Below are 46,061 nucleotides of genomic sequence, written 5' to 3'. Positions count from 1 at the left end.
TATTATCCGCAATATCGCTATTAATCTTGCTCGTCAGGGTGGTTATAATTCTTTGACCAAGGCGGAACGCTTTCTTGCCCATGACATTGACAAACTATTTTTACTTATAGAATGAATTATCCCTGATACCTAAGCCTTGTGTCTCCAGTCCTTGGATGTAGTCATAATAATCTTGGGTAAGCCGAGGATCTCCATGAATCCACCAAACCCAAATATGAGTGTCAAGCACAATCATTGTGCAACTTCCCAATCATCATGAGCTACAGGTTCGGTTGGATCGATATATTGAACAGCCGTACCACGCAGAGGATATCTGTTTTGCTCAGATGTTTTATTTGTTTGAGATAGAACAATTACTTCTACTTGTTCGCCAGAATGAAAAGGCAAGTTTTTGAGGATGAGTGTGCCGTCAAGTTCAACAGTAGTTTCGACGCGGTGAGCGATCATAATTAGCTTCCTCAAGATAGGAGAGTAGCAATATTCTATCTTCGTCTATAGATTTGGTAGACACGTTTCGCAACTTCTTCACGACTTGAAAGGATCGCTCGCATAGACTAACTTTATCCGCTACGCCATCTCTCTTGTAATTCCTCATAAGATCTTACAAAATTAAGCAGGATGAGCGCTGCCCACTCTACAGCTATATTTCTACAACATCAGTCTTGCCTCTTTTGCAAGCGATCGCCGAATTTATCCTCGCCCAGCAATTCAACACGAGATAGAGCAAGGAACAGGTGTTTTATTTTTAAGCACATAAAACTATAAAAAGCCTGTTAAAGCGCGATTACAATTTAACGAGAGTTTTTCCCTACTTACCGTATTTTCACTGGAGCCATTTTAATAACTCATTTGCCTTAATTGGATAGTTATTTGCAATTAGGCTGCGTTGCTGTTCTATTTCTGCCTAAAAAGTAGGTGATGTAGCAGTGCTGGCATAAGGCAGTTATATAAATTTACAACAAAATTATGGGTAAAGCGATCGGCATAGATTTGGGGACAACTAACTCCGTTGCAGCTTTTAAGTTAGAGCGTGTTGAGGTAGTCACAGCAGACGATAATACGCCACCAGATCGAAAATTAACTAGATCGGTAGTAGCGCATGACCAAAGCAATATAGTGGTTGGAGAGAAAGCTTATAACAACTTACTGCACGATCCAGAAAACACAATTATTTCTATCAAACGCTTAATGGGTCGTGGCTTCAGCGATCCAGCAGTACAGAAGCAACAGTCTCACTACGCTTATAAAATTATCAAGCCAGAATCAGGTACAGATAACAGCCTTGCAGTTTTATTAGGAGGCAAAGAATATCAACCGGAAGATATTTCTGCTGAGATCCTCAAAAAAGTCGTGCAGAATGCTAAATGCCATTTGCAAAAACAAGGTAAAGCAGGAGAGGCAATCGATCAAGCTGTAATAACTATTCCAGCATACTTTAATGACAAACAACGCCATGCCACCCGTACCGCTGCCCTGAAAGCTGGGCTGACACCCTTAGAACTACTTGCTGAACCTACTGCTGCTGCCATCTCCTATAGTTATTCGCCAGATGATGAAGATGCAAAAACAATTCTAGTTTATGACTTTGGTGGTGGTACTTTTGATGCTTGCCTAGTTACAGCCGTTGGCTCTTCATTTATTGAGTCAGGAAAAGCTGGAGATTTGTGGTTAGGTGGGGACGATATTGATTCACAACTTATTAAATTTGTCAAAGAACAAGTTGCCAAGCAAGAGGGAATATCAGACATCGACAGCTTAATTGATAAAATGCCGCACTATCAAAAGGTACGTTTTAATGGAGAGTTAAAGATTGCTGTAGAACGTGCCAAAATCGACTTGAGTAGTGCTAGCGTAGCCACGATCGCTCCTTCCACCCCTTTACTAGATGAGCTAGGAATTGCTGTACCTGTAGAAGTAGAAATATCTCGCCAGCATTTTGAACCAATGATTGCACCCTTGGTAGAACGTTCTATCAAGATTTGCCATGAGGCACTACACTTGTCAGAACATACCCCAAACGATGTAGATGTAGTGCTGTTGTTAGGCGGTTCTTCGCAAATTCCCTACGTGCAGAAAAAAGTTCGAGAAGCATTTGGAAAAGATAAGGTTGTTGTGCATCCTCGACCTATGTACGCAGTGGCAGAGGGCGCAGCTATTGTAGCCGCAGGACTAACTGATAAGGCGACAACTGTTGCTCGTGACTATTACATCAAACTTGAGTCCGACGAGCAGCGCTATAAAATCATTGATAAACGTGATATGAGTAATTCTAATCCTAATTCTCTCAATCCCTACGATATTTTAGGTGTTTCGCAAGCTGCCTCAAAAGCTGAAATCACTAAAGCTATGGCAACGGCAATGAAGAAGAAGCAATATCCAGTGGAAGTTATTGCCAAAGCCCAAAAATGCCTCCTGAAGGCTGAAGAACGCATTATTGCTGACTATTTGCGTCCAGTATTACCAATAATCAAACGATTTAAACACAGCGATTTATCTGCTTTAGAACAGCCAGAGCCTACATTGGTTTTGCTGGCAGAATTTGATGGACTAGAGGAAGCAGTTAATCAAGCTGCTGATGAAGAACGCATAGCATGGCTAGCCTTAGATTCAACTGAAGTAACAAATGAACCTAGTAATCAATCTGTGTTTACAAGTGTCTGCTAAACATTGGTGATTTTCCTACCCAAGTGCAAACTTAAACAAAAAAGTAATGTTACTACCATATAGAGAGAACTAGCGTGTCTGATACAACTCAAAACTTTACTATTTCTCAAGAATTGCGAGATTTGCTGATTAAAGAAATTGGCAGTTTAAATAAGCAAAATGTCTCAATGCAACAATCTTTACGAGAACAGCAAACCCAAGCATCAGCAGAAAGCGAAGACCTTTTCTTAGAACTATTAGAAGTTGGGGATGCTTTAGAAGCATTGCTCGATTACCTAGCGAATAATCCCGATCCTAGTCCTGAGTTTCTACGACGGTTTCCCAAGTCTTCAGGAGCAGTTCAGCGCAAATTTCTAAGCGTTCTCAAGAAGCGCCAAGTAATCCCGATAGAACTAGAAGGAACGCAGCCAAATTTTGACTTATGTCGCGTAGTTGACCGAGAAGTAAGAGCCGATTTAGCGGATCGAACAATTACTAAAGTTGTGCGCCAAGGATTTCACGTAGGTGATAAAGTTCTACGCCCAACAGAGATAATTACGTCTAAACCAAGTTGAATAATTCTCCTTGACTTATAAAAATTTGTCTGAAGTCAAGAATAGATAATTTTACATAGTGACTGATTTAAAAATTAGAGATATTGGCGAAAAAGGTCTTTTACAAAGATTGCAGCGCTATTGCCCTGCTGACATTATTGGCGATGATGCGGCGGTAATGCCAACACAGCCAGGACAAGCTTTAGTTGTAACTACAGATGTACTTGTTGATGGAGTACATTTTAGCGATCGCACTACTTCCCCGCAAGATGTTGGCTGGCGTTCTGCTGCTGCCAATTTATCAGATTTAGCAGCTATGGGCGCTACTCCTTTGGCTATTACTGTCGGTTTAGCATTGCCTAGTGATGTTGCTGTTGACTGGGTAGAAAAACTGTATCAAGGCATGAATCAATGCTTGCAGCAATATAATACTGCTATTGTCGGCGGAGATATTTGCCGTTCTTCAGTTACTTCTATTGCAATTACCGCTTTTGGGCAAGTTCCGCCGCAGCGCGTTATTCGTCGTAATGCTGCGCGTGTTGGCGATGCAATTGTCATTACTGGCGTTCACGGGGCATCGCGGGCAGGATTAGAATTATTGTTGCACCCAGAATTAGGGCAAAATTTAAGCAATAGCGATCGCTCTTATCTCATCAATGCCCATCAACGTCCCCAACCCCGCCTTGATGTCTTACCTTTGCTGTGGAAAATTGCAGGCGCATCCCCTCGCATTGCTGGAATGGATAGCAGCGACGGTTTAGCTGATGCTGTTTTACAGATATGTCAAATGAGCGGTGTGGGCGCACATATCGAGCAGCAAAATATTCCTATTCCTAACTCCCTTGCCGATTTATCCCCAAAAAAAGCCTTAGATTACGTTTTATATGGCGGCGAAGACTTTGAATTAGTGCTGTGTATGCAACCAATACAAGCTCAAGAATTTGTGCAAAAACTGGGCAATGGTGCGGCAATTATCGGCAACATTACAGCTACTTCTAGCGTAATAATGAGCGATCGCACTAATCAAAACCCCGACGAGGTACTTAACCTCAATCGGGGCTTTCAACATTTTTAGCAGCGCTTGAAACCGTAGTTACACAGTTAAAACCAACATATACAAGTTTCACAGGATCTAGCTTCCCATATAAAAACCAATCACTGCATAACTGGTCACTGGTCACTGGTCACTGGTCACTGTATTTTACTGGTCACTGTTTTTACTGCCACTTTGTAGCGACTAATTCAGCCAAATCCACAACACGCTGACTGTAACCCCATTCGTTGTCATACCAAGCCATAACCTTAACCATGTCATTGCCCATAACCATTGTTAAGCTAGCATCCACAATTGAGGATGCATCATGACCTTTATAGTCGGATGAAACTAACGGTAAGTCACTGTATTCTAAAATGCCCTTAAGCGAATTTTCTGCCGCTTCCTGGAGAACTTGGTTTACTTCTTCAGCAAACGTATGCTTCTCAACTTGAATTACCAAATCTACCATCGATACGTTTGGAGTTGGTACGCGCAAAGCAACACCATTTAGCTTACCTTTCAATTCTGGTAATACCAAAGCTACTGCTTTAGCTGCACCAGTTGAAGTTGGGACAATATTCATTGCCGCTGCTCTTGCCCGTCTTACATCTCTGTGGCTAGCATCTAATAGACGCTGATCTCCTGTGTAACTGTGGGTAGTGGTCATTGTGCCTTTGATAATGCCAAACTTCTCGTGCAAAACTTTGGCAATTGGCGCTAAACAGTTAGTAGTACAGCTAGCATTGCTAATGACAACGTGCTTGCTGTGGTCGTAGTCTTTGTCATTCACGCCAACTACAAACGTCCCATCATCATTTTTGCCTGGTGCAGTAATTAGCACCTTTTTAGCACCTGCATTTAAATGCTTAGATGCGCCTTCTTTGCTGACAAAAACGCCTGTTGACTCAATAATTAGGTCAATTTCCCAATCTTTCCAAGGCAAATTTTCTGGGTTGCGATCCGACGTACATTTTACGGTCTTACCGTTGACGATAATTGAGTTGTCGTCAGCGCTGATATCAACACCGCGCAACGTCCCCAACATAGTGTCATATCTCAGCAGGTGAGCGTTGGTTCTGGGATCGGAAGTATCATTGATCGCGACTAGATCGATATTACTATTTTCTCGACCCAGCCAGCATCGCATAAAATTGCGCCCGATGCGTCCAAATCCGTTGATCGCGACTCTAATCACAGCGTCTTGCCCTCTGGTGTGTATTGAATAAATTCTTTGGTATTGAACCACATCATATCGCAAAGGGTGGTGTATTATAACCCGCCTACAAACAGTTTTCTAAAAATGCAAGCAATTGATTAGGCTCTAAGCAGAGTATAAGTTGTGTCGCTCGATGTAATCGCCTACAGATTGAGGTACTAAGTGCCGGATAGAACAGCGATCGCGACAATATTGGCGAATCAAGCTAGAAGAAATTTGCACTATTGGCATCGGTAATATCTGCCAGCGTAAATCGTTAAGTTGCTGTACTACTTGCTGAGGAATTTGGGAATTAGTCGTTCGCGGAACAACTACCCATTCATATACAGAAACAAGTTCGTGCCTTTTGCGCCAGCGAGGTAAAGTCATAAAAGCATCTATGCCTAAAATCCAATACCAATGTGTATTAGTGTAAAGATTTGGTAAGGCGATCGCTGCATCAATAGCATCAGTAGTTGATAGATTGTCGATTGGTAGGGTAGAAAAACCTGGACGCTCGGCGATCGCAAGCCGTACCATTTCCAACCGCTCTTTAAATTGCCCAGCAGCTTGTTTGTACGGCGGATCGCAAGTAGGCAGCCAAATTACTTTATCTAAAGATAACTGACTAAAAGCAGTTTCAGCAGCTAATAAGTGTCCCCAGTGAACCGGATCGAACGTACCGCCAAACACGCCAATTCTACGCATACTTACTTTTAACTTTTTTGTCGGCTGCTAACAGTCTGGTTGGAACTGGGTAAATTAGGCAGTATCTATCTAGAAAAATAAAAATGCAAATGCATCTACCCTAAAGCTGATTTTTTGCAAAAATATTGCTAGTATTCGCCTTAAAAATTAGTCGCCAACGCCCTACGTAGACTAGCAAATAGCAGTGATGACGCAGCGATCCTAGCAAAATCTATCTATAGGTACGCGGAAAAATAGCAAAATTAACTACCCGTCAAAATGTAATTCTTGATATGATATCGCGTGACATTCGTACAGTATCTTGTGTTCTGGTGGTGTGTAAGGAGCAAAATGCCAAATTCTGTTGATTTTAGCGGTAAGCCATTTCATTTCATCGGCATTGGTGGAATTGGTATGTCGGCTCTTGCCTATATCCTAGCGGAGCGGAAACTACCCGTATCAGGCTCAGATGTTCGTTCTAGCCATATTACCCAAAGGCTAGAGGCAGTAGGAGCGCATATATTTAACAGCCAAGAAGCAAGCAATCTAGAATTTTTCCGCTCGAAAAAAGACACATCAGAGCGAACGAGCGCAGAGATCGGCAGAAAAACAAATACACCACTGCTATCGACAGTAGATATCCACACACTACCGCAAGTAATTTGTTCGACAGCAATTAATCAAGCTAACTTAGAGTACAAAGCAGCAATAGATTTAGGCTGTGCGGTATTTCATAGGTCGGAATTATTAGCGGCTTTAATTGCAGATTACTCTAGTATTGCCGTTGCTGGGACTCATGGCAAAACTACCACCAGTAGCGCGATCGCTTATATGCTACTGCAAGCAGGCTTAGATCCGACAATTGTAGTCGGCGGCGAAGTAAATGCTTGGGAAGGCAACGCTAGACTGGGAAAAAGCAAGTACCTAGTTGCCGAAGCAGATGAATCAGACGGCTCTTTAGTTAAACTCTCGGCAGAAATTGGCATTATTACCAACATTGAATTAGATCATCCCGATCACTATCACAGTTTAGAGCAGGTAATAGAAACCTTTCAAACCTTTGCAGGGCGCTGTCAGACATTAATTGGCTGCATTGATTGCGCTACAGTACGCGATCGCCTGCAACCAAAAATTAGCTACAGCCTGCACCCAGAAACAAACGCAGATTATACAGTAAGCGATATAGAGTACCGCGCTGATGGGACAACTGCAACAGTATGGGAAAGAGGAAAAGCATTAGGCAAGTTGAATTTGCGCTTGCTCGGCGAACATAATCTTAGTAATGCGATCGCCTCTGTTGCTGTAGGTAGACTACTAAACCTAGATTTTGCCACCATTGCATCTAGTATCGCCAACTTTGAAGGAGCGCGGCGGCGCTTTGAATTACGCGGCGAAGCAAATGGAATTATTTTTATTGATGACTACGCCCATCACCCTAGTGAAATTCGCGCTACGCTAGCATCAGCACGCCTACAAGCCCAGCCAGGAGCTAGAGTCGTAGCAATCTTTCAACCGCATCGTTATAGCCGCACGCTGACGTTTTTAAGCGAGTTTGCTGCAGCTTTTAGAGATGCAGACTTAGTTGTGATTACTGATATATATAGTGCTGGCGAACCTAATTTGGGACAAGTAAGCAGTCAGCAATTAGTTCTACTAATTGGCAAGCGTCACAGCCAAGTCACTTATCAGCCTACTTTAAATGCAGTTTCCCAGTTTCTCTGTCAAAACCTCAACCCTCAAGATATTGCCTTATTTTTAGGAGCGGGAAACCTTAACCAAATCATTCCCGAAACGATCGCTGCAATTCGGCAAAACCCCGATTAAGAATATTTTGCTTGTTCTTCTGTTTACTTACATAAAAATCTGCTTAGTGCCATGACATACATCCCAGCCACTCAGTGCCAAATCAAAGCCCAAGTACCATTAGCAAGTTTAACTTCCTTTCGCGTGGGCGGACCTGCAGAATGGTACGTTGCACCCCGCAATTTGGACGAATTGATTGCTAGCTTTGACTATGCGCGATCGCAAATGCCGATAACTATGTTGGGGGCGGGTTCTAATTTATTAATTAGCGATCGCGGGATTCCTGGGTTGGTAATTGGTACTCGTCACCTGCGCCACACTCAATTTGATGACGAAACAGGTAGAGTTACGGTAGCTGCAGGCGAACCTTTACCGCGTTTGGCGTGGCAAATAGCCGAACGGGGATGGAGTGGATTTGAGTGGGCTGTAGGTATTCCTGGAAGCGTCGGCGGTGCTGTTGTCATGAATGCAGGCGCTCATACAAGCTGTATTGCTGATAGTTTAGTTAGTGCTGAGGTACTGTTGCCTTCTGGAACCTTGCAAACTATGACATTGGAAGATTTAAATTACACTTATCGGACTTCTAGCTTGCAAGGCAAAGATTTATTAGTTACTCAAGCTACTTTTCAGTTTCAACCAGGTGGCGATCGCCAGCAAGTTTTGGCGACAACTAGCCAACACTTAGAACAGCGAAAATTAAGCCAGCCCTATCATTTACCTAGCTGTGGCAGTGTTTTTCGCAACCCCTTACCTTACACTGCGGGTTGGTTGATCGAGCAAACTGGGCTGAAAGGTTATCAAATTGGTGCAGCACAAGTAGCACAACGTCATGCCAATTTTATTCTTAACTGCGGTGGCGCTACAGCTAACGATATCTTTAACCTAATTAGTCACGTTCAGCAAAAAGTTCAGCAAAATTGGACTGTATGTTTACACCCAGAGGTGAGAATGTTGGGCGAGTTTCAGCCTGTTTAGGACAAAGGGGAATTTCAATAATTCGTAATTCGTAATTATAAGAGTATAGGGGAGACAAGGAAGACACAATATAAAAATAATCATCTCCCCCTGCTCCCCCTGCTTCCCCTGCTCTCTTTTCCCCGATCGCCTCGCTACGCATCTATAATTTAGTGGAACTTTAAATCAATTACTACACGGTCAAATAATCATGTCAAAAGGACAGGGCTTTGGATTTGGGTTAGGCAAAATGAAGGAATTAGCTGATGCTTTCAAAAAAGCCCAGCAAGTTCAAGAAAATGCTAAGAAGCTTCAAGAAGAATTGGAGCAAATGGAAATATTAGGCGAATCTGGTGGTGGGCTAGTTAAAGTAGTTCTCAGCGGCAATCAAGAACCCCGACGAGTAGAAATTTCGCCAGATGCAGCCAGTGAAGGTGCTGAAGTGCTTTCGGACTTGGTAACAGCAGCTATGAAAGATGCTTATAACAAATCTACAGCAACAATGCGCGAACGAATGGAAGAATTGACAAGCGGACTGGAATTACCTGGGATGTAAATGTTTTAGAGTGCAGCGCTAGCAACAAACACGGTGCTAGCACTCTTAAAAGCAATTATACTTATATTTCAATAACTGAGACAAATTCTTAATGCGCGAGGATACAAGTCTCGCCTTTTTATCTAAATAGAAAGAAAAATCTTTCCAGCTTCCGTAGATAAAATTGGATGTTGAATTATAGATTATGAATTACTATGACCAAACTTCTATTTGTCTGTCTTGGTAATATATGCCGATCGCCGACAGCAGAAAATATTATGAATTATTTAGTCGCACAGGCACATTTGGCAAGTAGCATTACTTGCGATTCGGTGGGTACGGCTAGCTATCATATCGGTAGCCCTCCAGATCGACGGATGAGTACAGCCGCAGCTAGTAAACTAGGGCTAAAATTGTTAGGTCAAGCCAGGCAACTGCAAAAGTCAGATTTAGCCAATTTCGATCTTATCTTAGCGATGGACGCTGAGAACTATCGAGATATTCTTGCTCTCGATCCAAGCGGACAATACAAGCACAAAGTTCATCTGATGTGCGAATTTTGCTCCAAACATACAGATAAAGAAGTCCCAGATCCTTATTATGGAGGACCTGAAGGATTTAATTACGTTATCGATTTATTGCTTGATGCTTGCTCTGGACTATTAACGCAAATTGAGCGAGCAAGCAGTTAGTTAATCTACCAAACGATGCTTGAGGGCAAAACCTACTAATTCAGCGCGGTTGCTAGTTTCAGTTTTCCGCAATAGGCTACTGACGTACTTTTCTACAGTACGGGAACTTAAGTGTAATTGACTGCCAATTTCGGCGTTAGAAAGTCCTTTAACGAGTAGTTCTACTACTTGTCGTTCTCTATTTGTCAGATGCAAAGACAGAGCGCAGCTATTGGTAGGTGCGATCGCATTACTTTGCATAAAAGCACGTAAAGTCTCTGTCAGAGACACGCGATAATCTGAATGGAGGGCTTGCGATCTCTCTAACAAGTTTTGAATCGCTGCACCTAATTCTTTAAGTTCAAAAGGTTTAGGCAAGTAAAGATCGCATCCTGAATGATAACCTTTAATCCTCTCTTCAGTTTCATTGTGAGCGCTGAGAAATATCACTGGTAGTAAGCGAAATACTGGGTGCTGGCGAACTTGTCTTACTAATTCGTAACCGTTCATGCGCGGCATGACAATATCTGTCACCATCAAATGCGGGTGATATTCTTCTACCATCGCCAGCGCCGCTTGACCATCATCTGCCATGATCACGGAATAGCCATACATTTCCAGGTAGTCGCCGATCGCTAAACGAGTCCCTAGATCGTCATCAGCAACAAGGATCGTCAAGGTCATGATCTAGAACTAAGGTTTATAACTAATAACTGTAACTAAAACAATAAATAAGCCTGATTTATATATCCTATCGATAAATTTCCCTAATAGATCGCTATCATTGCATTCTCCAAAAATAAAAAAGTTATCCACAAGCAATTCAAAAAAGCATCAAACAAAAGGAGGAAATTGCTTTACCTATGATATGCCCAATCTAGATAAATTTACTCTATAACAATGCTGCCTTGCTAACTTGTAGCAATAAATAGCCCAATAGTTAGAGTTTTTGATTAATATGGATAAATTGCTTCATATCTAAAGATAAAAAATGAAGCTGGATTAAGCGTACATGAGCGACAAGAGCGAAAGTTATAAAGTAGTTAGCGATAATCGTCAAGCCCGCTATCAATATGAAATCCTGGAAACCTACGAAGCAGGAGTTCAACTGATGGGAACCGAAGTGAAGTCAATTCGAGAGGGCAAAGCTAACCTCCAAGATGGATATGCCCTAATCCGTAATGGTGAAGTTTGGCTAATTAACGTGCATATTTCTCCTTATACAGGTAGTGGTAAGTATTTTAATCACGAACCGCGCCGCAACCGCAAATTATTACTCCATCGTCAAGAAATTCGCAAACTGATTGGCAAAGTAGAACAGCAAGGCTTAACATTGGTAGCTTTAAAAATGTATCTCAAGAAAGGTTTAGTTAAAGTTACTATCGGGCTGTGTCGAGGCAAAAAGCTACATGACAAGCGAGAAGATTTGAAGCGCCGTCAAGACCAACGCGATATTCAGCGAGCAATGAAAAATTATTAAATAATATAACTAATTTATCTATGTCCAAAAGTTAGCATTTGACACTGTTATCAGCGTTTTGGTATCTCTTTGGTATGAATCTTGTAGGCTATAACTTTCTAGCTGAAGATTGATTTTACTTAAAAGTAGAACAGATAAGTTGGTTATAGCCCATTAGTAAAAAGGAATTCCAAAATATGAAACGTTATAACTTACCAAGCTTAATTGGCGCTAGCGTTATAGGTCTAGGCGTAGCTGTTCTACCTTTATCTCTGCCTGTATCGGCACAAACTGATACTGCTCCTGGCACAACTACCACAGCACCAACTCAAGGCACAGCAGACACAAATACAGGCGATCGCGATTTTGATTGGGGTTGGCTAGGATTAATCGGCTTGGCAGGATTGGCAGGTTTGTCTCGTAAGCACGAGGAACCCACACGTTACCGCGATCCAGATCCAGTAAGTACAACACCTGGATACAGAGAATAGAAAGCAAATGACGTTGTAATTTTGTTCAAAGTGAAAAAATCGAGATTTCACAATTAGCATTCAAAATATGTAGAATAAAAAAGCCTCAGAATTTGAATGAGGCTTTATTAATGCCGAGAATTTAATTTTTTTGAGTCTTAAACGGCGATCGCAATTTAACGGTTCCAAGGTTTTGTTGTTCGCCATAATTGCCGCTACGCGATAAGCGATCGTAGCTTCATTATAAAATAATTTATTACTTAGCATGAAGTAGGGTGCGTTGTTCGCAACGCACCCTACAAGCTCGGTGGATTGCCCTAAACGTGGCATATTTTATATTTCCTCGACAATTTCCTGAGCTACGATTAGGGCGATCGTAGCTAAAGGAACCGTACAAAAATATTGACGCTGAAATTGCTCTTCTTTTACCGCAGCTATAAATTGATCGATTGTTTGCAAGCACTGGGTATCGGTAATAGTAGCTTTTACTGCAATATTGCTAATTTTAAAAGCTCGATTTTGGAAGCTGACTTTGAAACCCAAATGATGCAATGCTTGAAATCCTAGTTGCAATAAGCGATCGCTAATTCCCAACTTTTCCATTAATTGAGTGCGCGTAACGCTTTGCTGAGTGCGACTGAGATATTTGGCAATACCTACAAGCTTCAGCCAAACTTCACTAGCTGGAATTAAATCGCGAGCATTATATGCGATCGCAAGTTGCTTATGCTCATACAGCGATCGTTCGTACCAAGCTCGTAAATCGTCCCAACTGCTAGGACATTGGCTAACTACTAATAAGTTGTTAGATGCTTGATGCTCTTTATCGCCCTTACGCCAGTCAAGAATCTGCGGCGTAGCTAGCGAATGCGTAGTTTGAATAGTGCTTCTAACCGCAATTAACCGAATTTCGTAGCGATTTTTGTAGGTGTTGTAGTCTAGCTCTACAATACAATCGCAGCGCCCTGGTGGTAGTTCGTGTTTGTAGTGTCCCCACCATATCCCAGGAAAGCTACTATTTGTTGCATCATCTCTAAGATCGAAGTCAGTTTTGATATATTGCAGCTTTTTCCCGCGCAAATCTTGTTCGTTGCGATGCCAAGTATTTTCAAACCAACAATTTTGAATGAGTAATTTGGGTACTAGGTTGCCCATTCCGCAAGGTTCGAGCAATTTTAGTTCCCAAAATAGCGACTTACCCAAATCTGCAACTGTAACTGTCAAATCAGCTTGAATAGTTGGTTTAGCGATCGCTTGACCTAAAGTTTGTCGCAATCTTTGGTTTATTGCTTCTGTAAATAATGGAATATTCTCTACTGGTAAACTCAACCCCGCTGCAAACGGATGTCCCCCAAAGCGGTGCAATAAATGCGCTTGATCTTTAACTAATTGATATAAATCGACTTGGTTCGCAGAACGCGCCGAACCACGCGCTAACAGCGTTGGAGACGTTGCACGCAACGTCTCTACATCTGTACTCAACAAAATCGTCGGGCGACCTGTTTCTTGGGCTATTTGTCCGGCTACTAATCCCAATACACCTACAGCCCATTGCGGATCTTCTAGCACTATAACGTTTGTAGTTGATAAATCTAATTGATTGAGCTTGGCTGCTACTTGCTGTTGTACGTCTTTTTGTAATGATTTGCGGCGAGTGTTAGCAAGTTCGGTATCTTCGGCGAGTTGATAGCAACGCTTAAGATCGCGGCTAGTTAGCAACTCTACGCAAAAAGAAGCATCGCCTTGAATGCGGCTGACAGCATTAATTCTCGGACCTAAACCAAAAGAAATATCAGTGGGGCGATCGCCACTTCTTTTACATAAGTCTAACAGCCTTCCTACTCCTGGTCGTCTTCTTTGGCTTTCTGGTTGCTGCCAATCTTTTTGCATCCTCTCGATCCCGCGTTGCGCTAGATATCGACAATCGCCACTTAATTGCACCAAGTCAGCAATTAAGCCAATAGCTACTAAATCTAGTAAATCGTCTATTGGCTGCTGCGGAACGCCTGGTAATGCTTGATAAAGTGCTTCTACTAACTTGTAAGCAACAGCTACCCCAGAAAGGTGAAATAGTTGATGTTCGCTAGGTAAATAACGCGGATTAATAATTGCTGTAACCGCTGGGCGATCGCTTGGTAAGGTGTGATGATCGGTAACTATGACATCAATACCTAATGACTTGGCATAATTAATCTCATCAATATTAGTGCTGCCAGTATCGCAAGTAACAATCAACTTGCTGCCATTTTGAGCAACTTTGTCAATTCCTTTACTGTTTAACCCGTGAGACTCTGTTAAACGATTGGGGATGTAATAAAATAGCTGCTGATTTCGCTCAAAAAACTGACCTAATCCATCCCATAACACAGCAGTTGAGGTAATCCCGTCTGCGTCGAAATCTCCCCAAATAGTTACCTTTTCATGGCGATCGCGTGCTTGCTGCAATCTATCTACAGCTAGCTGCATTTCTTGCCCAAATACAAATGGACTAGCAGCTTGATACAACTGAGGATTAATAAATCCCGCCAGTTGTTTTACATCTCTAATCCCCCGCTGCCAAAGCAATTGAGCCGCATAACGCCCGTCTACACTGGGAGCGCAGCTTCTTACCGCTTGTAAAAACTCCTCTTTTGGCTCATCTAGTGGTGCAACAAGCCAGTTTTGCAGATGTTCTACCATTGATTAATGCGCGGCTTACCGCCAATTATGCTAAAAGTTTGCAGTTTATAAGGACAATTCTTGAATATCAGCTAAATTTGATAGCCAGTTTTGGTTAATGCTTTCTTCTTTATCGTAACGATCGCGATCGCAGCGCGTCACAAATTGGCAATATTCGCATTCTCTACTACCATTTGCTACTTGCGGAAATGGTTCGCCTTGTTCGTAATGTTCTAGCCATTTAGTAAGTTGAGTCAGTAGTCGATTGAGTTTTTGTCCTGTTTGCTGGTGTTGGGTGTTGTTATAAGTAAATGTCGAACTTTGCGGTTTATCTTCAGATTGCACAAACCAGTAAGTCATAGACATCTGTTCGGGCAAATATTCGCTGGTTTGGGCTAATACGTAGAGATAGAGTAGTGTTTGCCAGTTTTGCCCTAATTTGCTGCGATTTTGGGGTTTAGGGTAGGTTTTCCAGTCGAGAATTTGACAAGTGCGGTCGCTTGCTATCAATAAGTCATATATTACTGTCAGCAGATGTTCTTCAATTTGCAAGGTGCGACAGTGTTCGCTTTCACGGAAATTGCTGTTGGAGTTGGGCGATAGTATTTCTGAAGCTGCACCAGCAAAAGCATTCATCCAGCGTTGCAGTTGTGCGTCTTCCTTAACTAAAGCATCTATAGGTAAACCTAACTCTCTTTGTTGCATCAACAAATGAAAGCGACTACCAGAACTAAGGCGTTCTTGTTGCTCTAAGTTAGTAGGAGAGCCAAGCTGTTCTAAGTATGTATGTTGAAATTGACGCGGACAACGTTCTAGTATATTTAGCTGTCCTTGAGATAAGCGCATAAAGCTACAGGTTACTAGCTTTATCTATTTTACGCCTAATATATAAAGCTAAAGTTAGAGTAGGCAATTATCAAGCGCGATCGCATTTTATGAATACCAAAGAACAAATCATCCAAGAAATCGAACAATTACCAGAACCACTTTTAGTAGAAGCGTTAGAATTTGTGCGTGCTTTGCAAGTAAAGCCACAAGCCAAAGCACCGAGTAAAGCAGTTCAAGCTTTTTTAGCTTCTTTAGAAGAACGTAAGGAGGTTTACCAGCGCCTTGCAGACTCCTAATTTTTAGAAATATCTGATATCCTCGAAATCCACCAAATTCTAATCGATAGGCTTGGTGGTATGTCTGGAATTAGAGACGAAGGGTTGCTAAAATCTGCGCTTTCCCAACCCCAGGCGACATTTTTTGGTGAACTGTTGCATCCTACAATTCACGAACAAGCTGCTGCTTACCTCTACCACATTGCTAAAAATCATCCGTTTTTGGATGGCAATAAACGTACAGCTTACGGTGCAATGGAAGCATTTTTACGCTTGAATGGCTACAACATAAACTTGTCTGACGAGCAAGCTTATAACATGGTGATGCAAGTAGCTCAAGGAGAGATGTCTAAGGAAGTGCTTGCTAGTTTGCTAGAGCAGCATATAGTGCGATCGCTATTTTAGTAAACTTGTTGCACGCAATTAATTGGCGAACGTAGATGGACGCAGATGAACGCAGATAGAAATTTATGTATTGCTACTTTGAGAATGAGGAAAGTACCTCGATTTAGTAAAAAGGACACATTTTTAGATGCGCCCTTAATTTATGATTTTTACCTATTCTTGCGGTACTTCTGTTAACACGCGCTCTTTATCAAGTCTGCGTTTTCTAGCGTATAGCTGAATAGTTGCTGCCATTGCAATAATCATTGCAAATATTACCCAGGCTGTTAGATCGGTAGGTAAGTTGTCTTTGAAAATTGCTAACATTACAATCGCAACGAGCATTACAGTAGGTGCTTCGTTTAAACCTCTTAGCTGCTGACTGCTCCACTTACACTCGCCTTTCTCTAATTGTCTCATCAACCGCTTGCAATAATGGTGATAGCCAATCAAAGCGACAACAAATGCTAGTTTGATGTGCAACCATCCTTGTTTTAGCACGTCAGGCTCAGTAGATATTAACCCAATTGCCATTGCGATCGTTACATACATCCCTGGATTGGTGATAATACCGTACAGGCGTTTTTCCATCAACTGGTATTGTTCTTTGAGAATTGATTTTGCAGGTTCCGGCTTTTCGTCAGCCTCGACGTGGTAGATAAATAGACGTACTAGGTAAAATAATCCAGCAAACCAAACGACAAAACCAACGATGTGAAATGCTTTAAACCAGTAATAAGCCATAAATTTTGTTGTTCATCTTAGAGATATTATTTTGCGCCAAGACGCATAGATATTTTTACTGACAAGTGCATCTTGACGCAGCTTAATTTAGCAAATCCTCATCAAAATTTACGCAGGATGCCATGTACCATGAAAACCTGGGGGAATTACACTAGGTAAAGCTAATCTGCAAACAGGTTCCCTATCTAAGCCGTCGCTATCAAATACCCAAACTTCGCTTGTATCGGTATTACCATCGTACACAACTGTTACTATCCAGCCTAAATCGGGGTTTTCACTTTTGGGTGCATATATGGGTTCTGTGGGATAGTGGTTTTCTCCCATATCGGCTACTGTGAGGATTTTAGTTTGGTTGTCAAAACGAGCGATCGCTCCTAACAACTCTTTGCTAGTATCTACACCAGGGCGATGCAGCGATAAATAAGTCTGACTGGCTGCTTTTCCTACGTGCTGCGGTGGTACAACTGGAAATTCACAATGATTGTCTAATATCTGCTGCGATCTTACTTTGCCATTAGTGGGGTGAACAACTGTTTCCCACAAGCTACTTTTAGCAGTGCGATGAGTTTCACCTGTGGCTACTTCTTTAAGATATTGATTGGTTTGGAAATCCTCATAGCGGATAATATGGGCAACAATTGCACTACTATCATCTACATAGCCATTGGCGAAATGCCACTGATACCAAGGTTCCGCTTCAATCCGACTTACTAGCGATAGGCTATGGCGATCGAAAACTAATACTTGAGTTCCTAGTTGTGGCTGCCACTCTAGAGCATCGCTGTAGTTGCTTAATCCTAATAGTAGCGGTAATGGATTGACTCGTACAGGTGGGACAAAAAATACTAAATATTGCCCTGCTAAAACAAAATCATGGATGAGGGGAATGCCATCTAAGGGAAATTCTGTCTTTTTGGTAATTTTACCTGTGCGATCGCTTTTATAAATATTCAGTTTGGCATTTATACCAGGACTAATCCCAAAATTAAATATTTCTCCTGTCTGTGCGTCGCATTTAGGATGAGCAGAATAAGGTAAGTTGTTTTCCAGCGCTCCTAATTCATCTGTACCCCAGGTTGCCAAAGTTTCTAAATCTAAAGCATGAGGATTTCCACCTTCCCACAGTGCGAGTAACCTATCTGGTAAGGCTAAAACTGAGGTATTGGCAGCGTTTTTGATTGGTTTAAACCATTGATTCCAGATTGCGCCTGGTGCTGTCATCCCATAGTTACCATACAACAAGCGATCGGCGTTTGCTTCTTCTTGATATCCTGCTGTCTGTACGTAGCGATAAGTAGCTTCTGCACCATCAGCACTAAAATGGACTGCTAAAATTGCGCCATCGCCATCAAACCAATGCCCTACTTTTATCCCACCACGTTCTAAGCGTGCCGGACCGTTGCGATACAATGAACCGCGTAAGCCTTGCGGTATGCTGCCGGAGATGATAGATAACTTTGTAGGAGCAAATTCTTTGGCTGGTTGGGCGATCGCTTTTGACCAAGCTTTATTAGTTGACAGTTTCTCAATTGTATGCATTAGTAATTACAAAGATCGACACCTCTGTACTACTTTAGTTCGCTAGGACTAGAGACGACAAAACTTAGCTTGTTTTGCACAAACTGCTGATTAGAAGTAGTACATTAAGGAAACTTGTGTATCGCCTAATACATTAAGGCAAACAATGAAATTTTTAAAAGACAAGTCTAAATTAACTATAGGATCTGCGCTAGGTATTGCGATCGCGTTAGTTGGTGTTGGTGCATTTAGTAGTTGGCAATCGAGTCAAGCGTGTCCAAATAAAGGTGAAAAGAAAATTTGGAATAATTGTTACAAGGATTTGCGATCGCAACCATTAGTTATCGGTGTAGCAATTCCACCACAAGATGCAGATTATCTCACTTTAGCACTTTACTTACAAAAGCAACTTAAAGGTAGAATCAAAGTCGATAGAGACGCTCCCTATTCAGAAATTTCCCAACGCATAGTTAATAAAACATGGGATGTAGCGTTTACTAGATTTCCTTTATTTTCAATTGCAGCAGAAGATAATGGCTACGTTGGCGTTGCTACTATGTTTCCTGAATCAACACCTTATTATCGTTCGGCGTTATACGTGCGTTCGGATAGTTCTATTGAATCTATTGCTGACATTAATGCATACACCACTATTGCTTTAGGTAGTCCAGAATCAGCACCAACATTTCACTTACCTATTTATACTTTGTATGGTAAAACTATGCGCGTAGGTACTGGTTACTCGCCTAGAGAAGCTATGAAATTAGTTAAAGCAGGTAAAGTAGATATAGCAGCTAGCAGGTATGACAATATTAAAGGCGATCGCAGTTTGCGAATCATTCATGTCAGTAAAGCTATACCTGGTGCGGGTGTATATTTATCGCCAAAACTAGCTAGTGAAGATCGAGAAAAAATTAAAAAATTACTTTTAAATGCGCCAGAAAAAGTTCGCAGTAAAGCTAATTATAATATTGGACAGATTCCTAATTACGGTGAGTTAAGAAAAATTGTCAATAGGACAAACACAATTGTCAGTTGTCCTGGTTTTGACGTAAAATCTTTGAATTTAGAAAAAACAACTAGACTATTTTGCCAGCAGCAAAAACAAAAAGCGCTCGTTATAGAAGGTAAAGTAACAGAGTATAAAGTAGTTACTGCTGAAAATGTCGAACTTAAAGTATTAACGCCAGATAACCAAACTTATATAGTAACGGTGTCTAAACAAACTTTAAATCAAATTCCCATCGATCCTATAGATGCAGTAGATGAATTAATTCAATTAAGAGATATTACACCTCAAAGAATAGGGGAAGAAAGTTGGCGAGTAGTAATTACAGAACCAGAGCAATTAGCTTTACTCAGCGATTTTAGCCTAGATTAAAAGTAGATATAGTAACGAATGAAAGCTTTAATTCAAGAAATACAATCAAGTCTATTGCGTCTAACGGGTAGTGTAATAGAATCGCTACCAGGAATTATTTTTGCAATTATAATTTTATTGATAACTCGATATATAGCCAATGTTACTAGGCGAATGTCAATAATTGCGGGGAAACGCATACTCAAAAGTGACTCTTTGCGTTCGCTACTTATTCAAATTACATACGTATCTACTTGGGTTGCAGGGGTTTTGTTAGCTTGTATATTTGCTTTTCCCGACTTAGGATTAGGAGATATTGTTGGCTTACTGGGATTAAGTTCTGTAGCAATTGGTTTTGCTTTCCAAGATATTTTCAAGAACTTTTTAGCAGGAATAATACTATTATTAAATGAGCCTTTTCGCTTAGGCGATCAAATCATTGTTAATGAGTTTGAAGGAACAATTGAAGATATCACTATTCGTTCTACGCAAATCAAAACTTATCAAGGAGAACGAGTAGTAATTCCCAATGCGATCGTGTTTACAAGTCCCGTTCAAGTATTAACAGCAATGCCTCACCGCCGCACAGATTTGGCATTGGGTATAGACTACAATACATCTTTATCGACGGCAATGGAAACACTACTTGAAGCGATAGACAATGTACCGGGAGTATTGTCAAGTCCAGAACCCGAAGTAGATGCAGTAGGATTTGGTGATAGTTCCATAGACTTAATGATTCGCTACTGGACATTGCCGCAGAAAGTCCAAGTGCGTCAAACTAAAACCCGCGTGATTGTGGCTCTAAAAAAAGCTTGCGAACAAGCAGATATTTCTATTCCCTATCCTATCCGCACGTTGTATTACTACAATAATGGCGAAGATGGTGGACAACGCTTTCCCACTTCTGCTAGTAGCGATTTAGGCTAAATACTTAGTAAAGAAATGTATCCTAAAGCAGATGAAACTAACAAACACGAATTTTCCAGACTTCAATCTATCAAAATAGGGAACTTAGTTGCCAGGATAGGCTAGAAAAACCTCTATCTAGAGAGCGTTTTGAGCGTTCTATTAAATCGAGTAAAAAGAGAATGCTAAATCTTAAGGAAGATTGTATTCTATGAAGCTAAATAATTTTACCAAACAACTTTCTACGCTAGGACGCTGGGTAGCTACAACAGTATTTTGTTTTAGCGCGATCGCATTTGTGTGGCAAGGTGGATTTTTCGTAGATAATTCAGCAATGGCATCGCCGACATTAGTTGCCTCTAGAGACGCAGGTGATAAAGTTAAAGACGCAGCAGATGATGTTGCTAAGGGTTCCAAGAACTTTATTCGCGATACAAAAGACAAAGTTGAAGATGCAGCTAGTAGCAATGCTAGAAAAGTTGATAAATCAACTGGTGACGATGCTGTAGCTGAACGCAAAGCAAAGAGCGACAGAGATACAATTTACGACAGAGCAGAAGAAGATGCATCTCGGACAGAAAAAGCAGTAGATAAGTCCATGAATGCTGTAAAACGCACTGTTGATAATATCAAAGACGCTTTTAACTAGCTTGTAAGATTTGGTCAGTAGGGTGCGTTGCCTGGGCAACGCACCCTACTGTTGAATATAGAATAGAGATCGCTCGGTACTAAGCAGACTTGGCTGAATATTGAGCGATCGATTCACAATGACTTGACTGTGAATACCAGTAGGTAAGCTTTCGATTTTTTCCCTACCAACGAAACCACAGTATAAAGTTTGCGATCGGTAGCAGACAACGCACTCTTGACAATTAGTGTTTCTTATCCATCTGCTCCAGCGTGTTTTTATTCTGCCGTTTGCACCAGCCAATTTTCTAAGACTGTCGCCAATTCTCGGTCTGTAGACCAAGAACTCGCTCAAATTCTCGTTGATTTGCTGTAATCATGAGTAGGTTGTGTTCAAGCGCAGTAGCCGCAATCAAGACATCGTAAGCACCAATCGGCTGTCCTTGAGATTTTAGCGCAGCACGGATTTGAGCAGCTTTTTCAGCCTCTACACTACTGAAAGGGAGAATTATTACAGAAGCTAGAAAACTGGCAATTGTTGATTCAACCTTCTTAGCACGTTGCGGATTGAGTAACAATCCGTAGCTTAACTCCATAACCGTAATTACAAAAACGGCAATTTCACTAGGCGGAGTTTGCTTAAGCCTAACTTTTGTACCAATTTCACCCTTAATGAAGTCGCTAATAACGCAGGTATCGAGTAAAAATCGCATCACAATAGCTCTGGTTCACAAGGCGGAAGGAGTTCATCACGGTAGGATTCAAATGCAGGGAAGTCGGGAATTCCTTCATAGGACAATATAACCTCCGACCATTGAGAACTGAAAACAGATGGCGTTTGAATTACTCGGCGTAAGGCTTGCAGAATCAATGTCTGGAGCGGAATATTAAACTGAGCCGATTGACGGATCAAGTCTTGTTCAATATCTGGCGGTAGGTCGATCGTGATTTGCATCAGTTTTCTCCATTAATTATTAAACTCAGTTTCGTACTCTCCCTTAATTCCGGCTTCAATCGCTTTCACAAATGAGCTAACCCCCACCGATTTGAAGCTTTTTGGAGTGCTGCAAAGATAAATGCCTATTCTCCAACCGTCACTCGCTCGAAGTTGAGTTTTGCTCTACCTGCTTCACAGTTTCCGCCATAATAATTTGTTGCTCAGATGCAGTTGAAGTCGGGTAAGTCTGAGTAAGACGATTGAAAATTTGCTGGCTCTCATCAAAAGCTTCTACCAAGTTTTGCTCTAAAGCATAATTGTGTTAAGTACCAATTTAATCTCTATAAATAGTGCTGTTAACATGAACAGCATCTACAGATATTATCAGCTAGGTTTATCCTCCCTGATTTAGAACACCAGAAACGTTTCCAGCCATATACCTGCTTCCATATGTTGAATAACTATTAGTACACAACTCTTTTTCAAAGATAACTTCATCTAAAAGTGTTTGAACCCTGACCTCTGGCTCAAAAGATAGCTCGACAGAATCAATGCTAATGGGTTTTGCAAATCAACTGATAGCTTGAGCAGACTAACAGTTGCGATCGCAACTGTCAGTATCTTTGCTTACTACCCAAGCGACTTTGACCAGTCTGTTGCACCAGAATTATTAGCCGCCTGTCTACTATACACGCTAGGAAATAACTGGAGGCGCTAATTTCCATACTCTAGAATACTCTTTAATAACCTGCCGCCCTGTTTGAGAGAGAAATTTGGTCAAACCTTGAGTAGCAATCTTGGCGGAATCTCAACGGCGCTGAAACTCTCCTTCTTGGCTATGATATCTTTTGGCGAGATAAATCATTGAGTTTGTAACATAATGTTTGTTCATTAAGTGAAAATTGCAGCCTAGTAACATAGATAAGATAGCTAAATTGGCAGATATTTCATTCTCTATCTCCTCAAATTGCATTGTTATCTAATATGAATAAATAGTTGCGTGAGATGCTTTGCAGAGGATCTCCCAAAGGGCTGTTAGTTCAGTAATATCTGGCACAATAATTTTCTTCAAAATTGCATTAGAAAAATAGATTGTCTCTCCAGCTACCCATTTAGATATAAGGTTGTCACGTTGTCGTAAAGACGAAAATTTTGCAATCATTAACGCCTCATATACTGAACGTAGTAGCACTAAGGCAGAGCCATATAAACCATCTATTGTTAGGATAAGACTTGAATAAATCGCAATTTCATTTTTAATTAATGCTGATATAATCGGTGCTTCCGCATCGCTATGTCCAGTAAGGTTGTGTTTCCCTAGAAAACCATGAAATAACTCAGCATACTTATACTGTGCATTCATGCATTCTTGTATCGCTGAGATACGCTCAGAGAATTTTTCTTGCGAGAGAGAGCGATTGATCTGACGTTGTTTCTCCAATTCTTGAAATTGCATAAATATTAAAATCTAAGTTACCGATTACACTAATTTATTAATTATTTGTAATTAAATCATAGCTACTTTTACCGCTAAGAAATCAAAGCAAACCAATTGTTTTTTATACTGAAACTTTTGTACAAGCATCATGGCTATTTTTACGTGTAACATACAGAAACTTTCTTCCTAGCATCTATATTTGAGATTATACAAAAGTTTTCTTATGTCCACCCAATAGGGGATATTGTACTAAAAGATTATATATATCCTATTGATTTACTCTAAAACTTTACTTAGATAAGTTGCACCAAATTTTGCAAATAATAGTTAGCATAATCTTGACTAATATGTTCTTGTTCTAGACGTTTTCCATAAAGCGATAGATAAGCATATAGAGACTGTTCTTCACCAGTCAAGTGAGGTAAAGTTACAGTACCCCCACTAGAATCAGGAACAGCAAATTCTTGGAAAGTTTCAAAGGTTTTAATGTCCATCATTATAGATATTGTTTGAGGAAAGTGCGATCGCAGTTGAGAAAGAATCTTAAATCCGTCAACATCCAAATCACCCCAATAAAAGATAGGACACTGTGATAACCAAGTAACAGATTTTAAAGCTTGAATCGCATACCCACCACCAAAAATTGCCAGACCATTGTTTTGACCAGGGAAAGTCAGAAAATTCATTAAATTTTCTGTAATAAAGAATCGGTGAGATTCTAAGCAAAGTTGTCTAAATTCAGAAATGGGCGTACTGATATCAAAGAAGGGCAAGCTATATCTAGCTTTTATTGTTCGATCTAAGACTCTAAAACGAATAGTTGGTTCGCGGTAACGCAGAGAAAAACGCTTTTCAAAAACACATTCTCTTTCACCTTCTACGGAGATAAGCTGTTCAATTGGTAAGATAGCTTCTAAAAGCCTACGCAGAATATCTTTATTTTGTTCAATGAATTTGGTGTGAACTTGAATAGGTAATTCTCGAATATACAAGTTAATTTTAGGGTTGCTTTGAAAATACTGGCAAACTTTGAGTAAATCATGCCAGTCGCTATGCTTAATCACTTCTAAGGGATTTTGACAAAGCCACCAATTGAGTTCGGGGACTGCTACACGGATAAGGTCTACATCTGCTTTAAATTTTATAAATTCTTGCTCTTTTTGTATCAGCTTTAAGTAATCTTCCTCAGTTTCAATACTGATGCGTTTAGGGAGGGATTGTTGCCCGTGTTTATGAGTTTTACGAGACTTTAGTTCAAGATTATAGCCATAACATAAATTTTGTTTTGAATTATCAATCAACTGAGTTAATTCTGTCCGCAAAACAAGGTAATCCTTGGGCAAAGAGCCTATAGAAAGTTCAAGGGGGAAAAAGTTTTCTTGTGTGAGAAATGAACGAAGAAATAAAGAATAACAACTATTGGCTTTTTGTAGAATCTGAGCAGGATTAATCACGAGTTTGGATAAAAGTAAGCTGGCAATTTTGTCTATATTCTTCAATGAGAATAGAGGAAATTTTTGAATAGTTTCCTTCTAATGCGTTATAAACGAAGTGAAGGCTAGAAATGTAAGACTCAATTACATTGATTTTATCTTTTGGAGTTACAACTAAAAGTTGTAAGTTTAAGTTTTTAAATAGTTGCATTGCATAACGAGCATTACTATCATCGGATTTACTAAATGCTTCGTCAATTACCACAAAACGGAAAGACTTATTTTTTCCTGTATCTTGACTTAAGCCAAATTGATAGGCGATCGCTGATGCTAAGATAGTGTAGGCTAATTTGACTTTTTGCCCGCCAGATTTTCCTGATGAATCGGTATGGTGTTCTTTTTCAGCGTTATCTGAGCGGTAGCGTTCGCTGACCGAAAAATCTAGCCAATTACGAACATCGGTAACTAAACCCGTCCATTGGTCTTGAGACTTAAATCGTTCAATTAAGCGACTTTGAATATTTTTAAATCGTTCTTCGTTGTCTTCAGCACTATAACGAGCAATATCGCCTAGACAAACAATCAAATCTTGCTTAAAGTCTCGAATTTCACGGTAACGGGTTGATTCGCAGCATAATTTAATATAAGTAGAATCTGTGTAATTAATATTCTGCAAGGATTCATTTAGTTCTTCTATACTTTGCTGGATTTCCTCTTCTTGCTTTTCTAGAGAACTCTTGAACATTGATATAGCAATGATTACTTTCTCATTCATCAATTGTTTAAAACGTTTTTCGTGAGGATGTAAGTCGTCTTTCTCTATTTGAATTTTAAGTTTAAGATATTCATCTAAATATTCCAAGGATGTTAGCAGTTCTGAGGTTATTTCAGGAAAAACACTTTTAAATTTGTACATTTGCATAGTTAACAAACTACCAGATGTATTTTGCTGTTGCTCTCGTTGACGGAGTTGTTCTTGAAGAACATCGCGTAAGGTTTCCTCCTCTTGAGCAATCGTCTCTAAACTCATCTGTTTCGTGATTTTGGTACTCCAGCGCGTTGCAAATGCCTGAATATCTTGCTCAGTAATTGAGCGCATTTTAGCATCACATTCTTTCTGTTGGCTCTGATTATTGCGTTGTTTAGTTCTAAGAGTTTCAATATCTCGAATTAAATTGTCGCGGTGTTGTCCTGCTTGAGCAATTTTTTGTTGAGCGCTCTGAAGGTCTGTTTCTAGCTGCTTGAGACAATCGGAACTAGCTTCTAATTGCTGTTTTTGCTCTTGAAGTTTGAGACGATCGCTTTCTATTGTTCGCCAATCGATTTCCGAGAAATCAACAAACTTCATAAAGTCTTGCAGCCACGATGTTTGTTGCATCCGTTGGAGCGCGATCGCGCTCCAGTTGTTGTACTTTTTTATCAATTTGCGTAAGTTCTTGATTGATTTGCTTTAACTCAGTTTCTAACGCTCTAATCTTGCTAGCGTTATTCCAACCCAAAATATATTGACTGCGATCGCTAATTTGGAAGCGATCGTCTTTTTCATGCCGTTCTGCTCCATGTTTAAGCAGTCCTGAGCGGGTGATAGCAAGAGTTTCATGTTGGAACTGCTCTACTGTATCGCAACAAACATAGCTAAATTTACGCACCAATCGATCCCGCAACCATTGCGAGAATGTATCGTTGTCTTGCTTAATTTCTAGCTTGTGAGGAATTTGCTGCGGATTGAGGGCGCGTTGTGTTGGACTGGTAACTGCTGGAGTCACGCGATAGTAGACTAACCTTTCCTTCAAATCAGTCCGATATACATAAGCATTGACTGCTTGATAATGAGCCTCAGAAACCAAAACGCACAAGCCAAACCCTCGAAGCAGGCGCTCGATCGCACCTTCCCATTCCTGTGCCTCAAGGCGGACTTGTAAAAGCTCTCCAACAAAGGGCAGATCGCTTTGGGATAGATTTAAGTCACGGACAAGGCGATCGCGGATATCAAGATTAGTTTTAGGAATCTGGCTTTTGCGGCTGCGGAGAGATTTTAACTCATCTTCCAGTTTTGCTTGTTGTTTTTGCAGATCGCTACGCAGTGCAATTTCATCATCCCTTCGTGCTACTAAAGTTTGCAACGCTTCATCAATGTCTTGCTTTAGTTTTTCTCCTTTTGTTCTTGCTGCATAAAACGTTGTGCTGTCAGTGTATGGAAGTAAATCTAACTGTTGAGCAAGGCGATCGTATTCTTTTGTCTGATTTTTCTTGCTAGTTAGCTCTTTTTGCCGTTGTTCTAGTTCTCGCTTGAGTTCTTGCAATCTTTGCCCAACGCTATCGTTACTGATAGAAATCTCTAACTGCTTCTCTTCCTGACGTAGATATTCAAGAGTGCGATCGCACTGTGTTTGTTCATCTTGCAATTGAGTTAGCTGCTGACTGGTAGATTCCAGTTCTTGAGTTAACAAGCGGAATTTTTTGCTGGCAAAGAAAGCAGGAACAATGGGTAAAAAGCTCTGTAGCTTTGCAACTTCGTTTTTTAGTTTTGCATATTTTTCTGCTTCTTCCAGTAAGCGGTACAAGGGACCCTAATTGTCGGCGGGCTTTTTGAATTGCCTCGTGAGAAATTGTGAGATTCTCATAGCTTTCTTGCAACTCACGAATCTTTGTCTGCACATCTGTCTTTTCCAACATATGATTGCGAACAAAGTCATTTAATCCGCCAATCTCTTTGATGCTGACGGTTTGATTGAACAAATCCAAGGCTTTTTCCGATTGTAAGCCGAGGCGTTTGCGAAATTGCTGGCTGTACTTCCCAAATTCGTCAAAGACTTCTACCCCGCTTGCTTTTAAGTGTTTCTTTAAGTCTGCAATTCGAGTAGATGAAGTGAAATGAGAATCGATCGCAAGTTCGGTATTAGCGGTCGCAAAAAACTTACGCACAGAGCCAGCTTCTATCCACAACACCTGTGCTAGCGTTAGGTCTTGCTTGGTCAGGCGATCGCTAAAATATGCCAGCAATACTGTCAGCGTTCCATCTGTTCGCAGCAATTTGGGTTTTGAGCCATAGGATTCTTCCACGCGGGTACGACCATACGCCCCTTGCACGTAACTTTTTTCATCGCGTTCTTTTTTACTTGTAGTGCTAGAAGCCTGATTATAGTTGCGGCGCTTATTAGCAACCAGTAAAGTTAGCAATGCATCCACCAATGTGGATTTTCCCGAACCGTTCGCCCCAGTAAGCAAAGCCATATTGCCCAGCAAATTCATCACCCAAGGGCGTTTGTCGAACGTACCCCAGTTCAGCACCTCAAAGCGTTGGAGACGAAAGCCTGCTAGCGCATCAGGGTTGTGACCATTTAATTGGTCAAGATACAGTGGGATTTGCATAGGTTTCTAGCTTTTGTTTTAGAAGTTCTAGGGTATCTGCATCAATTTTGGCTTTGAGGATGGGACGCACTTCATAATTTTCATCTTGTCCAGACAGGCGTTTTAAGAACCCAAATTCGCTAGTTTGCTTTATCAATCCCTCTACCTCGCGCCGAAATCTGTCTTCATTATTTTCTTCCGGCAGGTAGGGTTGTAATAAATCTCTAATTTGTTCAATGCTAAGGATTAATTTGCCAATAGCGTCGCTGGCATCAAATTGTCGTAATTGATCGCGCAGCAATACGCAAAAAACTGTGACTGTAAAGCTCAACTGACGACGAACAGTTAGTCTAGGCAGGGGTTCTGTCCGCTCTTCTGGCTCTGGATCTGGTTGCTCTAAATAAGCAAAGCCTTCCGTGTCATAGTTTTGAACTTGCAGACCAATCTTACCAAAGTATTCTTTAATGGGAGTCAAATAGCTTTGCAACCGTTCCCAATGGGGATCGTCATTGTAAATTGCTCCTTGTAGGAGCTTGATAATTACTGGGGCGTAGGGTTGCGGTGGCTGAGGTTGCATTACTCTCAACGGCGAAAAACGATCTGGGGCAATTTTAGATGCAGTTGTTTATCTGACTCCAAGCTGGAGATCGCAATCTCATCAATTGTACTGGTATTAATAGAATGTCGTCGATCGCCTTGACTAGCGATCGCTAGATAAGCCACAATTTCCGGCAATCCCTGACTTACTGGATAGAGTTGGAGCAACTGGGTTAGCGAAACGGCGGAATGATGTGCCAACAAAGCATCAATGCGTTGTGCTAACTCGTCCTCATTGACATAAAACTGCTGATAAAGTTCGGCGATTTCTTCCTCTAGGGTATCTTCCGGCAAGTTGCTAAAATCTAGAGAAAAAGTTGGTGTCTCCGACTCTTCTAAAGGATGTAGCGGACGCTCCATTATCAGATTTACCGCAGGTTCGCATTCTAGTTGCCAAAAATCTGACTCTGCGCTTGCACGATCTGCCACTTGTAGGGCAATTCGTTGAACATCGGTGATTAGTTCCGCTACTCGTCGATTTTCCATTAAGTTGCGCTCATCCAACATCTGTCGCAGTTTTTCTGTTAATCGATGGTTGGATTGCACGATGTATTCACCCGCATCAATCAAATTGCGCTCAATCCGGCGCAGTAGCCCATTCTCCCTAATTAGGGGCTGTATTTCTTCTAGTTTATAAACGTCTTGAATCAAGGATCTGAGTTCCTGTCGCTTGCTTGGTGACATTAAAAAATTCCAGAAAGCGTAGAAACTGCGTCCCTGGTCAGACTCTTTCAATTCCCCGTCGGCATCCAATACCCTGCTGACTACTGCACCTTTACAAGCATCTTGCTGAAGTTGAGCTTCCTTTATAGTTCGAGTTAGGTTGCGAAAATTTTGTTCAATGTCTTTAAAATCTGCAATCAATTGACGAGTGACTTGATTTGCTAGAAAGAACCGTTCTTGCAGTTGGGTTTGATTGTAGAGAGCGACTTCTCCCGTTCGGCGAATTTGGTCGATTTCTTGCTGGAGGCGATCGCGATCTTGCTCTAACTGAGCAATCCGCTCCTCCACATCGGTGGTACTGCGATCGCGGATTTCTTTCAACAATGAGAAAATTTGTAAAAAGCGCGATTCTGTTCCTACAAACTCATGTTTTTGTTGTAAGTCTTCTAGCCAAGCGATCGCTTTCTCCGCCGCCGGAGTTAATGTAAATCTTGGCTCATCGCTACTATCAAAGATTTTCCGCAACAGCCCATCGTCGCACCATTCGCTCAGATACTCTTTAGGCGATCGGGGATGATAAAGGTCGGGATAAACTTCTTGTAGCAACTCTAGAGCGTCACTTAACTTTGCTTCTAACTCTAATTGCGCCACAGAAATATGCTGAGTTGCTTTAAATTGTTTGTGTAAAAAGCTCAAAATTAAGGCGGCACTGCGACTGCGGAAAAGCTTGAAAATCGGCGAGCTTTCTAACTCATATTTAATTTGTTCGTAATCCATGAAAATATTTATCTTTAAATAAATTCGCTGTACTCATTTCTGTGTATATATGCTGATGCGAGGCTTGAAGTTATCAGCAAACAATTATTCACTTGAACAAATTAGGCTATACAACGCTGGAAAAACTGTGAAAATGTTAAGGTGTGCGTCTTAGCTCGGCTATGGGCGATCGCACTCTCCACCCGCCTTAAAACACCATCTGAGCGCTCTCACACTAACTTGTTTTTAGCGATCGCTAAAAACAATCTGTCAAATTACGCCACCGAGATACTGCGCCTAACACAAAAACTCTATTGTCCTGAAGCGCCATCGAAAGTCTCTATTTGATAGCGTTGATAATCGCCATATGCATCAGCATCGGTGGCTACGCCCACAAAAACACGACCTTCCTCAGCATGAATACACCTTGCAAGGGAATCGCCACGACCTAATGGCACTGACCAAGAAACCTCTCCTGTAGAGCTATCAACTGCAATTAAGCTAGTTTGCTCTTGTTCTAAATATTTCTTACTGCCTTGATATACAACCCACGAGCCAATTGCTAGGAAAAAAACTAGCCAAAAGTGGCGCACAACTAAATTTAGATATTTAGAGAAAGTAGATTGACTCCTCTGCCAACTTGCAGTTCCACAGTTTGGACAGTGGTTTGGACTAGATTCAAAGCCATATCGACACTTTGAGCAAATCGGCATAAGTTTGAAGCTAGTGCTGCAAATACACTTTCATCTACAAGCTTTGACTTCTTGATTTTCGATCGCTCTCACACCACAATATCAAAAGTAGGCGATCGCAACTTCACCTTAAGATGCTAGAGTAACTATCTTGAAAGATTGGGTTCTACCACATTGGGAAAGCTATCAAAATTACGTCGCACCCAATCCATACCTACTTCATTGTTGAGCTTAATTTTCTGCGGAGTATCTGCATAAATTTTCTTCAGAATATCTGCATCTTGCTCGACTACAACCTTGCCAAAATTGAGATAAGTCTTGCCAAGTAGCTTAAACATGGGATGTCTAGCTTGCCCAAAAAGTAAAATATAGGTGCGCGTGCGATTTTCGGCTTCTGGAATAAAGAGATGACACTGCGCGGCTTTTCCTGTAAACGTTTCTCCATGAAAAATTACTAGCGATGGGAAGTGATTTTCTAGGTGAGCTTTAATTGTGCTGGGTAGTAAGAATAAATCAGGCTTTTTGAGTTTCTCTACCAAGCTATAAGGAGCAGTAGGCAAATCGTAAAAAGCTTGAGAATGATGCCCGTCATCAGTAAATTGATGAAACTCTATATCAGTAATCCGAAATAAGTCTCTATGAGTGCCATTTTGATGATTGTAGTCGTGCATATTCAACAGCATAGGTAGCAGAGGGGTTTCTACACTCATATCTGCGGTATGCCCCACAAAGTAGTAAGTCTTGGCAATCTCATTTAGGATGGTAGGGATTGGTATTTTTGGCTCGTATCCACCATAAGACCAAATAAAATCTCCCTGAACTATTAGCTCTAAAGGTTTTAACTGGGGTAATGTTTTCTTTTTACTTCCTGGCAAAACAGTGCAACCATTAGCATCGAACCCAAGAGCGTGAAACGGACACACTACAGCGCTTTTACCCTCTTTATCGACCTCGCACCATCCTGCTGATAGCATTGCTCCCATATGGGGACAAGCATTAGGCAAAGCATAAACGTTTCCTTCCGCATCTTTCCACATTACATAGTCAGCGCCATACAATGAAATTTTGCGCGGTTGGTTGACTACCAGCATTGACTTATGTGCTAACAACCAAGGCGCACCAGGAAGCATAGACTGCATTGCATTCTCCCTTAGTTATAAAATTGTGAGGAATTCGTCGTGTTTATAAAATATGACAAAAGATTCGCATTTGTCAAGAAAATTGCGCCGTCAACCTAAACAGCAGCGGGGGAAAGAGCGGGTAGAAAAAATCCTCGATGCAGCAGCAGCAGTATTTGATGCGGTAGGTTATGAAGCGGCGACTACTCATTTAATCGCCGCCAAAGCAGAAACGGCGATCGGTTCTCTATATCAATTTTTCCCTGATAAAGCTGCTATTTTTCATGCAATGGAGTTGCGCCATATCGAGAGCGTTAAGTTACTGTGGGCACAGACAAATACCCCTGAAATTGTGCAATTACCTCTGCGCCCAATGATTCAAGCTATAACTGGGGCGATCGCCCGTTTATTCGAGCAGCCTGTTTCACGGGTAGTATTTATTCAATTCTTTATCTCGCGGCAAATTTTCCAGTCGATCGATGAAAGCATGACTGCTGAAGCGATCGCTTTTATGGCGAGTATTTTGCAGCAACGCAACCCAAACTTAGGCAAGGCGCAAGCCAATCTTTTAGCAGAAGTTTGCGTCCATAGTGGCAATGCTGTCATCTTATCTGCACTGCGTAACCCAGACTTGCAGCACCGTCAACAGTTGATGCAGCAGATTGAGGATTTATTAGTGTCATATTTGCAACCGTACATAGGCGATCGCTTGTCTGACGCTGTAATGAAAGTAATGAAATGCCCGCACTGTCAATCGCCGCAGTTATCTAAAAATGGGTATCGAAGGGGAAAGCAGTGCTATGTGTGTAAAGACTGTGGCAAACAGTTTGTTGAGAACTCGTTAAATAGCGATCGCAAGTAAGTTTCCTATCCCTTGATAAATAGATGGGTATAGTACTAATTACTAGAGGCAAGTTAAGAAAGTTTACCCGTAACTTCTTTTACCCAACTTCTAAAAGCTCTAATTGTTGCGTTTCTGCCTTGAATTTTGCTCTGTTCGACGTACTGAGGAATGACATCAACTAAAGGAAAATTAGGAAAGTTGCGACTAATATTTGAGCTAACGTACTTGCCATTTTCTAGCACGTTTATCTCTAGATTTTGACCATCGTATCGCCATAACTCAGGTACACCTAAAGCCTCGTAGTTATCGAGACGAGTGCGCGAGGCAATATCAATTTCAATTGCTAAATCTGGCGGAGGATCTGTATTTAAATCTACTATGTCCTTCCCTCTAATTACTGCTTCATTTTGTATATAAAAACAGTCCTCAGCTTCTATTCCCGCTGCCATATCTTTATTTTTGAAAGTTGTAGAACCAAGACTCCAACATTCTACTTCTATTTCTTCACAAAGTGCTTTCACTAAATCGCCAATAATTACTTTACCTACTTCATGTCCTGGCAGTGGGGTCATTATTTCTAATATTCCTTGAAAATAATTGATTCTAGCAGCACGCTTTTCTCCTAATTCTTTTAAGATACCTTCATACATCTGCCATGAAACATCTTTTAGTAACAATTGCTGCCCAGGTGGTACAACTACTTGCTTTAACGCTACTTGCATAAATTCACTCACAAATTAACAGTTACTATCTAAAAAAATCGTCACGTCTCATGTAACTATTTTAGCGATCGCATCAACACGTAACTTAAGTGGTGTACTCAGCATTAATTTTCACGTAATCGTAGCTAAGATCGCAGCCCCAAGCTGTTCCAGTTCCCGCACCATTACCAATGCTGACAGATATTAAGATCGTATCGTCCTTAAGATAGCGATCGCTTGCACTGCGGTCAAAAGGTACAGATTCGCCACCTCCACTACTATTAACACTAACTACTCCTTGTTGTGGAACAGCGCTAGACGCTTTTTGCTTCATATAATTACTAGCTGCTGCGCGATCGAACGGTAAAGGTTGACCGTTTTCCATTAATAAGAAGTCACCTAACTTAATCTGCAAATTTTCCTGTTCAAAAGGTATGCCAGCACGCCCGGCTGCGGCGGCAATTCTGCCCCAGTTTGGATCGCGCCCAAATATAGCTGATTTAAATAACGCAGAACCCACAATAGTTTTAGCAACTTGCCTGGCAGCTTTTTCATCGCTAGCGCCAGAAACTTGCACCTCAATTAAACAAGTTGCGCCTTCACCATCGCGGGCGATCGCTTTTGCCAAATGCTGACATACAGCAGTAAGCATTGCTTCCAACTTCTCGGCTTCTGCGCCCATTTCTGTAATCGCTGGCGTGCGCGATTGTCCGTTAGCTAAAGCTATTAACGTATCATTGGTACTGGTATCGCCATCAACAGTAATTTGATTGAAACTTCTATCTGCTGCCCGACTCAACATTTGCTGCCATAAAGACGGAGAAACTGCCGCATCGCAGGTAACAAAAGCTAGCAGCGTTGCCATATTGGGGTGAATCATCCCCGAACCTTTGCAAATGCCGCCAATTCTGACTGGGCGATCGCCTAATGTAGTTTCTAAGGCGATCGATTTTGTCACCAAATCTGTAGTCACAATTGCTTGCGCGGCAGCATCGCTGCCTGTATCTGAAGCTTGGGCGACTAATTTAGGAATGCCCGATCGCAAAGCATCCATTTTAATTCTTTGTCCAATTACTCCAGTTGAAGCAAGTAAAATTGATTCTGAAGGTACGCTGAGGGCTTGTCCTAACAGCATGGCACTTTCTAAAGCATCTAGCCAGCCTTGGGAACCTGTCGCGGCGTTGGCTTGCCCAGCATTGCACAGAATAGCGCGGGCGCTGGCTTTAGCTTGTAGGTTTTGGCGACAGTAATCTACGCAAGCGGCGCGGACGACTGATGTTGTAAATACACCTGCGGCGATCGCTTCTACATCTGACAAAATTAATGCTAAATCTGGCAATCCTGAAGGTTTTAACCCTGCTGTAATTCCTGCTGCTTTATATCCTTTAGGTGCAGTTACACCGCCTGCAATTTCGTGCCAGTCTGCCATGATTTCCGCCCGTATATTTGTTGTGGTTGGAATTATAGCAGAGACGTTGCCACACAACGGTTATAGATTATCGTTTCCGAAATAATTGCGTACGTAATGTAGAGACGTTGCAGTGCAACGTCTCTACAATGTTGCGGTAATACCGCCCCACAACAATCAACCGTTCAATTTTTTGGCTAACAATTGATTGGTTAATTTAGGATCGGCACGTCCTCCCGTCTGTTTCAATACTTGCCCGACGAAGAAACCAAGTAACTTAGTCTTACCACTGCGATATTGCTCTAATTCTTTGGGATTTGCGGCAATAACTTGGTCAACGATCGCTTCTATTGCCCCTGTATCGGAAATTTGAATTAAGCCTTTACGTTCGACTAATTCTTTGGCTGAACCGCCTTCTACTAATAGTTCGGGCAGAATATCTTTAGCAATTTTGCCGCTGATCGTGCCATCTTCGATCAAATTAGTCAATTCTGCTAGAGTTTCAGGGTTGAGGGCAATTTCATTGATGCTGAGTTTTTTATTATTGAGATAAGCAGCAATATCGCCCATTACCCAGTTAGCAGCTTGTTTGGGATTAGCGCCAGATGCGATCGCTTTTTCAAAATACTCGGCAACTGCTTTATCATCTGTCAGTACCCGCGCGTCGTAAGCTGACAAATTCAACTCGGTTTCATAACGATGCCGTTTCGCTGCTGGAAGTTCGGGTAACTCACTGCGCCATTGTTCTAATTGACTTTTGGCAACCTCAATCGGTGCTAAATCTGGTTCGGGGAAATAGCGGTAATCGCTGCTTCCTTCCTTTACGCGCATACTAATTGTGCGTTGGCTGCCTTCTTCCCATAACCTAGTTTCCATCACAATGCGATCGCCTGCTTCTATAGCGGCAATTTGGCGTTCGATTTCATAATCAATCGCTCGTTGAATGGCATTAAACGAGTTCATGTTTTTGATTTCTACTTTTGTGCCAAACTCTTGTTGTCCAATAGGACGCACAGAGATATTTACATCGCAGCGCAAGGAACCTTCTTGCATATTGCCATCGCTAACACCCAAATATAGCAATATCCGCCGCAATTCTTGGGCGTATTCGGCGGCTTCTTGTCCAGAACGCATATCTGGTTCGGAAACAATTTCTACCAACGGTACGCCTGTCCGATTGAAGTCTACCAAAGAATAAGTCGAACCCGACAAGCGATCGCTACCAGCATGAACTAATTTGCCTGCATCTTCTTCCATGTGCAAGCGCGTAATCCCAATTTTTTTTCTAATTGGATTGCCATCAGCATCAACTAATTCAATCTCTAACCAGCCATGTTCAGCAATGGGCAGATCGTATTGAGAAATTTGGTAATTTTTTGGTAAATCGGGGTAAAAATACTGTTTGCGGTCAAATTTGCTATATGGAGCAATTTGACAATTCAAAGCTAACCCCGCTTTGACGGCATATTCCAAGACACGTTGATTGAGTACGGGTAGTACGCCTGGATAACCCATACAAATCGGGCAAATGTTTGTATTTGGCGGAGTGCCAAATTCTGTAGAACAGTTACAAAAAACTTTAGTGTTAGTCTTTAGCTGGCAGTGGGTTTCTAAACCAATGACAGCTTCATAATCAGTTTTGACAAGTGCTGCTGTAGTCATATTTCTATTGTAGATTGTGCTTGGAGCGACAATTGGCTGTTATTTTAACTTTCTAGCAGAACAAAGCGATCGCAGCTAGCTTTAGCGCCATTGCTAGATAGAGGCAAACAACGAAATTTTAGAATAATGTGAGAATAATCGCATGGGAAAGCATAGCATAGTTAATTTTGCTGTTGGCGATCGCTTTAATTATCTGGCATCGTTACTGAGTGCAGAGTGAGGTAAAAGATAGTGCATACGATTGTTTGAAGTTTAGTAGCATCTGCTCAAAAATACTGCAGTGAGCTTAGTTCAGGATGATTAAATGAGTTTAAAGTGGTTGGAGTGGGCGCAAAGATTACAGGCGATCGCTCAAAATGGGTTTACCTATTGTCAAAATCCCTACGATCTAGATCGGTACGCCCAAATGCGCCAAATAGCTGCCGAAATTATGGCAACTTATACCGATGTAGAACCTACCTTCATTCGCAATCTCTTCGAGCAAGAAGACGGTTATGCAACGCCTAAAGTTGACGTGCGTGGTGTGGTATTTCAACAAGACAAAATTTTGCTAGTCAAAGAGCGAGAAGACGGGTGTTGGACGCTACCTGGAGGTTGGGTAGATGTAGGAGAATCGCCTAGCAACGCAGTTGAACGAGAAGTTTTTGAAGAATCTGGCTATCTAACAAAAGCTGTCAAATTACTAGCCCTGTACGATCGCAATCATCCCCGTCACGAGCATCCACCCTTGCGCCACCATGTATATAAGCTCTTTTTTGGCTGCAAATTACTTGGCGGAGCGCCTGCGGAAAATTTAGAGACATCGGAAGTAGAATTTTTTGCCCAGGAGCAAATTCCCCAACTATCGCTTACCCGTGTTGTCCCTTCGCAGATTGCACGATTATTTGAGCATTACTATCAGCCCGATTTGCCTACAGATTTTGATTGACGGGCGATCGCCTAATTCGTAATTGATAATAAGTAGATATTTAAAAAAGCGATCGCTAATCAAACTATGCAAACACAACAGCGATACTACACCCCCGCCGAATACCTCGAACTAGAAGAAAAGGCGGAATCCAAAAGTGAATATATTGACGGACAAATCTTTCCTATGGCTGGCGGCTCAATAAATCACAATAGAATTGCCCTGAATTTAAGCTCTGCCCTAAATTTTGCTTTTAAACAGCAAGATTTCGAGGTTTTTATGGGAGATGTACGTCTATGGATACCCGATCGGCAGATTTATACTTACCCAGATGTCATGGTGATAGAGGGTAAGCCAAATTACTACGACAACCGCACAGATACGCTAACCAACCCTGTAGTTATTGCTGAAGTCTTATCCAAATCTACCCAAGGATACGATCGCCAAGCAAAATTTGCCGACTACCGCACAATCGCCAGTTTTCAGGAATATCTGCTAATAGACCAAAATCGCCTCTATGTAGAACACTACGCCAAAACTGGAGCAAAGCGCTGGGAATTTCAGCAATACGATGTTGAAGATGAAGTCATTTCTTTGACATCCATTCCCTTCCAGATTTCTTTAACAGATTTATACAACAAAGTCAATTTCGATCTGGGCAACTCTGAAGCCCAAACAGATGCTTCGCGATCGGATTAATACTCAAATCTTGCATTGAAGAGAAATTTAGAGCGTTGGCAAGATTACAAATAGCGTAACAAAAGTGCGATAAGTCAGTCCGACAGTATTTGTATTCTTTACATTTATAGCCAAAAGTAGTAAGGCAATTGCAAATTGCTCTACTACTTTTTCTGATTTTTGTCAATTAGCATATATACGTTTAAAAAGCAGCTAGCAGATAAATCATGCAATAAAAGTGCGTTTATTACTGATTTAGGTAATATTTGCTAACTGTTATAAATATGTATATGTAGTTACAGTTTGCGCTGGAGCGCTAAAGTTAAGCGCTCAATCGCAAATCGATCTGTGCCATTAGCGTTTTAAGGCAGAAATTTTATCGCTCCAATTTGATAGCAGCACTTAGATCGCACAAAAGCTCCTAGCACGAGCAAGTAACAACAATGGGAACCCAGAGCAAAGCGATCGCCTCGCTTTACAGGACGATGAGTAATTTAATTTCTACTTTTTTATCTACAACTACACAGTTCTCAGGGCAAAGTCATGAGAGCTAACAGCTTACATACCAAACTTATTACTCGGATTGTTCTTAGCTGCATATTGGCGATCGCTTATAGTGGCATTACACCCTGGTTATATACGCCACAAGCAAATGCTCACAGCGTTGCTCAAATTCAAACTACCAAGTTTTTAGCCCCTGAGACTGTCAACCTATTAAAAACTCGTGCAACTAGCGGCGGTACTGCAGGACTACAGCAAGGCGACCTTGTTAGTTATATTATCCAATTTAGTCCCGTTGCTAATGGCAACGTTGCAATCGGTGCTGGCGGTTACGTTACAGACTACATCCCCGCAGGCTCTCAAGTCGTGGGAGCGGCGATCGTTCAGCCAGACGGCAATGGCAACTATATCGCTGTACCACCAGAACTACCAGGTACTATCAGCAATGGTTGGGGACCGCGCAATCAACAGACTTATAATGCATCTTGGACAACTACAGACTCTACATATCTTACTGCCTGTAGTGGAGTTCTCACTAACTGTAATGGCTCTTTAGCACAAATTTACGCAGACACGGGCATATTCTTTTCAACTGATACTCGTACTCAGGTCAATTACGCTACTGATACTGATGGCATTATTAAACAGGGAACTAATGGTTACAATGTTAGCCCCACAGCAGAAAATCAACTTAATCCGATTATTGGTCAGTCAAACGCAACTACTCATAATCAATGGGATGCAGATCAAACTAATGCTTTTGGTTCAACTCAAGCAGCTATTACTGGTACAACTGGGCTTAAGTCTAGTGCCAGTTCTATCGGTTCTGGTCAAGGTGCAGCACCTTATAATGCAGGTTCGGCAGTTGCGGGTACGGGTTCTGGCTTTAAGTTAGATAATACCGGAACTGTTGGTCCTTGGCAGCGCATTGCCTACCTTGGCTCTCGTATCGGCAATCCTACAGGTCGGGCTACATCAGCGACAACTTCTGCTGGCGATCCGCTCAATAGCAATATAGCAATTGTTGGCACTTATACAAGTGCTGGTTGGAACTTATCAGAAACTAACCCTCTACCTCCAGCCACGAATGCAGTACGCTGGGCGCTAGGGCGTTTGGTTCCAGGACAAACCCGATATAGCAAAATTACTCTAAAATTGACTTCGCCCCCAGCTAGTAGTGGCTTTATTAATAACTCTGAAGTATTTGGCGGTGACTCCGCTCAAGTAGGAACTATTAATGGTAACGATAACCCTTGGCGCTATCACGTTCCTAGCGTGGCTCAAAACAACTCTAATCTTTTCCTACTTAAAGAAATCATCAAAGTTAACGGGCAGTCATCAAATGGGGAATTAATTCCTACTAACGCGAAAATTACTTACCGTGTCACTTATTTAAATACTGGTAATAGCGCTCAAAATAATGTTGTTTTGTCAGATACCTTACCTTGTCAGACAGCAGCTAACTCAGTTAGTAACATCAATACCCAAAACACCAATCCGCCACTAACTATAAGTCTTCCTAGTTTAGCTGCGGGTAACTGTTCGACAACACCGACCACAGGGGCTACCTTTAGCTCTGCGCCCGTTACACTTAATCCTGGTACGGGTGGCGTAGTGGAATTTGACGTACAAACTAATGCCACAACTATTAGTAGCTACATAGTTAACCGAGCTAAGTTAGTCAGTCAACAGCTACCAACAGGTATTACTTCTAATGCAGTTTCAACAGTAGCAACAATTACACCAGCAGATTTAGCAATTACTAAGACTGACAATCTAACTATTACTAGACCAGACAACTCAATTACTTATACGATCGCAATTAAAAACAATGGATCTAGCAATGTTACTGGTGCAACCGTAACAGACATAGTGCCATCAGCAATTACAAGCGTATCGTGGGCTTGCACAGCTACAGCTAGTTCTAGTTGTAGTGCAGCCAGTGGCACAGGCAACAATATTAGTACAACAGTGAACTTAATTAATGGCGGTACAGCTACCTATACTATTAATGGTACAGTCGATCCTAATGCTACAGGCACATTGCAAAATACTGCTACTGTTTCAGCCCCAGTAGGGATTAGTGACTCTAATAGTGGCAATAATACTGCCCTTGACACTACCAAAATTATCGGCGCTCGGCTAGTTTTGGTCAAACGGATCACAGCAATTAATGGCAACCGCACTCAAAATCCGCATGATAGTACAGTTGCATTGAATACTGTAGTCAACGAGCCAGGCACTACTGATGATAACGATCCTAAATGGTTGAGTGGTTATCTGGTAGGAGCAATTAATGGTAAAAACATATATCCAGAGGATGTAATAGAGTACACCATCTACTTCCTTTCCAATGGTATAACCGACGTTACTAATGTGAGATTTTGTGACTTAGTACCTGCCAACACTAATTTTGTCACTGATGCTTTCAATGGATTGACTCCAACTGACGGTGGTTCATCAACAAACGTTAATTATGGTGTTGCTCTTGCTATTGGCTCAACTACGCCCACAGCATATCTGACTAACGAAGATGATGCACCTGATAGAGGACGATTTTTTGCTGCAGGGACAACTCCCACTGCTAGCTGTTCGGCTATTAACACTAATGGTGCAGTAGTTGTGAATGTCGCTACAAGTCCTGCAACTTTAGCCAAAGCAACTACTGCAGGTAGTCCCACTAATTCTTATGGATTTATCCGCTTTCAAACTAGAGTGAATTAGAAAATAAGCTTGTAAATTAGTAAAAGAAGCTATATTTATCCAATTTAGAGCAAAATTTGGGCGATCGCTTTTCAGCCTATAGCTAATCATTAACAATTAACCTTTCTGAAATAAGCGCTTTAACAACACCGATTACTGTAAATTAATGCTGATTAATTCACAGCACGTTAGTAATTTCAACTCCTTTTATAAAAATTTACATCTCAGTAATTGTACTGAATAAATATTTTTTTTGCTGAGAGTTTTATTTAAAATCAGGCGAACTACGGTTAGTTTTTAATTCGAAACAGGGCAATCTAGATTATGCGCTGTTAGAAGTGCGATCGCCACCCATATTTAATCTGGCATTTACAAACCTGTTCCCAGCAATGCACTCTAAAGCAGAACTAGAAGCCAATAGCTTTTCTTATTATTTAGTGAATTAGCAATGAAATCTTTATATAAAACTTGGCTATTGGCATTATTGGCATTAACACTGCCTCAAATGGCTGTGGCATATCAGATTCCCACAACTCCCAGTGGACTTTGGACAGGGACAGGAACAACTGTTCCAGCCACGCCAGCGACCAAAGACACGCCTTCAGGTCTTCGCACTACAGTTTCTCTTACTGGTGCAGCAATGACATTCTCGGCACGAAACGATGTGTCACTGATGAGGACAAACAACACCACAGTGCCACTGCTACCAACCAATACCAACGGCATACAAGTTTTAGCAACTGTAGGGGGAGGGGGTTGTAACAACACATCACTCACTTGTACAGGCTTAGGTACGATGACCATTGCCTTCAGTGATACTGCTGGCAATCCAATTAGAGTACGTAATCCTAAACTACATTTGTCCCGATTAGGTGGTTCTGTCACAAGTGGTACAAATACAACATTACTTACTGATATTTTCACGTTGACCACAGCAGGAGTGACGCTAGGAGCGCCATCAACAGGTGCTGTGAACCTTTCGGTTACTGGTGGAAACCAAGTCCAAGCCAATTTGTCAACGTTAACAGCCACAGGGGTTGGCGCTTGCGCTAATGCTGGCTGCGGTACTATTCCTGTCACGGGGACAACCTCTCAACTCACATTCAATGTTAGCGCTGTCAGAAACAATACATTAGTTAACTGGAATAATACGGCAACTGCTGGAGATGCTATATTTATTACCGCTAGCTTTGATGAAGATTATGGTGATGCCCCAGCATCTTATGATGCCAGTAGTGCCGCAAGTCATATCATTTCTGACCTAGCTCTAGGAACGAGCGTCACTGCAGATAATCCCGATACAGCTAATGGCGGTGCGGATGGTTCTACCACAGTAGCGTCAAGCCCCAATGCTGTAGCTGCGGGAGCAAACAATAATGGCACAAATGGCGATGGTATAAGTGATGACGGGGTATCTTCGTTTCCAGCTTTGACTACTGCTGCTGGGGCGAGCTATACGGTTCCAGTTAACCTATCGGGTGCTTCCAGCGCTGGGCAAGTATGTGGCTGGATTGATTTTAACAAAAATACAACCTTTGACAGCCCCTCCGAACGAGCTTGTGGGAGCTTTGCTAGTGGTGCAACATCTGCCAATTTAACCTGGACTGTCCCTGCTGGTGTCACGGCAGGTAATACTTATGTTCGCCTTCGCGCTAGCTACGACACCGCAGGAGTGCAGAATCCTACAGGTCGGCTTAACAGTGGTGAAGTTGAAGATTATCAAATAGCGATCGCTCCTGCGCCTGGGAACATCTCAGGATCGTTATATCAAGATGCCAACAATGACAATACTTTAACGGCTGGAGAGACTAAGCTGCCCGCAAATGTTGATGTAGAATTACTCAACAGTGCTGGAACAGTTATTGATACTGTTCAAACAAATGCTACTGGTGACTACACGTTTAACAATGTGCCTGTTGCAACTGGCTATCAGGTTAGAGTTGTGACTAGCGATCCGCAAATTCCAACTGGATATGCCATAGGGACAACTAACCCCATCACGGGTATCAACGTCACTGCAGGAGCTACAATTGCTAACCAAAACTTTGGATTTAGAACGCCTGATTTGACTATTACTAAAACTCATGTAGGCAACTTCAGCAAAGGTGGCAGCAATACTTACACGCTGACAGCGACTAACTCAGGCACAGTAGCAACTACAGGTACAGTAACACTCAGCGACACTTTACCTACAGGCTTAACACCAACAGCCGCAACTGGTACAGGCTGGAATTGTACTATTAGCGGTCAAGTTGTCACTTGTACGCGCTCCGATGTATTGGCTGCAAATACTAGCTATCCACCAATTACGCTTGCAGTCAATGTAGCTTCTACTGCACCTGCAAGTATCACTAACACAGCAACGATATCTGGAGGCGGACAAACCAATACTGCTAACGATAGTGTTAACGACCCAACAACAATTAACCCATCTGCCGATTTGTCTTTGACTAAAGTAGTCAACAATACTAGCGCTAATGTAGGAGAGAATGTAACATTCATAGTTACAGTTAGCAATGCGGGACCAGACTCAGCTACAGGTGTAAGCGTAGCTGACCTTTTACCAGCAGGATTGACATTTGTATCGGCAACTCCAAGTCAAGGAACGTACAGCAATACTACCGGAGTATGGTCAGTAGGTTCAGTTGCTAGCGCTACTAATGCTACGCTGCAAATTACAGTAACAGTAGCAACGGCAGGAGCTAAAACCAATACGGCACAAGTAACTGCTTCAGGTCAGCAAGATCCAGACTCCACACCTAACAACAGTGTCGCCACTGAAGATGACCAAGCTAGCGCCACTGTAACGCCATCAAGTACAGATTTAAGTATTGTTAAAACAGATTCTCCTGACCCTGCGATCGCAGGTAATAATCTAACTTATGCGATCGCTGTTACTAACACAGGCTCACCTGCTACCAATGTAGTCATGAGCGATCCATTACCAGCGGGGACAACATTCCAATCAATTACATCACCTGCGGGTTGGACTTGTACTACACCAGCCGTTGGTAGTGGCGGCACAGTAAGCTGTACTGCTGCATCTCTTGCTGTAGGCACGTCAAACTTTACAGTTGTAGTCAGAGTAGCTCCCAACACAGCTAACAATACTACTCTTAGCAATACAGCTACAGTATCTTCAGCAACTTCAGACACTAATACCAGCAACAACTCTAGTACCCAAAGCACGACTATTCAGCAGTCAGCAGATTTGCGTCTAACAAAGGTATCAACACCTGCAAGTCCTGCTGTCGGAGACACTTTTAACTACACCATTACTGTAACTAATGATGGTCCTAGTATTGCTACCAATGTGCGAGTAAGAGACGCATTACCACTAGGTATTGGCTATGTTTTAAACACCCCCAGCCAAGGGACTTACGATCCCCTTGGTACTCAGGTATGGAACGTCGGCACTTTGAATCCTGGTGCTAGTGCTACCTTAACTATCCAAGCTATTAGAAATAGTGCAGCAACTACAGTGAATACTGCTGAGGTCATTGGCGCAGACCAAAACGATCCCGATTCCCCTCACAATAACCAAGTAGTAGGTGAAGATGACCAAGATAGCGTTACCGTTCCCAATCAAGCAGTAGACTTAGCCGTAACCAAAACAGTTAACAATGCTACCGCTAGCGTTGGACAAAATGTGACGTTTACAATCTCAGTCACTAATCCAGCAGCTTCTACAATTACAGCGACAAATGTTGGCATAACTGATGTTTTACCACAAGGCTTAACCTACCAGTCTCATAATGCATCTACAGGTGCGTACAACAGTAGTAATGGAGTTTGGAGTATAGCTAGTCTAACTTCTGGAACCACAGCCACTTTGACCCTTGTAGCGCAAGTAACAACATCTGGAGCAAAGACTAACACCGCCCAAGTCAGCACCTTAGACCAATCAGATCCTAATGCGAATAATGATAGTGGCAGTGCTACCGTCACCGCCGCTGCTGTTCCCCCGAATCTACTCTTAGTCAAACGGATTACAGAAGTTTCTGGAACTCCTACTTCTGGGTTTGATGACTTAACTACAGGTTCTAAAGCAGCAGATGATAACAATGCTAACTGGCCAACTCCTCTAGCTACTTACCTGCGGGGTTTGCTTAATGGCGGCTCAATCAATCCTGGTAATGAAGTAGAATACACAATTTACTTCCTCAATAACCAAAATCCTGCTACTAATGTCACTATTTGCGACCCCATCCCAGCTAACATGACTTTCGTAAGTAATGGCTACAATAGCGCTTCTCCTCGTCCTACCGAACCTGGCGCTTTGGCAACTGATACAGGCATTGCTCTTGCTTCAAATGCTGCTACGCTGCCTACTAATCCTACATTCTACTTAACTAATGCCAA

Annotated in this window: 41 protein-coding genes and 2 pseudogenes (1 of these 43 only partly in view); 20 read left to right on the top strand and 23 right to left on the bottom strand. The window is 41.7% G+C overall.

The genetic code is table 11. From position 1 onward, the window contains the following. Window positions 1-100: 100 nt before the first annotated feature. Together UH38_RS27945 and UH38_RS17690 are read right to left on the bottom strand one after the other, a co-directional pair. Complete coding sequence (locus UH38_RS27945) at window positions 101-235, bottom strand: PIN domain-containing protein (protein WP_268748900.1); 135 nt, start codon at window positions 233-235, stop codon at window positions 101-103. Further along, window positions 232-447 carry a hypothetical protein gene (locus tag UH38_RS17690; protein ID WP_045056007.1) on the bottom strand — a complete coding sequence of 72 codons (216 nt, stop codon included), beginning with the start codon at window positions 445-447 and terminating at the stop codon, window positions 232-234. Before UH38_RS17690 ends, UH38_RS27945 begins: the two co-directional genes overlap by 4 nt. A gap of 519 nt (window positions 448-966) precedes the next feature. Between UH38_RS17690 and UH38_RS17685 the strand changes: the two are divergent. From UH38_RS17685 to thiL, 3 genes and pseudogenes are all read left to right on the top strand, one after another. Continuing rightward, a pseudogene (locus UH38_RS17685) lies at window positions 967-2,262 on the top strand (Hsp70 family protein); the annotation flags it as partial. 476 nt (window positions 2,263-2,738) lie between these two features. Continuing rightward, the gene (locus UH38_RS17680) at window positions 2,739-3,218 is read left to right on the top strand and encodes a nucleotide exchange factor GrpE (RefSeq protein WP_045056006.1); all 480 of its coding nucleotides are present in this window, start codon (window positions 2,739-2,741) and stop codon (window positions 3,216-3,218) included. A gap of 58 nt (window positions 3,219-3,276) precedes the next feature. Then, complete coding sequence (thiL, locus tag UH38_RS17675) at window positions 3,277-4,272, top strand: thiamine-phosphate kinase (protein WP_045056005.1); 996 nt, start codon at window positions 3,277-3,279, stop codon at window positions 4,270-4,272. A gap of 142 nt (window positions 4,273-4,414) precedes the next feature. On the opposite strand, the gene UH38_RS17670 is transcribed toward thiL, so the two are convergent. Both UH38_RS17670 and nadD read right to left on the bottom strand, forming a co-directional pair. Further along, window positions 4,415-5,428 (bottom strand): type I glyceraldehyde-3-phosphate dehydrogenase, encoded by a 1,014-nt coding sequence (locus tag UH38_RS17670; RefSeq protein ID WP_045056004.1) that lies wholly within the window; start codon window positions 5,426-5,428, stop codon window positions 4,415-4,417. A gap of 126 nt (window positions 5,429-5,554) precedes the next feature. Then, entirely contained in the window at window positions 5,555-6,136 is a 582-nt protein-coding gene (nadD, locus tag UH38_RS17665) for a nicotinate (nicotinamide) nucleotide adenylyltransferase (protein WP_045056003.1), read from the bottom strand. 330 nt (window positions 6,137-6,466) lie between these two features. On the opposite strand from nadD, the gene murC reads away from it, so the two are divergent. The 4 genes from murC (at window position 6,467) to UH38_RS17645 (ending at window position 10,099) form a co-directional block, all read left to right on the top strand. After that, window positions 6,467-7,939: a UDP-N-acetylmuramate--L-alanine ligase gene (gene murC / locus UH38_RS17660; protein WP_045056002.1), complete on the top strand. Its 1,473-nt coding sequence runs from the start codon at window positions 6,467-6,469 to the stop codon at window positions 7,937-7,939. 51 nt (window positions 7,940-7,990) lie between these two features. After that, entirely contained in the window at window positions 7,991-8,893 is a 903-nt protein-coding gene (gene murB, locus UH38_RS17655) for a UDP-N-acetylmuramate dehydrogenase (RefSeq protein ID WP_082065426.1), read from the top strand. A 187-nt stretch (window positions 8,894-9,080) separates the two neighbouring features. Continuing rightward, window positions 9,081-9,428, top strand: a complete 348-nt coding sequence (locus UH38_RS17650) for a YbaB/EbfC family nucleoid-associated protein (RefSeq protein WP_144405711.1) — start codon at window positions 9,081-9,083, stop codon at window positions 9,426-9,428. A gap of 194 nt (window positions 9,429-9,622) precedes the next feature. Next, on the top strand, window positions 9,623-10,099 hold the full coding sequence (locus UH38_RS17645; protein ID WP_072044943.1) for a low molecular weight protein-tyrosine-phosphatase: 477 nt from the start codon (window positions 9,623-9,625) through the stop codon (window positions 10,097-10,099). Here UH38_RS17645 and UH38_RS17640 read toward each other — a convergent pair whose 3' ends face one another. Further along, on the bottom strand, window positions 10,100-10,762 hold the full coding sequence (locus UH38_RS17640; RefSeq protein ID WP_045055998.1) for a response regulator transcription factor: 663 nt from the start codon (window positions 10,760-10,762) through the stop codon (window positions 10,100-10,102). Between the two features lie 328 nt (window positions 10,763-11,090). On the opposite strand from UH38_RS17640, the gene smpB reads away from it, so the two are divergent. Both smpB and UH38_RS17630 read left to right on the top strand, forming a co-directional pair. Next, a complete protein-coding gene (gene smpB / locus UH38_RS17635; protein ID WP_045055997.1) occupies window positions 11,091-11,558 on the top strand; it encodes an SsrA-binding protein SmpB in 468 nt (155 codons plus the stop codon). Window positions 11,559-11,734: 176 nt separating this feature from the next. Beyond that, window positions 11,735-12,028 carry a WGxxGxxG family protein gene (locus UH38_RS17630; RefSeq protein ID WP_045055996.1) on the top strand — a complete coding sequence of 98 codons (294 nt, stop codon included), beginning with the start codon at window positions 11,735-11,737 and terminating at the stop codon, window positions 12,026-12,028. 60 nt (window positions 12,029-12,088) lie between these two features. Here UH38_RS17630 and UH38_RS17625 read toward each other — a convergent pair whose 3' ends face one another. From UH38_RS17625 to UH38_RS17615, 3 genes are read right to left on the bottom strand one after another with little or no spacing between them, the layout of a single operon-like run. Then, entirely contained in the window at window positions 12,089-12,337 is a 249-nt protein-coding gene (locus UH38_RS17625) for a hypothetical protein (protein ID WP_045055995.1), read from the bottom strand. 3 nt (window positions 12,338-12,340) lie between these two features. Beyond that, window positions 12,341-14,686, bottom strand: coding sequence for a single-stranded-DNA-specific exonuclease RecJ (gene recJ, locus UH38_RS17620; RefSeq protein WP_045055994.1), 2,346 nt, complete (start codon window positions 14,684-14,686; stop codon window positions 12,341-12,343). Window positions 14,687-14,731: 45 nt separating this feature from the next. Beyond that, a complete protein-coding gene (locus UH38_RS17615) occupies window positions 14,732-15,511 on the bottom strand; it encodes a PD-(D/E)XK nuclease family protein (protein WP_045055993.1) in 780 nt (259 codons plus the stop codon). A gap of 89 nt (window positions 15,512-15,600) precedes the next feature. Here UH38_RS17615 and UH38_RS17610 point away from each other — a divergent pair, with 89 nt between their 5' ends. After that, window positions 15,601-15,789, top strand: a complete 189-nt coding sequence (locus UH38_RS17610) for a hypothetical protein (protein WP_045055992.1) — start codon at window positions 15,601-15,603, stop codon at window positions 15,787-15,789. A gap of 60 nt (window positions 15,790-15,849) precedes the next feature. Beyond that, window positions 15,850-16,173 (top strand): type II toxin-antitoxin system death-on-curing family toxin, encoded by a 324-nt coding sequence (locus UH38_RS17605; RefSeq protein WP_235355327.1) that lies wholly within the window; start codon window positions 15,850-15,852, stop codon window positions 16,171-16,173. A gap of 153 nt (window positions 16,174-16,326) precedes the next feature. On the opposite strand, the gene hemJ is transcribed toward UH38_RS17605, so the two are convergent. Together hemJ and UH38_RS17595 are read right to left on the bottom strand one after the other, a co-directional pair. Continuing rightward, complete coding sequence (gene hemJ / locus UH38_RS17600) at window positions 16,327-16,896, bottom strand: protoporphyrinogen oxidase HemJ (RefSeq protein WP_045055990.1); 570 nt, start codon at window positions 16,894-16,896, stop codon at window positions 16,327-16,329. A 108-nt stretch (window positions 16,897-17,004) separates the two neighbouring features. Further along, window positions 17,005-18,435, bottom strand: coding sequence for a carotenoid oxygenase family protein (locus UH38_RS17595; protein WP_045055989.1), 1,431 nt, complete (start codon window positions 18,433-18,435; stop codon window positions 17,005-17,007). A gap of 145 nt (window positions 18,436-18,580) precedes the next feature. Between UH38_RS17595 and UH38_RS17590 the strand changes: the two genes are divergently transcribed. The 3 genes from UH38_RS17590 (at window position 18,581) to UH38_RS17580 (ending at window position 21,332) form a co-directional block, all read left to right on the top strand. Further along, the gene (locus UH38_RS17590; protein ID WP_052672435.1) at window positions 18,581-19,795 is read left to right on the top strand and encodes a phosphate/phosphite/phosphonate ABC transporter substrate-binding protein; all 1,215 of its coding nucleotides are present in this window, start codon (window positions 18,581-18,583) and stop codon (window positions 19,793-19,795) included. Between the two features lie 18 nt (window positions 19,796-19,813). After that, a complete protein-coding gene (locus tag UH38_RS17585) occupies window positions 19,814-20,704 on the top strand; it encodes a mechanosensitive ion channel family protein (protein ID WP_045055988.1) in 891 nt (296 codons plus the stop codon). Window positions 20,705-20,894: 190 nt separating this feature from the next. After that, on the top strand, window positions 20,895-21,332 hold the full coding sequence (locus UH38_RS17580) for a hypothetical protein (protein ID WP_045055987.1): 438 nt from the start codon (window positions 20,895-20,897) through the stop codon (window positions 21,330-21,332). 286 nt (window positions 21,333-21,618) lie between these two features. Here the strand turns inward: UH38_RS17580 and UH38_RS17575 are convergent, their stop codons facing one another. From UH38_RS17575 to UH38_RS26855, 3 genes are all read right to left on the bottom strand, one after another. Continuing rightward, window positions 21,619-22,023, bottom strand: coding sequence for a type II toxin-antitoxin system VapC family toxin (locus tag UH38_RS17575; RefSeq protein WP_045055986.1), 405 nt, complete (start codon window positions 22,021-22,023; stop codon window positions 21,619-21,621). After that, window positions 22,023-22,265, bottom strand: a complete 243-nt coding sequence (locus tag UH38_RS28255) for a hypothetical protein (protein ID WP_045055985.1) — start codon at window positions 22,263-22,265, stop codon at window positions 22,023-22,025. Before UH38_RS28255 ends, UH38_RS17575 begins: the two co-directional genes overlap by 1 nt. 139 nt (window positions 22,266-22,404) lie before the next feature. Beyond that, on the bottom strand, window positions 22,405-22,545 hold the full coding sequence (locus tag UH38_RS26855; protein ID WP_160295986.1) for a hypothetical protein: 141 nt from the start codon (window positions 22,543-22,545) through the stop codon (window positions 22,405-22,407). A gap of 285 nt (window positions 22,546-22,830) precedes the next feature. Between UH38_RS26855 and UH38_RS27940 the strand changes: the two genes are divergently transcribed. Next, entirely contained in the window at window positions 22,831-22,965 is a 135-nt protein-coding gene (locus UH38_RS27940; protein ID WP_268748899.1) for a hypothetical protein, read from the top strand. Window positions 22,966-23,226: 261 nt separating this feature from the next. Here the strand turns inward: UH38_RS27940 and UH38_RS17565 are convergent, their stop codons facing one another. The 7 genes and pseudogenes from UH38_RS17565 to UH38_RS17535 all read right to left on the bottom strand — a co-directional run bounded on the left by UH38_RS17565 (window position 23,227) and on the right by UH38_RS17535 (window position 32,316). After that, a complete protein-coding gene (locus UH38_RS17565; RefSeq protein WP_045055984.1) occupies window positions 23,227-23,703 on the bottom strand; it encodes a hypothetical protein in 477 nt (158 codons plus the stop codon). A gap of 275 nt (window positions 23,704-23,978) precedes the next feature. Further along, complete coding sequence (locus UH38_RS17560) at window positions 23,979-25,139, bottom strand: Wadjet anti-phage system protein JetD domain-containing protein (RefSeq protein WP_045055983.1); 1,161 nt, start codon at window positions 25,137-25,139, stop codon at window positions 23,979-23,981. After that, a pseudogene (locus UH38_RS28445) lies at window positions 25,132-28,490 on the bottom strand (ATP-binding protein). Before UH38_RS28445 ends, UH38_RS17560 begins: the two are co-directional and overlap by 8 nt. Beyond that, complete coding sequence (locus tag UH38_RS17550; protein ID WP_045056010.1) at window positions 28,468-29,046, bottom strand: DUF4194 domain-containing protein; 579 nt, start codon at window positions 29,044-29,046, stop codon at window positions 28,468-28,470. The pseudogene UH38_RS28445 and the gene UH38_RS17550 overlap by 23 nt, the downstream one beginning before the upstream one ends. Before the next feature lie 5 nt (window positions 29,047-29,051). After that, window positions 29,052-30,506: a DUF3375 domain-containing protein gene (locus UH38_RS17545; protein ID WP_045055982.1), complete on the bottom strand. Its 1,455-nt coding sequence runs from the start codon at window positions 30,504-30,506 to the stop codon at window positions 29,052-29,054. 290 nt (window positions 30,507-30,796) lie between these two features. Continuing rightward, window positions 30,797-31,198: a hypothetical protein gene (locus tag UH38_RS17540; protein ID WP_144405710.1), complete on the bottom strand. Its 402-nt coding sequence runs from the start codon at window positions 31,196-31,198 to the stop codon at window positions 30,797-30,799. Window positions 31,199-31,323: 125 nt separating this feature from the next. Continuing rightward, window positions 31,324-32,316 (bottom strand): Rieske 2Fe-2S domain-containing protein, encoded by a 993-nt coding sequence (locus UH38_RS17535; protein WP_082065425.1) that lies wholly within the window; start codon window positions 32,314-32,316, stop codon window positions 31,324-31,326. Between the two features lie 52 nt (window positions 32,317-32,368). Between UH38_RS17535 and UH38_RS17530 the strand changes: the two genes are divergently transcribed. Next, complete coding sequence (locus tag UH38_RS17530) at window positions 32,369-33,157, top strand: TetR/AcrR family transcriptional regulator (RefSeq protein WP_045055979.1); 789 nt, start codon at window positions 32,369-32,371, stop codon at window positions 33,155-33,157. 53 nt (window positions 33,158-33,210) lie between these two features. Here UH38_RS17530 and UH38_RS17525 read toward each other — a convergent pair whose 3' ends face one another. The 3 genes from UH38_RS17525 to gatB all read right to left on the bottom strand — a co-directional run bounded on the left by UH38_RS17525 (window position 33,211) and on the right by gatB (window position 36,910). Further along, window positions 33,211-33,861, bottom strand: a complete 651-nt coding sequence (locus UH38_RS17525) for a Uma2 family endonuclease (RefSeq protein WP_045055978.1) — start codon at window positions 33,859-33,861, stop codon at window positions 33,211-33,213. 85 nt (window positions 33,862-33,946) lie between these two features. Continuing rightward, complete coding sequence (gene argJ / locus UH38_RS17520) at window positions 33,947-35,269, bottom strand: bifunctional ornithine acetyltransferase/N-acetylglutamate synthase (RefSeq protein WP_045055977.1); 1,323 nt, start codon at window positions 35,267-35,269, stop codon at window positions 33,947-33,949. A gap of 156 nt (window positions 35,270-35,425) precedes the next feature. After that, window positions 35,426-36,910, bottom strand: coding sequence for an Asp-tRNA(Asn)/Glu-tRNA(Gln) amidotransferase subunit GatB (gene gatB, locus UH38_RS17515; protein ID WP_045055976.1), 1,485 nt, complete (start codon window positions 36,908-36,910; stop codon window positions 35,426-35,428). A gap of 304 nt (window positions 36,911-37,214) precedes the next feature. Here gatB and UH38_RS17510 point away from each other — a divergent pair, with 304 nt between their 5' ends. The 4 genes from UH38_RS17510 to UH38_RS17495 form a co-directional block, all read left to right on the top strand. Continuing rightward, a complete protein-coding gene (locus UH38_RS17510) occupies window positions 37,215-37,838 on the top strand; it encodes an NUDIX hydrolase (protein WP_045055975.1) in 624 nt (207 codons plus the stop codon). Between the two features lie 66 nt (window positions 37,839-37,904). After that, window positions 37,905-38,516 (top strand): Uma2 family endonuclease, encoded by a 612-nt coding sequence (locus UH38_RS17505; protein WP_045055974.1) that lies wholly within the window; start codon window positions 37,905-37,907, stop codon window positions 38,514-38,516. A gap of 522 nt (window positions 38,517-39,038) precedes the next feature. After that, window positions 39,039-41,720: a DUF11 domain-containing protein gene (locus UH38_RS17500; RefSeq protein ID WP_045055973.1), complete on the top strand. Its 2,682-nt coding sequence runs from the start codon at window positions 39,039-39,041 to the stop codon at window positions 41,718-41,720. 427 nt (window positions 41,721-42,147) lie between these two features. Continuing rightward, window positions 42,148-46,061, top strand: the 5' portion of a protein-coding gene (locus UH38_RS17495) for a GEVED domain-containing protein (RefSeq protein WP_045055972.1). 229 nt of this gene lie beyond the right edge of the window; only the first 3,914 of its 4,143 coding nucleotides appear in the window; it begins with the start codon at window positions 42,148-42,150; the stop codon falls past the right edge of the window.

The organism is Aliterella atlantica CENA595, assembly GCF_000952155.1.
In the GTDB taxonomy this organism is placed as follows: Bacteria; Cyanobacteriota; Cyanobacteriia; order Cyanobacteriales; family Chroococcidiopsidaceae; genus Aliterella; species Aliterella atlantica.
This window is presented reverse-complemented; position numbering and strand designations above follow the sequence as displayed.

Coding starts and splice junctions, on each gene's coding strand:
- UH38_RS27945 (WP_268748900.1), bottom strand. CDS start 235: ATGATTGTGCTTGACACTCATATTTGGGTTTGGTGGATTCATGGAGAT.
- UH38_RS17690 (WP_045056007.1), bottom strand. CDS start 447: ATGATCGCTCACCGCGTCGAAACTACTGTTGAACTTGACGGCACACTC.
- nadD (WP_045056003.1), bottom strand. CDS start 6,136: ATGCGTAGAATTGGCGTGTTTGGCGGTACGTTCGATCCGGTTCACTGG.
- murC (WP_045056002.1), top strand. CDS start 6,467: ATGCCAAATTCTGTTGATTTTAGCGGTAAGCCATTTCATTTCATCGGC.
- murB (WP_082065426.1), top strand. CDS start 7,991: ATGACATACATCCCAGCCACTCAGTGCCAAATCAAAGCCCAAGTACCA.
- UH38_RS17645 (WP_072044943.1), top strand. CDS start 9,623: ATGACCAAACTTCTATTTGTCTGTCTTGGTAATATATGCCGATCGCCG.
- UH38_RS17640 (WP_045055998.1), bottom strand. CDS start 10,762: ATGACCTTGACGATCCTTGTTGCTGATGACGATCTAGGGACTCGTTTA.
- smpB (WP_045055997.1), top strand. CDS start 11,091: ATGAGCGACAAGAGCGAAAGTTATAAAGTAGTTAGCGATAATCGTCAA.
- UH38_RS17630 (WP_045055996.1), top strand. CDS start 11,735: ATGAAACGTTATAACTTACCAAGCTTAATTGGCGCTAGCGTTATAGGT.
- UH38_RS17625 (WP_045055995.1), bottom strand. CDS start 12,337: ATGCCACGTTTAGGGCAATCCACCGAGCTTGTAGGGTGCGTTGCGAAC.
- recJ (WP_045055994.1), bottom strand. CDS start 14,686: ATGGTAGAACATCTGCAAAACTGGCTTGTTGCACCACTAGATGAGCCA.
- UH38_RS17615 (WP_045055993.1), bottom strand. CDS start 15,511: ATGCGCTTATCTCAAGGACAGCTAAATATACTAGAACGTTGTCCGCGT.
- UH38_RS17610 (WP_045055992.1), top strand. CDS start 15,601: ATGAATACCAAAGAACAAATCATCCAAGAAATCGAACAATTACCAGAA.
- UH38_RS17605 (WP_235355327.1), top strand. CDS start 15,850: ATGTCTGGAATTAGAGACGAAGGGTTGCTAAAATCTGCGCTTTCCCAA.
- hemJ (WP_045055990.1), bottom strand. CDS start 16,896: ATGGCTTATTACTGGTTTAAAGCATTTCACATCGTTGGTTTTGTCGTT.
- UH38_RS17595 (WP_045055989.1), bottom strand. CDS start 18,435: ATGCATACAATTGAGAAACTGTCAACTAATAAAGCTTGGTCAAAAGCG.
- UH38_RS17590 (WP_052672435.1), top strand. CDS start 18,581: ATGAAATTTTTAAAAGACAAGTCTAAATTAACTATAGGATCTGCGCTA.
- UH38_RS17585 (WP_045055988.1), top strand. CDS start 19,814: ATGAAAGCTTTAATTCAAGAAATACAATCAAGTCTATTGCGTCTAACG.
- UH38_RS17580 (WP_045055987.1), top strand. CDS start 20,895: ATGAAGCTAAATAATTTTACCAAACAACTTTCTACGCTAGGACGCTGG.
- UH38_RS17575 (WP_045055986.1), bottom strand. CDS start 22,023: ATGCGATTTTTACTCGATACCTGCGTTATTAGCGACTTCATTAAGGGT.
- UH38_RS28255 (WP_045055985.1), bottom strand. CDS start 22,265: ATGCAAATCACGATCGACCTACCGCCAGATATTGAACAAGACTTGATC.
- UH38_RS17565 (WP_045055984.1), bottom strand. CDS start 23,703: ATGCAATTTCAAGAATTGGAGAAACAACGTCAGATCAATCGCTCTCTC.
- UH38_RS17550 (WP_045056010.1), bottom strand. CDS start 29,046: ATGCAACCTCAGCCACCGCAACCCTACGCCCCAGTAATTATCAAGCTC.
- UH38_RS17545 (WP_045055982.1), bottom strand. CDS start 30,506: ATGGATTACGAACAAATTAAATATGAGTTAGAAAGCTCGCCGATTTTC.
- UH38_RS17540 (WP_144405710.1), bottom strand. CDS start 31,198: ATGCCGATTTGCTCAAAGTGTCGATATGGCTTTGAATCTAGTCCAAAC.
- UH38_RS17535 (WP_082065425.1), bottom strand. CDS start 32,316: ATGCAGTCTATGCTTCCTGGTGCGCCTTGGTTGTTAGCACATAAGTCA.
- UH38_RS17530 (WP_045055979.1), top strand. CDS start 32,369: ATGACAAAAGATTCGCATTTGTCAAGAAAATTGCGCCGTCAACCTAAA.
- UH38_RS17525 (WP_045055978.1), bottom strand. CDS start 33,861: ATGCAAGTAGCGTTAAAGCAAGTAGTTGTACCACCTGGGCAGCAATTG.
- argJ (WP_045055977.1), bottom strand. CDS start 35,269: ATGGCAGACTGGCACGAAATTGCAGGCGGTGTAACTGCACCTAAAGGA.
- gatB (WP_045055976.1), bottom strand. CDS start 36,910: ATGACTACAGCAGCACTTGTCAAAACTGATTATGAAGCTGTCATTGGT.
- UH38_RS17510 (WP_045055975.1), top strand. CDS start 37,215: ATGAGTTTAAAGTGGTTGGAGTGGGCGCAAAGATTACAGGCGATCGCT.
- UH38_RS17505 (WP_045055974.1), top strand. CDS start 37,905: ATGCAAACACAACAGCGATACTACACCCCCGCCGAATACCTCGAACTA.
- UH38_RS17500 (WP_045055973.1), top strand. CDS start 39,039: ATGAGAGCTAACAGCTTACATACCAAACTTATTACTCGGATTGTTCTT.